Below are 56819 nucleotides of genomic sequence, written 5' to 3' on the forward strand. Positions count from 1 at the left end.
ACCTCAGAAGCCGAACGGCAGGCCGCGTTTCCCGACTGGCTGGACTGGTACAACTACCACCGACCCCACACCGGAATCAGCGGCCAAACCCCAGCCAGCCGCGTCACCAACCTCTCCGGTCAGCACACCCCTAGGGTCTGCACCGCCGCGATGGAGGCGGTACCGGTGCCCAGCACGGGGCCGGGACGGCCGTGCGTCCAGAGTGTTTCGCCCCGATATGATGCATTCTGTGATCACGCTCGGACGGCTGCGGGGCCGTCGTCCTCCTTACCGCGGCCGGTGGGAAACTGCCCTGCTGGCACCGGTGGTCCTAACCATCGTCATCGCCGGCCTGGCGTTCTCCACACCGAGGGAGATCGCCTTCAGCCGCCTCCTGCCCGCCGCACCCGCCCTCGCCGCCGCGATGTGGCCCGTGCTCCCCACGATCCTGCTGGGGGCGTTTTGCCTGCTGGTCATGATCGGCCTCAGCTTCGTCTACACCGACCTGGGGACGCCGTACACGGCGGCTGCGATCGTCGCGGTCACCTTGGCGGCCGCATATGCGAGCCATATCCGACTCCAGCGGGAGGAAATGCTCTTCCACATCCGGCTCGTCGCCGACGCAGCCCAGAAGGTGCTGCTGCGCCCTCTGCCGCCCCGCATCGAGGACGTCGAGATCGAGTCGCTGTATCTGGCGGCCCAAGAGCAGGCCCGGATCGGCGGCGATTTCTACGAGGCGGCCGACACACCGTACGGGGTCCGGCTGCTGATCGGCGACGTACGCGGCAAGGGCCTGTCCGCGGTGGGGGCGGCCTCGGCGGTGATCAGCTGCTTCAGGGAGGCCGCGTACGACGAGCCCGACCTGAGGGGCATCATCCATCGTCTGGAGACCAGCATCACCCGCTACAGCGCTGCGTTCCCCGCCCAGGACTTGCCGGAGCGCTTTGCCACCGCTCTTATCGCCGAGATCCCACACGGCCGCGGCCACGTCAGACTTCTCAACTGCGGGCACCCCCCGCCGATGCTCGTGCACCGCGGGGAGATCCGCGCCCTGGAGCCCACCACCCCTTCGCCTCCCCTCAACCTTGCGATGCTCATCGGCGACCAGTACTGCGTCGACACCGTCGCGTTCGCCCCGGGCGACCAGCTGCTGCTCTACACCGACGGGGTAACGGAGACCCGGGACCGCACGGGCGAGTTCTTCCCGCTGCCCGACTGGATGCGGCGGCAAGGCCCGGCGCCGCCCGGCGAGCTGCTCGCCCGGCTTCACCGGGACCTGCTCCACTACAGCGGCGGAAGGCTCAACGACGACATCGCGGCCCTCGCGGTGCGGTGCCCGAACACCCGCACCCAGGAGCATCCCGCGTACGGCAACTCCTAGGACGGGCCCCTTCCGCGGCCCAACGGCCGGGGCCGGGACGCCGGGCTGGAACGCCGGGGCTGGAACGCCGGGCTCCACCGGGGCACCGCCATGCGGCTCCAGCGCCGGGGCGCCGCAGCCGAGTCGCGGTGCTCTCGGGGGATGGGTGGCGGAGACACCGAACGAGCCGCCGCGTCCGACACGTAGGCTGTGCCCGGGAATTGGCGACAGCCGAAGGACAGGTCGAGGGACGGGGCAGCGGTGTCGACGGGGGAGCACGGACAGGACGGGGCGGGGCGGCTGCTCGCGGGGCGCTACCGCGTGATGCGGCAGCTCGGCCGCGGCGGCATGGGCGTGGTCTGCCAGGCCGTCGACGAGGTGCTCGGCCGCGAGGTCGCGATCAAGGAGCTGCGCACCTACAACGACGCAGGGGGCCGCGAACTCACCGATCTGCGGCTGCGGATGCAGCGCGAGGCCCGCGCGGCGGCCCGTATCAAGCACCCCGGCGTCGTCGCGGTCCACGACATCGCGGAGGACGAGGGGCGTCCGCTCATCGTCATGGAGCTCGTCGACGGCCCCTCGCTCGACGACGTCCTCCGGGAGCGCGGCGTGCTCGACCCCCTCGAGGCCGCCGCGATCGCCGCCAAGGTCATGGACGCACTCGACGCCGCCCACCGCGCGGGCGTCCTGCACCGCGACGTCAAGCCGGGCAATGTGCTGCTGGATCGCAGCGGCAGGGTCGTGCTCACCGACTTCGGCATCGCCACCATGGAGGACCCCGGCGACGGCGCCACGACGCGGCTCACGCAGAGCGGCGACATCGTCGGCTCGCTGGACTACCTGGCCCCGGAGCGTGCGCAGGGGCAGCTCCCCGGGCCCGCGTCCGACGTGTGGTCGCTCGGCGCGACGCTGTACGCGGCCGTGGAGGGCTCGTCGCCGTTCCGCCGTACGTCCACCTGGTCCACGCTCACCGCGATCGTCGTCGAGCCGCTGCCGGAACCGCAGCGCGCCGGGCCCCTTGCGCCGGTCCTGCGCGAGCTCCTGCACAAGGACCCTCAGGCGCGGCCGGACGCGCAGCGCGCCCGGGAACTGCTGGAGGCGGTCGCGGCGGGGAGGCCGTACGACGGTGGCGCCGGGCGTGATGCGGATACGACCGACCTCGGCGGCCCTGTGGCTCCGCGACCGGGGGCGGGCGGGGCCGCGGTGCCCCACGGCCCCGGCTTCGGCCCGGCACCCGACTTCCCTGCGGAGCCCGGGGCCCCGCAGGGCGGGGCTGCGCAGGGCGGACGCGGGCCGGGCGGGGCTGTGCCGTCGGCGCAGGCGATGCCGCCACCCGACGGTGGACCGTTGGTGACCGGCGGTTCGTCGGGGCGCGGCGGGGGCCGGCGCCGTGGCCGTACCGCCGTGGCCGCCGCGGTGGCGGCAGTCGTGCTGGCCGGCGCCGGGGTGGCCGCCGCCGTTGTGCTGAACGGCTCGGGGGACTCCGACAAGGTGGCCTCCGGCAGCAGTTCACCCGCCGCCGGGGCCTCGGAGAAGGAGCAGGACGGCGAGGGCAAGTCCGCGGGCGAGAAGGCCGAGGGTGCGAAGTCCTCGGAGAAGCCGTCGAAGTCGCCGCCCGGTAGCGCGCCCGCGGGCGGCGTGGATGACGGGAAGGGCACCGGGGGCGGCACGAGCGGCGGGGGCGACAGCGGTGGCTCCACGTCGACGAGCGGCGGCGGTTCCACCGGCGGCACCAGCACCGGCGGGAACACCGGCGGAGGCGGCGAGGACCCGGCTCCGGCGCCGGTGTGCCACGGCATCGGCGCGGGCAAGTACAACTGCGAGGTCTGGCGTACCGCCAAGTCCTACGACGAAGCGGGCAACGAGGTCGGTCTGCTCAACGCGGGCACCAACTACTTCTACTGCCAGACGCAGGGGCGCAGGGAGACGTACGGCCAGTGGACCAACATCTGGTGGGCGAAGACCGACGACGACAGCGGCAACGCGGGCGTCTTCATCAGCGATGTCTATATCAAGGGCGGGGACAACGACCAGCCCGTCCCCGGCCTGCCGATCTGCTGAGCCGCGCATGTCCTGCATGAGCCGCATGTCCCGCACGAGCCCTGTGATCCATGTGATCCGTGTGATCCGTATGAGACGCAAACGCGCGGGACATTGGGCGGATGACGGCGCGTCAGACCGCGTCCGCGGGCGGTGGCAGTTCACCGGAGCCACGGGGGATCAGCCGGGTCGGCAGCAGGAACCTCGCCGGTTCGTCGGCCCCGCCTTCGAGCCGCCGGAAGAGCTGTTCGGCCGCCATACGCCCCAACTGGGCGGAATCCTGGGCGATGACGGTGACGGCGGGGGAGAGCAGATCGGCCAGCTCGAAGTCGTCGAAGCCGACCAGGGCGACCTGCCGCGGCCACCCGTTGAGCACGCGCACGGCGGTGACCGTCACGCGGTTGTTCCCGCAGAAGAGCGCGGTGACCGGCGCCGGCCCGTCGAGCATCGCCAGGGCCGCGGACCGCACCCGCTGCGGCTCCGTCGAGCCGAGCGCCACCCAGGACTCGTCGACCGGCAGCCCGGCCGCGTCCATGGCCGCGCGGTAGCCGCGCAGCCGCTCGGACGCCGTGTGGATGCGCGGCTGGTCGCCGATGAAGCCGATCCTGCGGTGGCCGTGGGCTATGAGGTGCGCGACGCCGTCGCGGGCGCCGGTGAAGCTGTCGGTCAGCACCGCGTCGGCGTCGATCCGGCCTGCCGGGCGGTCCACGAAGACCGTGGCCACGCCCGCCGCGATCTCCGGCTCCAGGTAGCGGTGGTCGTCGCTGGCGGGCACGATCACCAGGCCGTCCACCCGGCGGGCGCACAGGGCCAGCACCAGCTCCTGTTCGCGCCCCGCGTCCTCCGCGCTGGAGCCGTGGATCAGCAGGGCGCCGTGCGCCCGCGCGGTTTCCTCCACGGCGCGGCTCATTGGCCCGTAGAACGGGTCGGCGAGGTCCTCGAGGACCAGTCCGATGCTGGCCGTACGGCCCTTGCGCAGCACGCGGGCGCTGTCGTTGCGCCGGAAACCGAGGGCTTCGATCGACTCCTGCACGCGGCGTACGGTGTCGGGCGTCACGCCTGGCTCGCCGTTCACCACCCGCGACACCGTCTTCAGGCCTACGCCCGCGCGAGCGGCGACGTCCTTCATGGTCGGCCTGGTGCCGTATCGGCGCTTGGTGCGTGGGGCGGTATCGGCCACGGTGGCGGGGTCCTGTTCGTCCATGGGCGGGTGCGCTACGAGCATAGAGCCTGGACAACGTTGTCAAAACCGGTGAGACTGAACCGCTGGAACCGCCGCCCACCAGGAGATACAACGCCGATGCAGAACGACCTCGTCGCCGCCCTCGACATCGGTGGTACCAAGATCGCTGGGGCGCTGGTCGACGGCGAGGGCCGTCTTCTCGTACGGGCCCAGCGGCCCACCCCCGCGCGTGAGGACGGCGAGACCGTCATGGCAGCCGTGGCGGCGGTGCTCGGGGAACTGACGACGGACGCGCGGTGGGCGGCGGCGACCGCCGTCGGCATCGGCAGCGCCGGGCCCGTCGACGCCTCCGCCGGGACCGTCAGTCCGGTCAACGTGCCGGGGTGGCGGGACTACCCGCTGGTGGAGCGCGTACGGGAGGCGGCCGGGGAGTTGCCCGTCACCCTTGTGGGGGATGGGGTTGCGATGACCGCCGCCGAGCACTGGCAGGGTGCGGCGCGCGGCCGCGACAACGCGCTCTGCATGGTCGTGTCGACGGGTGTCGGGGGCGGGCTCGTACTGGGCGGGCGGCTGCACCCGGGGCCCACGGGGAACGCCGGGCACATCGGGCACATCAGCGTGGACCTGGACGGGGATCTGTGCCCGTGCGGGGCGCGGGGGTGCGTCGAGCGCATAGCGAGTGGGCCGAACATCGCGCGGCGGGCGCTGGAGAGTGGGTGGCTGCCCGGGGCCGACGGTGACGCCACGGCGGCGGCGGTGGCGCGGGCGGCGCGGGCGGGTGACGTGGTGGCCCGGGCCTCCTTCGAGCGGGCGGCGCAGGCGCTGGCCGCGGGGATCGCGGCGACGGCGACGCTTGTCGAGATCGAGGTGGCGGTGGTCGGTGGGGGAGTGGCGGCGGCGGGGGACGTGCTGTTCGCGCCGCTGCGGCGGGCGCTGCGGGATTACGCGACGCTGTCGTTTGTGCGGGAGTTGAAGGTTGTGCCGGCTGAGACGGGGACGGATGCGGGGCTGATCGGGGCGGCGGCTGCGGCGAGAACGCCGTCCGGCGCGGGGCGGTCTGCGGTTGTGGTTTCGCCTGCGGGGTCGTAGTGCGGGTTGTGCGCCTCGTTGTCTGCGGGGGCGGGGCCGGGGCGGGATAGTCCCTCTGGGGCTGCATGATTTACGGGCCGGCCTGGTAGTCGGTCATCTGCGGGCCGGCCGCAAGCCGGCCCACAAATCACGCTTTACGCCCCTGCCGGGACCACCCCGCCCCGGCCCCTCCGTCTCGCGGCCGCGGGCTCCATGCCCGAAGGGCCCTATCGGCAGGTGAGTTTGGCGTCCGCCCAGTCCGCGTGGTCCGAGTCGATGCCGTCGCCGGCGACGAGGCGTACGACGCTTGCGTCTGTCACGTCGGCCGAGAGTGCTTGCGCGGGCCGTCGCCTGCCCTGCTCTCGCCGACGCTGGTGTCCTTCTCGACCGGGCCCCAGCCTTTGGTCGCGCTCAGCCAGGGCAGGTTACTGACGTGCGAGGTGCCGGAGGGTGGGGGGACCGCGACGTGGACGATGGTGGGCAGTTGCCCCCGGGCGCGGGCGCCCCGGGGGACTCGTATGTCGCCGTGAGCGTCAGGTCGTGGTCAGTTTCTTGTGGGTCGGGAGCCCGAGGGGGCCATGTGGTCGTGAGCTTCGTCGTCCGGCCTGCCTCGGTGACGGGGGTTCCTTCGAGGCCGAGTTCGGCGGCAGGCGGGTACGCCGCCCACTCGCTGTCGGTCGAGACGCGGACCAGGACCGTGCCGTGTGCGGGGACGGTCGCCGCGATCGTGCCGGCGGTGTTGTAGTCCTTGTGCTGCCACAGGTCGCGGACCTTGTACGCGTCGGCGGTGGGAAGGCCTGCTTCCTGGGCGGTGGTGGCGATGCGCTGGGCGCTGTCGGACTCGTTGAACAGCGCGATGGCGCGGCTGCCGTCCGCCATCTCCTTGACGACGACCCACCGTCCGTTCGAGGAGGAGAGGACCGTGCCTTGTCTGCCCAGGGGGTCCTGGTCGACGGCGATGACCTCGCGGTTGCCCAGGATGTCGAAAGTGGCGGTGTTGGCCTTGCGCAGGTCTGAGCCGATCAGGAGGGGGGCCGCCATGATCGACCACATCGAGAAGTGAGTGCGGTACTCGGTGTCGGTCATGCCGCCGTTGCCGACCTCGAGCATGTCCGGGTCGTTCCAGTTGCCCGGCTTGGCGTACGGAGCCAGCGGCAGGTTCTTCTTCATGATCGAAACCATGCTGGACCAGCTGTCGCTGATGTCGCCCGTGGTGCGCCAGAGGTGGCCGACGTCCTGGGCCCACTCCCACGGCTTGTTCTCGCCCCACTCGCAGATGCTGTAGACGATGGGCCTGCCGGTGGCCTCGAGGGCGTCGCGCATGGTCGTATAGCGCTTCTTCGCGTCCACGCCCTGGTTGTTGCAGTTGTCGTACTTGAGGTAGTCGACGCCCCAGTCGGCGAACTGCTGGGCGTCGCTGTATTCGTGTCCGAGGCCGCCGGGGAAGCCCGCGGTGTTGCAGGTCTTGGTGCCCGCGCTGGTGTAGATGCCGAACTTCAGGCCCCTGGAGTGGACGTAGTCGGCCACGGCCTTGATGCCGTTGGGGAAGCGGACCGGGTCGGGGACGAGCTTGCCGTTGGCGTTGCGCTGGGGGAGGGCCCAGCAGTCGTCGAGGTTGACGTACTGGTACCCGGCGTCCTTGAGGCCCTTTTCGACGAAGATGTCCGCGATGGCCTTGACCATCGCCTCGTTGAACTCGGCCCGGCAGTGGGTGGAGTTCCAGTTGTTGAACCCCATGGGCGGAGTCAGGGCGAGCCCGTCGCCGGGGGCTGCCGGCAGGGCTGCGGCGGGAGCGGCGAGGCCTGCCGCGCAGAGAAGCGCGGTGGTCAGGGCTCCGATCACTCTCCGGCTGGTTGTTCGGGCAGCTGAATGGCGCATCGTTCCGGTCCTCCGTCTTCCGCTCTATGTCATGTACTCGACACTCGAGCGGTTACGGTAGGCCGTGTTGAACTATGTTGGAAGAGATGCGGTAACGATTGGCGAATGACGTGCCAAACCCCTTGACGGCCTGAACCCACCGGGGTGAGATCCGAGCACTCGCGTTCGGTTGTGTTGAGTTGCACCTCGAAGGAGAGGGACATGGCGCAGTCATCGTTCAGCGGTCCTGCCGTGGCAGGAGGTCGGATGTCCCGTCGGACCCTTTTGCGGGGTGCGGCCATCGGCACGGGAGCCGTCGCGCTTCCCTCGGTGCTCGCGGCCTGCGGCAGCGGTCCGGGCGACGCCGGTACGATCAAGATGGGCTCCAACGCCTCGGACGCCGTGCCGAAGAAGGCCTTCGCGCAGGCCTTCGACGCGTACGAGAAGAAGTCGAAGAAGACGGTGAAGGTCAACACCGTTAATCACGAGGCGTTCCAGGAGAACATCAACCGGTATCTGCAGGGCACGCCGGACGACGTGTTCATGTGGTTCGCGGGCTACCGGATGCAGTTCTTCGCGAAGAAGGGGCTGCTGACCGAGATCAGTGATCTGTGGCAGGGGTTCGACGGGTTTTCCGATGCGCTGAAGAAGCAGTCCACCGGGGAGGACGGCAAACAGTACTTCGTGCCGTACTACTACTATCCGTGGGCCGTCTTCCACCGGAAGAGAGTCTTCGAGGAGCGCGGCTACGAGGTGCCGAAGACCTTCGACGAATACCGTGCCCTGGCGCAGCGGATGGAGAAGGACGGGCTGGTTCCGTTCGCGTTCGGGGACAAGGACGGGTGGCCCGCCATGGGCACCTTCGACTATCTCAACATGCGGGCCAACGGCTATGACTTCCACATATCGCTGATGAGCGGCGAGGAGTCGTGGACCGACCCCAAGGTGAAGAACGTCTTCGACCTGTGGCGCGGCCTCATGCCGTACCACCAGAAGGGCGCCAACGGCAGGACCTGGCAGGAGGCCGCCCAGACGCTGCAGCAGAAGAAGGCGGGCATGACCGTCCTCGGACTGCCGCACCCGGGCCAGCAGTTCAGTGCCGCCGACCGCGAGGACCTCGACTTCTTCCCCTTCCCGGAAATCGACTCCGCGCACGGCCAGGACGCGGTCGAGGCGCCGATCGACGGGTTCCTGATGGCGAAGAAGGCCAGGAATGTCGAGGGGGGCAAGGATCTGCTGAAGTATCTGGCCTCGCCGGAGGCCGAGCTGATCTACCTCAAGAGTGACCCGAACAACGTCGCGGTCAACGAGAGCGCGGACACCTCCTCGTACAACGCCCTGCAGAAGAAGGCCGCCGAGCTGGTCGCAGGGGCGAAGCAGATATCCCAGTTCATGGACCGCGACACACGGCCCGACTTCGCGTCGACCGTGATGATCCGGGCGATCCAGGAGTTCATCAACAACCCGAACGATATCGACGGCCTGGTGAAGGACATCGAGCGGCAGAAGAAGGACATCTTCGCCGCCGAATAGCCGATCAGCCCGACCGATCGACGAGGAGTCACCTTCCGTGCCGCTTTCGACCACGCGGCCCGCAGCACGCGCAGGACGGCGGGGCCCGCGCCGTTTCACCCGCCGCGACCTCATCGTCCTCGGCGTGCTGCTGGGCATACCCGTCCTGCTCGACATCGCCCTGATCTGGGGCCCGACCTTCGCCTCCATCGGGCTGTCCTTCACCAGCTGGGACGGGCTCGGGGACATCGAATGGGTCGGGGGCAAGAACTACGAGACGCTCTTCACCGACTATCCGCAGTTCTGGCCCGCGGTCCGCAACAACCTGCTGTGGCTGGGCTTCCTGGGCCTCGCCGCCACGCCGCTCGGGCTGCTGCTCGCCGTTCTGATCGACAAGGGCGTCCGCTTCAGCCGCTTCTACCAGTCGACCCTCTATATGCCGGTGGTGCTGTCGCTCGCCATCGTCGGCTTCATCGCCCAGCTGGTCTTCTCCCGCGACCAGGGGGCACTCAACGCGCTGATGGGCAACCAGGACAGCCCGGTGGACTGGCTCGGGGACCCCGACCTCAACATCTGGATGGTCCTGCTGGCTGCGGGCTGGCGGCACACGGGCTACGTGATGATCCTGTATCTCGCCGGGCTCAAGTCGGTCGACGCGTCGCTCAAGGAGGCCGCGGCCATCGACGGCGCGAGCGAGACCCAGGCGTTCTTCCGGGTCGTGCTCCCCACCCTCCGGCCGGTGAACATCGTCGTCGGCGTCATCACCGTCATCGAGGCGCTGCGCGCCTTCGACATCGTCTACGCCATCAACCACGGCAGGAACGGCCTCGAGCTGCTCTCCGTCCTGGTCACCGACAACATCATCGGGGAGGCCAGCCGGATCGGGTTCGGCTCGGCCATCGCGGTCGTCCTGCTCACCGTCTCCCTGGGGTTCATCATCACGTACCTGGTCCAGGAGCTCCGAGGGGAGAAGAAGGGATGACCGTGGACACCGCACCCGCGCCCGCCGCCTCCTCCTCCGCACCGGCGGCTTCGCAACATCCCCGCGGCCGGCGGCGTATCCGACCGGGGCGGCTCGGTCTGCACGCCTTCCTCATGGCCGTCTCGCTGGGCTTTCTCGCGCCGCTGCTGCTGGCCGTGTACGCGTCCCTGCGGCCGTACCAGGAGACCGCGGAGCACGGCTACTTCTCGCTGCCCCGGAGCCTGTCCTTCGACTACTACCGGCAGGCGTTCAGCGACTCCGGGATGAGCACGTACTTCGTCAACTCGCTCATCATCGCGGTCCCCGGCGTGCTGTTCGCGCTCTTCCTGGCCTCCTTCGTGGCCTTCGCGGTGGCGCGGCTGCGGATGCGCGGCGACATCGTGCTGCTGATGCTCTTCACCGCGGGCAACCTGCTGCCCCAGCAGGTCGTCGTCACGCCGCTGTACGTCCTCTTCAACCGCGTCCCGCTGCCCTACTGGATGTCCGAGTCGATGACGATGTACGACTCGTACTGGGCCGTGATCGCCGTCCAGGTCGGCTTCCAGCTGGGCTTCTGCGTCTTCGTCCTCGCCAACTTCATGCGCACGCTGCCGCAGGAGATCCTGGAGGCGGCGCGGGTCGACGGCGCCGGCGTGTGGACGCAGTACTGGCGCATCACCCTGCCGCTGTGCCGCCCGGCCCTGGCGGCCCTCGGGACACTCCAGTTCACCTGGATGTACAACGACTTCCTGTGGGCGCTGGTCTTCATCTCCGACGGAGAGAAGCTGCCGATCACCTCGGCGCTCAACAACCTCCGCGGCCAGTTCTTCACCGACTACAACCTGCTGGCCGCGGGCTCGGTGATCGTCGCGCTGCCCACGATCCTCGTCTTCCTCATCCTCCAGCGGCACTTCATCGCGGGTCTGACGCTCGGTTCCAGCAAGGGCTGACGACCGGCCGGGCTGGCCATTCGCCGACCTTGCCACGGCCGGTTTCCGTGGCAAGGTGTAGCGGGCAGTCCACTGGGGGCTACCGAAGAGGGGGAACCGTGATCGTCTGGCTGAACGGTGCGTTCAGCGCGGGGAAGACCAGCGCGGCTCGTGAACTGACCGGTCTGATACCGGACAGCACCCTGTACGAACCGGAAGTGACCGGCGGAAGTCTGCGGTATCTGCTCCCGCGGAAGCGGCTGGGCGACGTCGGCGACTTCCAGGACCTGACCATCTGGAGACGGCTGGTGGTGGACACCGCGGCGGCGCTGCTGGCCGAGCTCGGGGGCACGCTCGTCGTCCCCATGACCCTGCTGCGGCAGGACTACCGCGACGAGATCTTCGGGCGCCTGGCCGCCCGCCGGATTCCCGTACGGCATGTGCTGTTGTCACCTGACGAAACGATCCTGCGCCAACGGATCGCGGCGCGCGAGGAGTTCGAGAGCGGCCGGGAGCGGAGCGCGAGCGTCCGGCGGTGGGCGCTGGACCACATCGCCCCGTACCATGCGGCACTCTCCTGGCTCGCCGCCGACGCCCACGTCATCGACACCAGCCGGCTCACGCCGCGGCAGACAGCCGAGCAGATCGCCGAGGCCGTACGGAGCGGCGCCGCCGCGGCCTGCGAGATCGTGCAGACCCCGGAACCCACGGGCGAGACCCTGGCCGCAGGGGTGCTCCTCTTCGACGAGCAGGACCGGGTGCTGCTGGTCGATCCCACCTACAAGCCGGGCTGGGAGTTTCCCGGAGGCGTCGTCGAACCCGGCGAGTCGCCCGCCAGGGCCGGGATGCGGGAGGTCGCCGAAGAGCTCGGCATCGAACTCGAGCGCGTGCCAGGCCTGCTCGTCGTCGACTGGGAGCCGCCCATACCCCCCGCCTTCGGCGGCCTGCGCCTCCTCTTCGACGGCGGGCGGCTCGGCGGCGGTCGCGCGGACCGGCTGCTGCTGCCGGGTTCGGAGCTGCGGGACTGCCGCTTCGTCAGCGAGGGCGAGGCGGCGGAACTGCTCCCCGCCGTCCGCTTCAAGCGCCTCCGCTGGGCGCTCCGCGCCCGCGAGCGCTCTACGGTCCTCAACCTGGAGGAGGGGGTTCCGGTGGGCTGACTCCTATGCGGGCCCCGGCGCTTGGGAGTAGTGCTGGGGGAGGGTACGGGCGAAGGCTGCGGCCTCTCGCTCGGCCGATGCGCAAGGCGCGCGCGGCACCGCCGGTCAGCGGGTCGCCGTGCCCGAAGCATGCCGTGTCGGCGCCGAGCGCGGCGAGCCGGGCGTACGAGTCGAGCGCCTGTTTCCGGTCGACGTTGAACACGCCGAGCATCAGCTGCTCCACATGGGCCACGGTGTCGCCGGTGAACAGCACGCCGTGCTCCGGCAGGTGGAGCGCGATGCTGCCGTCCGTATGGCCGGGCGCGCCCACCACGCGGGCGCCGCCGCCGAATCCGAGCACGTCGCCGTCCTCCAGCTCGCGGTCCACCCGCGTGGGCGGCGCAAGCGGCACGGTGAGCGCGTGCTCGTACAGCGGCCGCTCCCAGTCGAGCAGCACCGGCGGCGGCCCCGGCACCTCGCCGCGTACGACGGGAGCGTCCGCCCGGTGCGCGAGCACTTCCGCTCCGCTCAGGGCGGCCACCTCCCCGGCAGCGCCCGCGTGGTCGGGGTGCCAGTGCGTGAGGACGATCCGGCGGATGTCCTCGGGGCGATGCCCGAGATCGCGGATGGCTTCCGCGACGGCCGCGCCCTCGCCCGCGCTCCCGGCGTCGACGAGCGTCAACTCCCCGCCGTCCCGCCATAGATACGCCTGGCCGATGCGGAAACGGAACATGTGCAGCCGCGGGAGCACCTCGATGACATCCATGCCTCCGGACCGTAGGCGGCCCGGAGGCATGTCGGGCGGATCTTCGCCGTGGGCGTAGCCCGGTGGCTGCTCAGCCAGCCCTGGATGCCGCGTAATTCCGCAGGAACAGGGCCTCCGTGAGCGAGAGCCGCTCCAGCTCCTCCGGGGAAACGCTCTCGTTGACCGCGTGAATCTGCGCCTCCGGCTCGCTCAGGCCGATCAGCAGGATCTCGGCCTCCGGGTAGAGCGTGGCCAGCGTGCTGCACAGCGGGATGGAGCCGCCCTGTCCCGCCGTCTGCATCTCCTCGCCCGGGTAGGCCGCCCGCATCGCCGCCGCCATCGCCGTGTACGCCGGGCTGGTGGTGTCGGCGCGGAACGGCTGGCCCTGGCCGACCTGTTCGACCGAGACCCGGGCGCCCCACGGCGCCTTAGCCTCCAGGTGGGCGGCGAGCAGCTTGGTGGCGGCGGCCGCATCGATGCCCGGCGGCACGCGCAGGCTGACCGATGCGCGCGCGGAGGCCTGGACGGATGGCGTGGCGCCGACGACCGGCGGGCAGTCGATGCCGAGGACCGTGACGGCCGGACGTGCCCAGACGCGGTCGGCGACCGTCCCCGAGCCGATCAGACCGACGCCGTCGAGAACTTTGGCGTCCTTGCGGAAGTCCTCCTCGGGGTACTGCAGGCCGTCCCAGTTCGCATCGGAGGCGAGCCCCTCGACCGTCGTCGAGCCGTCCTCGGCCCGGAGCGAGTCGAGGATGCGGATCAGCGCGGCGAGCGCATCGGGGGCGGCGCCGCCGAACTGGCCCGAGTGGAGGTTGCCTTCGAGCGTGTCCACCTGGAGTCGGACGTGCGTCATGCCGCGCAGCATGGCGGTGACCGTGGGCAGCCCGACCCGGAAGTTGCCCGTGTCGCCGATGACGATCGTGTCGGCGGCCAACAGCGCGGGGTGCGCCTCCGCGTACCGCTCGAGTCCGCCGGTGCCCTGCTCCTCGGAGCCCTCGGCGATGATCTTGACGCCCACCGGTATGCCGCCGTTCGCCCTGAGCGCGCGCAGCGCGGTGAGGTGCATGATCAGGCCGCCCTTGCAGTCGGCGGTGCCGCGCCCGTACCAGCGTCCGTCGCGCTCGGTCAGCGTGAACGGCGGGGAGAGCCAGGCGGACTCGTCGAGCGGCGGCTGCACGTCGTAGTGCGCATAGAGGAGGACGGTCGGCGCGCCCTCGGGGCCGGGCAGGTAGCCGTAGACGGACTGGGTGCCGTCCGGGGTGTCGAGCAGCGCGACGTCCTGGAAGCCTTCGGCGCGCAGCGCTGCCGCGACCCAGCTCGCCGCCGCCTCGCACTCGCTTCTGGGGAACTGCGCCGGGTCGGCGACCGACCGGAACGCGACCAGCTCGGTGAGCTCGGTCCTGGCGCGCGGCATCAGCGAGGCGACGGTTTCGGCGAGCGGGGCGAGCGCGGTCGGCTCCATGGGCACGCTCCTCGTGGGTGCGGTGTCGGGGTACGCGGTCTGCGTACTTCAGGTGTCCGTACACGGTGTCTGTGCGCGGCGTCCGTACGCGGTGTCCGCACACGGCGTCCGTACGTGGCCGCCGGGCGGGTAACGTACGGCGGTTGTGCTGCCGATCATCCCACAGCGGGCCGTGGTGACCATGAGCCGTAGGATGCCAGGCGACAGCCGGGCGCTTGCGACCCCGGCATGCGGACGCCAGGGCGAGCGGGAGCGGAAGCACAGGTGAGCAGCGAGAACGCAGGGCAGGACAGCGAGCCGGTCTGGGACGTGGTGGTGGTCGGGGCCGGTCCCGCGGGCGCCTCGGCGGCGTATGCCGCGGCCGTCGCCGGGCGCCGGGTTCTGCTGCTGGAGAAGGCGGAGCTGCCCCGGTACAAAACCTGCGGCGGCGGCATCATCGGTCCTTCGCGCGACGCGCTGCCGCCCGGCTTCGAACTCCCGCTGCGCGACCGGGTGCACGCTGTGACCTTCTCGCTGGACGGCCGGCTCGCCCGTACCCGGCGCTCCAAGTACATGCTCTTCGGGCTGATCAACCGGCCCGAGTTCGACCAGCGCCTGGTGACGGCGGCGGAGGACGCCGGGGCGCGGGTGCGCACGGGCGTGACCGTCTCCAGGGTCGAGCAGCACGGGCCCTCGGTGCCTGACCGGCGTACCGTCGCCGTGGTGCTGAGCGACGGCGAGATCGTGCTGGGGCGCGCGGTGGTCGGCGCCGACGGAAGCGCCAGCCGCATAGGTGCACACGTCGGGGTGAAGCTCGACCAGGTGGACCTCGGGCTGGAGGTGGAGATCCCGGTTCCGGCGACGGTCGCGGAGGACTGGGCGGGCCGGGCGCTCATCGACTGGGGGCCGATGCCGGGCAGTTACGGCTGGGTGTTCCCCAAGGGAGACACGCTGACGGTCGGGGTGATCTCGGCGCGCGGCAACGGCGGCAGGACCAAGCGCTACCTGGACGATTTCATCGCGCGGCTCGGTCTCGCCGGGTTCGAACCGAGCATCTCCTCCGGGCATCTGACGCGCTGCCGGGCCGCCGACTCGCCGCTGTCGCGCGGCCGGGTGCTGGTCTGCGGGGACGCGGCCGGACTGCTGGAGCCGTGGACCCGCGAGGGCATCTCGTTCGCGCTGCGCTCGGGGCGGCTCGCGGGGGAGTGGGCGGTACGGATCGCCGAGGCGCACGACGCGGTGGACGCCCGCCGCCAGGCGCTCAACTACGCCTTCGCGATCAAGGCGGGGCTGGGCGTGGAGATGGCGGTCGGGCGGCGCATGCTGCAGGTCTTCGAGCGCCGCCCCGGGCTGATGCACGCGGCGGTCACAAGCCTCAGGCCGGCGTGGCACCTGTTCGCGGAGATCACCCGTGGTCAGACCACGCTGGCCGAGATCGTACGGACGAGCAGGCTGGCCCGGCGGGCGCTGACCGTACTGGACCGCTCCTGAGCCGTTCTGGCCGCTCCCCGATCGAGGTCATCCTCGACGCCCACGCAGCCGGCGTCTTCCCCGTGCCCGATCTGCCCCCGCCCCCGAAGCGGTGCTGCGGGACGCCGAGCGCCTCCGTAAACAGCTGGACACCCGGCTGCCTGTCCCCGTCCTCGCCGAGGTCGTGGCCGCCTGGGCCGAACTCTTCGGCGTGATCAGCTTCGAGCTCTTCGGCCAGTTCAACCGCATGATCGACGCCCGCGACGCGTTCTTCGACCGAGCAGTCGCCCGGCTCGCCCGCGCCGTCGGGCTCACCGACGGCGAGGCCGGCCGGTAGGCCGACGCGGCGCCCGTCGGCCCGGCGAGCTACTCCGCGGGGAGTACGTGTGATCGCCACGCCCGGCTGACGCCGTACAAGGACGGCCCGGTCTAGCGTTGCCGGTATGACCGAGGCGAGGGACGAGACGCGGGGCGTGCGGGCGTGGCACTGGTGGCGGTCCCAGCCCGCGTCCCGCCGCCTGCCCTGGGTGTCCTCCCTCGCCGTGGCCGTCATCCAGATGGGCGGGACGAACTTCGCCGCGGAGAACCAGCCCGGCCGGGCGTCGCTGGACGTACTCGCCCGCCTGCTGCTGCTCGTCGGGCCGGTGCTGCTGCTCGTACGCCACCGGTACCCGCGGGTCGTGGTCTTCGGTGCCGCCGGCGCGGCGATGCTCTACCTCGGCGCCGGCTACCCGTACGGCCCGATCTTCCTCAGCGTGGCCATCGCCTGCTTCGCCGCCATCGTCGCGGGACACCGCTGGGCCGCCTGGTCGGCCGTGGGCATGCTCTGGGCCGGCCATGTGGTCATCGCCCACTGGCTCTACCGCTGGCTGCCCCCCGGCGACGACGGCCCCATGCCTTGGGAGCAGGAACTCGGCGGCGCCGCCTGGGTGGTGGCCGTCATCGCCGCCTCCGAGCTGGGACGGGTGCGCCGCGAGCAGATGCTGCGCGAGCGCGCGGAGCGCGAGGCGGCGGAGCGGCGGCGCCGCGACGAGGAGCGGCTGCGGATCGCCCGCGAGCTGCACGACGTCCTCGCGCACAGCATCTCCGTGATCAACGTCCAGGCGGGCGTCGGACTGGCCCTGATCGACCAGGACCCCGAGCAGGCCCGGACCGCGCTGACGACCATCAAGGCGGCCAGCAAGGAGGCGCTCGGCGAGGTCAGGCAGGTCCTCGACACCCTCCGCGCGCCCGGCGACGCACCGCGGTCGCCCGCGCCCGGCCTCGCCCGGCTGCCCGAGCTGACGGAGCAGGCGTCGGCCGCCGGCCTGGACGTGGAGGTAGCCGTCGAGGGCGTACCGACCGGCCTGCCGGCCGGTGCCGACCTCGCAGCCTTCCGCATCGTCCAGGAAGCCCTCACCAACGTCGTACGGCACTCGGCCGCCCGCACCGCGCGCGTGCTCCTGCGCTACGAGCCGCGGCAGTTGGAGATCCGGGTCGACGACGAAGGGCCCGCGGCCGAGCGCGGGGCCGAGGGCGGCGACGTGATCAGCGGTGGAGGCAGGGGCCTGGTCGGCATGCGGGAGCGGGCGGCCGCGCTGGGCGGCACGGTCGAGGCGGGGCCGCGCCCCGGCGGCGGTTTCCGGGTCCTGGCCCGGATCCCGCTCGGACCCCCGGGTACGGTGTCCGAGGCCCCCGGCGGGGCCCCGGAGAAGGAGGCGCCGTGATCCGCGTACTGCTCGCCGACGACCAGCTGCTGGTCCGCGCCGGGTTCCGCGCACTGCTCGACGCGCAGCCCGACGTCGAGGTCACCGGGGAGGCCGCGGACGGCGGACAGGCCCTCGACCTCGTCCGCGAACTGCGCCCTGACGTCGTGCTGATGGACATCCGGATGCCCCAGCTGGACGGCCTGGCGGCCACCCGCAGGATCACCGCGGACCCGGACCTGAAGAAGGTCAAGGTGGTCATGCTCACCACCTTCGAGCTGGACGAGTACGTCTTCGAGGCCATCCGCTCGGGTGCCTCCGGCTTCCTGGTCAAGGACACGGAACCGGACGAACTGCTGCGCGCCGTACGGGCCGTGGTCGGGGGCGACGCGCTGCTGTCGCCCGGGGTGACGCGCCGTCTGATCGCGGAGTTCGCGGCCCGCTCGAAGGAGCCGGCGGCCGCCGAGAGCCTCAGCGAGCTGACCGAGCGGGAGCGGGAGGTCATGGCCCTGGTCGGGATCGGCCTGTCCAACGAGGAGATCGCCCGCCGGCTGGTGCTCAGCCCGCTGACCGCCAAGACGCACGTCAGTCGGGCCATGGTCAAACTGGGCGCCCGCGACCGGGCCCAACTGGTCGTCCTGGCCTACGAGTCGGGGCTCGTCCGCCCCGGCTGGCTCGGCTGAGCACAGCGCGCGGCCCGGGGGCGCGGCCGCGAGCGCGGCCCGGACCGTGGGACGGAGCGCGGCACGTATCGGCGCGGGGGCCGCAGTCCACCACCCCTGTCGGCGGACTGCGGGCCCGGCCCGGACCTTCGCGCGGACCTCTGAGAGGCCCCGCTCCCGGCTCAGTCGTGGATCCTGACCCGCTCGGCGTCGGCCTTCTCCTGGACGGACTTCGCCACCACGATGGTGTGCTGCCGGGGGCGCCGCGTCCGCAGCCCGCTGAGCGTGATCAGCAGCCCCGCGAGGGCTGTCGCCGTGACCACGGCCAAGCCGGGCCGGAAGCTGTCGAGCACCTCCTGCGGGGATCCGCTCTCCGCGCCGGCCGCCGTGACCACCGCGGTGACGATGGCCAGGAATATCGCGCCGCCGACCTGGAACGAGGTGTTCAGCAGGCCGGAGACCATACCCTGCTCATGGTCCTCAACTCCGTTCGTCGCCTGGATGTTGAGCGAGGGGAAGGTCAGTGCGCACGCCGCGCCGAGGAGCAGCATCGACGGCAGGATCACCGCCGCGTACTGCGCGGTCAGGCTCACCCGGAGGAAGAGCGCGTAGCCGACGACGAGCAGGGCGAACCCGACGGCGATGACCCGCGGGGTGCCGAACCGGTCGACGATCCCGCCGATCTTGGTGGAGGACAGGGCGACCAGCACACCGGCGGGCAGGAACGCGAGCGCGGTCTGCAGTGCCGACCAGCCCAGCAGCGACTGCATGTACTGAGTCACCAGGAACTGGAAGCCGATATAGGAGCCGAAGAAGGTGGCTATGCCGAGGTTGGCCCGGATCTGGTTCCCGGAGCGCAGCACCCCGAGCCGTATCAGCGGGTGCGCCGTGCGCTGCTCGATGCGGACGAAGACGGCGAGCAGTGCGGCGACGGCGAGGAAGGACAGCAGCGTACGGGGTGCGACCCAGCCGGTCTCGGGTGCCTGGACGACGGTGAAGACGAGCAGCAGCATCGCCGCCGTGCCGGTGAGGGCGCCGGGAACGTCGTAACTGCGGCCGTCGGACTCCCGGGCGCTGCGCGGGAGCAGCCGGAGGCCCGCCAGCAGCGCGAGCAGCGCGATCGGTGCGGGCAGCAGCATCGTCCAGCGCCAGCTCAGTTCGGTGAGCAGCCCGGAGAGCACCAGGCCCATGGAGAAGCCGGTGGCGGCGCAGGTGGTGTAGATGCTCAGGGCGCGGTTGCGCACCGGTCCCTCGGCGAAGGTCGTGGTGATGATCGAGAGGCCGGCAGGCGCGGTGAAGGCGGCGCTGAGGCCCTTGATGAAACGGCTGGCGATCAGCAGCGGGCCGGAGTCGACGAGGCCGCCGAGCAGGGACGCGGCCGCGAAGACGCCGAGGGCCACGAGGAAGACGCGGCGGCGGCCCAGCAGGTCGGCCGCCCGGCCGCCGAGCAGCAGCAGTCCGCCGTAACCGAGGATGTAGCCGCTGACGACCCACTGGAGGGCTGCGGTGGACAGGTCGAGGTCGTCGGCGATGGACGGCAGGGCGACGCCCACCATCGAGACGTCGAGGGCGTCGAGGAACATCGCCGCGCAGAGCACGAGCAGAGTGCCCCACAGGCGCGGGCTCCAGTGCGTCTGCGAGGAGGGGACGTCGGTCGGAGTGGTCATGCGCAGCAGACTACATGCACACGCATTGAGTGCAAGCGCATTTAATTCCGATGCAACAAAGCCGGATTTTCTGGTACCGTACGCCCATGGCTGCCAAGAAGGCCGAGCGCGTGATCGTGGAGGAGTGGCGGGACATCCTCGCCACCCATGCCCGTATCGTCTGTGCACTCGACCGCGAGCTGCACGAACACGGCATCGGCGCCAGTGACTTCGAGGTTCTCGACATCCTCGCCGAGGGCTGCCCGGCGGACGGCGGGCCCGCCTACCGGGTCCAGGAGCTTGCCGACCGCGTCCACCTCAGCCAGAGCGCGCTCTCCCGCCTCATCGGCCGGCTCGAGAAGGACGGCCTCGTCGAGCGCGTGATGTGCAGCGAGGACCGCCGGGGCGTAAAGGTCCTTCTCACGGACGCCGGCCGCGCGCGCCACGCCGAGGTGCTGCCGCTGCAGCGCGCCGTGCTGGCCAGGGCGCTCGCCGGACGGGCCGGTGCGGCGGCGACGGAGGCCTAGCCCAGGCCTGGCCCAGGCCCAGCCCCAGGCCTAACCCTCTGTGGAATCGGGCACCTTGGGCTGTTTGCGGCGTACGTAGAGCTGCTTGCGCACGCGCGCCACGACCGCGCCGTCCTCGCCCACGATCTCGCATCCGAACCACGGCAGCGCCCTGCCGCCGTCGGCCGTCTCCCGGCGGATCTCCTCCAGCTGGTCCTCGGACAGCTTGAACTCGGCGAACACGTCACCGCGCCCCGGCGCCACGAACTCGATCTCCCCGGCCTTGTCCCAGACCACGTAGTCCCGGCCGAGGCTGTTCATGGTGAGCAGCATCCAGAACGGGTCGCTCATCGCGAACAGCGAGCCGCCGAAGTGCGTGCCGACGTAGTTGCGGTTGAAGGGGCCGAGCCGCAGCCGGACCCGCGCGCTGCTCCAGTCGTCCGCGATCTCCAGCACCCGCACCCCGGAGAAGAGGTAGGGCGGCCACCAGTTCATGGCGCGGCGCAGCCGCGCGGGGGTGAACGACCGGCGACGGGACATGCGGCCAAGCTAACACGGTGCGTTACCTGCCAGTAATGCCAGCCTGATGCCAGCTTCAGCTGAAGACGACCGCCGACGTGTCCCGCCACAGCCGCGCCGGCCCGGCGTCGCCGTTGACGTCCAGGTCCTCGTACGGCAGCCGGTTCCACAGGGCGAGGTAGACGTCGGCGGCCGGCCCGGAGATCTCGCAGTCCGCGGGCCCCGCGTCCGTCCGCTCCGTACGGGGCGGGCCGTCCGACAGCCGTACGGTCCACACGCCCGCCGCGTCCGCCCGGTCGGTCGTCCGTACACGAAGCGTGCACGGCGTGGCGCTGCGCACCCGGCTGCGCTCGCGCGCGTGGAAGCCCGAGAGCAGCTCGTCGATCCCGTCGAGCGCGAAGCCGGTGGCGATGTCCGTCGCCATGCCCCCGGCCTTGCCCCCGAGCGCGGCCTCGGCGTCCACCCGGTGCACGGTGGTCTCGTGAGCCTGCCGCCTCGCCCAGAAGGCGAGCGGTGACGGCGCGGGCAGGAAGGCCCAGCACTCCAGGTCGTCGGGCGCGGTCAGCAGGGTGTCCACCAGGGTCCGGTGGCCGTCGCGGAACCACTCCAGCAGCGCGGCGCCGTCCAGTTCGGGTTCGGGGTCGGGCCGCCGCGGCCGGGTCAGGCCCTGGGCGACGAGGACCGTCCCCCACCGGTGCACCGTCCCCGTGTGCCGGAGGAGGTCCCGTACCCGCCAGCCCGGGCAGGTGGGCACCTCCGCGTCCGTACCGGCCCGTTCTGCCGCGTCCGCCAGCAACGAACCCTCCGCGCGCAGGACTTCGATGAGCTTCGCCGTCTCCATACGGCGGATGCTATCCGCGAGCCCCCGCGGTGCGCGCGCCGTACGCGACCAGTGCCGCCACGCCCGCGAGCACAGCGACCGTAGTGAGGGCGGTGGGCAGCGAGAACCAGTCGGCGAGGAAGCCGATGGCGGGCGGGCCGAGCAGCATGCCGCCGTAGCCGAGCGTGGAGGCGGCGGCCACCCCTTGGGGTCCGGCCAGGGCACCCGCCCGGCCGATGGCCACGGGGAAGATGTTGGCGAGGCCGAGGCCGGTGACGGCGAATCCCGCGAGCGCGAGCCAGACCGTCGGGGCGAGCGCGCCGAGCAGCATGCCCGCCGCGGCTGTCGCGCCGCCCGCGACCAGCGCCCGCGTCTGGCCGAGGCGTTCGAGAAGCGCTGTCCCGGTCAGCCGGCCGACGGTCATCATGAGGGCGAAGACGGAGTAGCCCGCGGCGGCGACGCCCGGGTGCGCGCCGAGGTCCTGCTGGAGGTGCAGCGCGCCCCAGTCGGCGAGCGCCCCCTCCCCGTACGCCGTGCACAGGGCGATCACACCGAAGACGGCGACCAGTCGGCGGGTACGACCCGCCAGGCGGACCCCGGGGGCCGGGGTCTGCCCCTGCGGTTCCGCCCGTGCGGGAACGGGACCCTGCGGTTCCGCCCGCGCGGGAACGGGCCCCTGCGGTTCCGCCCGCGCGGGAACGGGTCCCGGCGCCGGGTGGGCGAGCAGCGCACGACCCGCTGCTCCGGCGACGAGCAGCCCCGCGGCGGTGAGCAGCAGCAGGTGGCGGGCCGGGGAGAGGGAGCCCGCCAGCAGTCCGCCGAGCCCCGCGCCGAGCATGCCGCCAAGGCTGAACGCCGCGTGGAAGCCGGGCATGACAGGTCGCCGCAGAGCGGCGACGAGGTCGACGGCCGCGCTGTTCATCGCCACGTTGAGGGCGCCGTACGCCGCGCCGAACACCAGCAGCACGAGGCCGAGCGCGAGCGCCGAGGAGGTGAGCGGGGGCAGCGCGATGCTCAGCGAGAGCAGCACGCCGGTGGCGACGGTGACGGGGTGGCTGCCGAGGCGGCCGCACAGCCGTCCGGTGACCATCATGGTCGCCACCGCGCCCGCCGACACGCCCAGCAGGGCGAGTCCGAGATCGCCCGCGGAGGCGCCGGTCTGCTCCTTGATCGCAGGGATGCGCACCACCCAGCCGGCGAAGAGAAAGCCGTCGAGGGCGAAGAACGCGGTCAGGGCGGTACGGAGGCGGATCAGGGCGGGGTCCGCGACCGTGTCGCGCCGTCCCCCCGGAAAGGCCGTCCGTGTTTTGTTTAGGCTCGGCACAAAGTCAGAATAGGGGTGTGACCCAGACTCGGACAACACGGCTGGAGAGAGGCCGCAGCGCCCTCGGCCCTGCCCTGGAGCTCGTACACACCGGCCGGGCGCCGACGCGCGCCGTGCTGACGGCGGAGCTGGGCGTGACCCGCGCCACCGCGGGCGCCGTCGCCGCCGAACTCGAGCAGCTCGGGCTGATCGAGGTCGACTCGCGGCCGGGGGCCGCCGCCGGATCACAGGGCCGGCCCTCCCACCGGCTGGCCATCGACCCCGCGGGGCCCGTCGTGCTCGCCGCGCAGGTGCACGCCGACGGCTTCCGCGCCGCGCTCGTCGGCCTCGGCGGCCGGATCGTCGCCACGGCGCCCGGCTGCATGACCGTGCCTGCCGACCCCGTGCACGTCCTGGCCGCGGTCGTGGACGCCGGGGCGGAATTGCTGCGCGACAGCGGTCGGCGCTGCCTCGGCGCCGGTCTCGCCGTCCCCTCGGCGGTCGCCGAGCCCGATGGCACCGCGCTCAACCCGCTGCACCTGGCCTGGCCCGCGGGCGCTCCGGTCCGCGAGATCTTCGGCGAACGCGTAGGGGAGGCGGGCGTGTTCGGGCCGTCCGGCGCCGTGCGTACCGCCTTCACCGGCAACGACGTCAACCTCGCCGCTCTCGCCGAGCACCGGCACGGCGCAGGACGCGGCGCGCGCGACCTGCTGTGCGTGGCGACCGGGCACCGCGGCGTCGGCGGCGCGCTCGTCCTCGACGGGCGGCTGCACACCGGCAGTTCCGGCCTTGCCCTCGAAGTCGGCCATCTCACGGTCAACCCGGAGGGCCGGCCCTGCCACTGCGGCAGCCGCGGCTGCCTCGACGTCGAGGCGGACCCGCTCGCCTTCCTCACGGCGGCGGGGCGCGAGCCGGGCCCGGAGGTGTCGCTGCTCCAGCAGGCCAGGGACCTGCTCCGCACGGAGTACGACGACGCCGGCGTACGGGGCGCGACCGAGACGCTGATCGACCGGCTCGGCCTCGGCCTGGCCGGGCTCGTGAACATTCTCAACCCGGACCGGATCATCCTCGGCGGGCTCCACCGCGAGCTCCTCGAGGCCCATCCGGAGCGGCTGCGCGCGGTCGTCGCCGACCGCAGCCTGTGGGGGAGGAGCGGCGGCGTGCCGATCCTGCCGTGCACGCTCGACCACAACAGCCTGGTCGGCGCGGCGGAACTGGCCTGGCAGCCGGTGCTCGACGATCCGCTGGCGGCGCTGGCGAACTAGCGGACTGGCGCTGTGCGCGGGGGCGGTTCGTGGGTCGGGGCCGGGGTGGTTCAGCGCCGCTCGTACTCCCGCGGGAGCAGTTCATGTGACGACCCGTGTACGACGACGCACTCCTCGCCCCGAACGACTCTCGGTAGCAGACGCATTGCTACCGAGGAGCTGAGATGAACACCCTGGCATACGGCGGGCCCGGCCCGTGGATTCTGTTCTTCCCGCTGTTCTGGGCGGCCGCCGTGGCAGGCGCCGTCATCGTGCTGCGCCGCACCGTCTGGCGCGGCCGCGGGCGCGGCCCGTGGCAGAACCGGCCCGTCCGGGACGACAACTCGCCCCTGGCCGTGCTGGGCCGCCGCTTCGCGTCCGGCGAGATCGACGAGGACGAGTACTGGCGCCGGCTCTCCGTCCTGGACGAGGAGTTCGGCCGCGGCAAGGGCGGTGCGGCATGACCGCCCCCGCTGCCCGCGTCGTGGACGCCGTGAAGATCTACGGCGCGGGGGACACGCAGGTACGGGCTCTGGACGGGGTGACCGTCGACTTCCCCGTCGGCCGGTTCACCGCGATCATGGGCCCGTCCGGTTCCGGCAAATCCACGCTCATGCACTGCGCGGCCGGGCTCGACACCCTCACCTCCGGTGCCGCCTTCATCGGCGGCACCGCCCTGAGCGAACTCGACGACCGCGAGCTCACCTTGCTCCGCCGCGACCGCATCGGCTTCGTCTTCCAGGCCTACAACCTCGTACCGACGCTGACCGTCGCCGAGAACATCACCCTCCCGCAGGACCTCGCCGGGCGGCGCGGCGAGACCGAGTGGACCGACGCCCTCATCGATGTCGTCGGGCTGCGGAAGCGACTGCACCACCGGCCCAGCGAGCTGTCCGGCGGCCAGCAGCAGCGCGTCGCTGTCGCCCGCGCCTTCGCGGGGCGGCCCGAGGTCGTCTTCGCCGACGAGCCGACCGGCAACCTCGACTCGCGATCGGGCGAGGAGGTGCTGCGGCTCCTCGGCCGGACCGTACGGGAGATGGACCGCACGGTCGTCATGGTGACCCACGACCCCGTGGCCGCGGCCCACGCCGACGAGGTCCTCTTCCTCGCCGACGGCCGGCTCGTCGACCGGATGGCCACGCCCACGGCGGAGCGCGTGCTGGACCGGCTCAAGGCGTTCGACCAGCACTCCGGACAGGTGAAGGAGCCCGTGACATGAGTGCCGCCCGCGCCTCACTGCGCATCAGCCTGGCCTCGCTGCGCGCCCACAAGCGCCGCTTCGCCGGCACGTTCCTCGCCGTCCTGCTCGGCGTCGCCTTCCTCGGCGGCACCCTGGTCATGGGCGACACGCTCCGCGCCAGCTTCGACACCATGTTCGGCAACGCCGCGCGCGGCACGGACGCGGTCGTGCGCAGCGCGGACGTCATCACCGTCCCCGGCGAGGGCCAGGGCACCCGGCAGCCCGTCGCGGCCTCTCTCGCCGAGGACATCGCGAAGGTGCCCGGCGTCGCTGCTGCGGTGCCGGGCGTGCAGGGCGCGGGCCAGCTCGTGGGCAGCGACGGCGAGCCGGTCGGCGGCCAGGGACCGCCCACCTTCGCGGGCAACTGGATCGACGACCGGCAGCTCAACCCGTACCGGCTGGCCGAGGGCCGGGCGCCGGATGCGCCCGGTGAGGTCGTGATCAACCGGGGCGCCGCGAAGGCGGGCGGCCTGGAGATCGGCGACCGGACCGTGCTGCGCACCCCGGACCCGGTGCGGGTGACCATCGTCGGTCTCGCGACCTTCGGCGGAGGGGACGGCATGGGCCAGGTGACCTTCACCGGGATGACCATGGCCGACGCCGAGAAGTACCTCGTCCCGAAGCCCGGCGAGGCGGCGAGCATCCTGGTGCGCGCCGGTCCCGGCACCGGCCAGGAGGAGGTCGTCGACGCGATCGGGACCGTGCTGCCCAGGGACGTTGAGGCCATCACGGGCCAGGAGTCGACCGAGGAGAACCTCGACCTGGTGACCGGCCAGTTCCTGACCCTCTTCACCACTCTGCTGCTGGTCTTCGCCGGAATCGCGCTCCTGGTCGCGACCTTCAGCATCCACAACACCTTCGCGATCGTCGTAGCCCAGCGCACCCGCGAGAACGCCCTGCTGCGGGCGCTCGGTGCCTCGCGCCGCCAGGTCGTCGGCTCGACCCTGACCGAGGCCGCGGCCGTCGCGGTCGCCGCCTCCCTGGCCGGGCTGCTCGGGGGCATTGGCATCGCGGCGGGGCTGCAGGCGCTCTTCCCCGCGGTCGGATTCCCCTTCCCCGAAGGCGACCTGGTGATCAGCGGGCTCTCGCTCCTGCTGCCGCTCGTGGTGGGTGTCGTGGTCTGCATCGGCTCCGCGCTGCTGCCCGCCGTCCGGGCGGGCCGGTCGGCTCCGCTGGCGGCCCTGCGCGAGACGGCCGTCGACCTCCCCCGGCTAACGCTGGGTGGGGGTACCCCCAGCGGTAGCTGGGGGAGTGCCCCCACCGGCGCCTCACGGACCCGGGCGGTTGCGGGCGCGGCGGCCCTCGTCCTGGGCATCGCCGTGACCGTGTTCGCGGTGGCCTCGGGCCCGTCGGTCCTGGGGACCGCGGCCGGAGGGGTGCTCACCCTCGGCGCGTTCGTCGTCCTCGGCCCGGTCACGTCCTCGTACGCCGTACGGGTTCTGGGCGCGCCGCTCGCCCGGCTGCGCGGCGTCAACGGGGCCCTGGCCGTGCGCAACGCCCTGCGCAGCCCGAAGCGTACGGCGGCCACCGCCACCGCCCTGATGATCGGGGTCGCCGTGGTGTCCCTGTTCACCGTCTTCGGCGCCTCGCTGAAGGCGACGATGGACCAGACCGTCAACCGGGCCTTCGCGGGCGATGTCGCCGTGAGCGCCCCGGCGTTCGGGGCCGGGGGCAGCGGGCTCAGCGCGAAGCTCGCCCCCGCCCTGGCGGAACTCCCCGAGGTGGACACGGCGGTCGGTCTGGGCCGCGGCGTGGCCGAGGTCGACGGCGGCGGGCGGCAGTTGACGGTCACCGACCCGGCAGCCCTCGCGCGCGTGCTCGACCTCGGCTCGGTTGACGGCTCACTGAACGGCCTCGGCCGCACCGGTCTCGCCGTCTCCGAGGACGAGGCGGACAAGCGCGGCTGGAAGCCCGGCAGCACCGCACAGCTGTCCTTCAGCGACGGCGCACGGCAGACGTTCACCGTGCGGGCCGTCTACGGGCAGGCCGACCTGGCGGGCGACTACCTCGTCACCCGCGAGGCCTGGGCCCCGCACCGGGTGCAGGACTCCGACACACTCGTCGCCGTCGGCTTCAAGGACGGCGTGCTCGCGGCCGACGGGAAGGCGGCCGTCGAGAAGACCGCCGGCGCGTACGGCAACCCGGAGGTGCAGACCCGCGGCGAGTACGCCGAATCCTCGGCGGGCGGCGTCGACATGATGCTCACGCTCGTCTACGCCCTGCTCGCGCTGGCCGTCGTCATCGCCCTGCTCGGCATCGCCAACACTCTCACCCTCGCCGTCCACGAGCGGACCCGCGAACTGGGCCTGCTGCGCGCCGTCGGACAGACCCGCGCACAGCTGCGCGCCATGGTGCGCTGGGAGTCGGTGCTGGTGGCGGCGTTCGGCACGGTGGGCGGTCTCGCGCTGGGCGGCTTCCTCGGCTGGGCACTGGTACGGGCCTCCGACAGCGCGGGGACCAGCGCCTTCGCGGTGCCGCCGGTGCAGCTCGCCGTAGTGGCCCTGGTGGGTCTCGCGGCCGGTGCGGTCGCGGGCTGGCGCCCGGCGCGCAGGGCGGCGCGGCTCGACGTGCTGCAGGCCGTCGCCACCGAATGACAGGCCCGGCGCGTGGCACCGAAGGGCCCGGTCACCCCACGACGGTCGGCCGGGCCCTTGCCGTGGCGGGTTCCCGCTCCCGGGGCTGCTCGCGACGTACGGGCGCGGCGGGAACGGGATCGACGGCAACGGGATCGACGGCAACGGCGTCGACCGGGCCGCGGGCCGCGGCGGGCGCGGGTGTGCGCACCGGGTGCGGCGAGCGGGAGGGCACCGGTGTGGGGAGGGCGACGGACGTCTGTGCGACGGCAGGGGTGGACGTCTGCGCGACGGCAGGCGCGGACGTCTGCGCGACAGGGGCGGACGCCTGCAGCGTGAACCAGACGACCTTTCCGCCCTCGTCGTGCGGCCGTACGCCCCAGCTCTCGCTCACCGACGCGACCAGGGTCAGGCCCCTGCCGCCGACGTCGGCCGACTCGGCGCGGCGCAGGCTCGGCACCCGGGGATCGCTGTCGCGCACGGAGACGGTCAACCGGTCCAGAAAGAGATCGATCTCGACGCGGCACTGCTTGTCCGGCTCGGCGTGCCGGTGGACGTTGGTGAGAAGCTCGGTGACCCCCAGCGCCGCCGAATCGATCAAGGGATCGAGATGCCAGTAGCGCAGCTGCGCCGAGACGATCCTGCGGACCTGGCCGATCCGCGACGGCAGGGCCTGGAGCTCCACCGTGCAGTGCCTGCTTGGCTTGCTGATCACGGCCGACTCCCTGATGAGGCTCGGAAGACAGAACGCACCCAACAGTGCTGACCGCAGTGCCGGCTGCTGTGTCCGGCGGCCGGTTCGAAGCGTAACCGCCGGTGAACCCTCAGTTACGTCACTCCAGAGTGAACCCGGCTGGGCGCATGCGCAACTCGTGCAACCACAGAAACTTCAGAAACCGTGGTAACTGCGGCAACCGGCCTGGCGGTTCGGGACAGCGGCACCGGCGTCAGGTGCGTGCCGCGCGCCCGCCGGCCGTCCGGACCGCATCGAGGAACTTCCGGACCCAGGGCCGGCCGGACGCGCCGGGGGAGGGGGCGCTCGCGGGGTCGCTCTCGCCCGGCGTGAGGAGATAGCGGGTGCCGTTGACGGTGGCCAGCGCCCCGTCGCGGCCCGCGAACCAGGGCTTGCCCGCCCGCACCAGATGGACCGGCGCGCTGTCGATCTCGCTGCCGTAGCTGGTCAGCAGCGTCAGCCTGCCGTCCCGGATCTGCACCTGGCCGGCGCGGGTGAGCGAGCGCAGCCCGTGCTCGATCCGCACCCCGGTCGCCGTGAACTCCGGCTCTGCCATGCTGCACCGCCCCCTCGACGGGAATCCCACCGGCTGACTGCTGCGGCCACGCCGCCATTGTCCTCCTGCTGCGCAGTGTGCCCGTGGTCGGTCCCGGGCACCAGTGCGCCCTTATGATCGAAATGACCGGGCAGCACCGTCCGGGCGCAGGTCAAGAGCGGATCAAGACGTGTGCAGGACCAGATGCAGGACCGGACCCAGGTCCGTATCAGGACACCTAAGGAGCGGCGCCGGTGAGCACCATCGAGCGGCAGCAGGCCGGCGGCGCGGCCGCGACCATCGACGTGGACCGCACCGATCCCGAGTACCGGGCGTGGCTGAAGGAAGCCGTCCGCAAGGTCCAGGCCGACGCCAACCGCTCCGCCGACACCCACCTGCTGCTCTTCCCGCTGCCCGAGGAGTGGGGCATCGACCTGTACCTCAAGGACGAGTCCACCCACCCGACCGGCAGCCTCAAGCACCGGCTGGCCCGCTCGCTCTTCCTCTACGGGCTGTGCAACGGCTGGATCCGGCCCGGCAGGCCGGTCATCGAAGCCTCCAGTGGCTCGACCGCCGTCTCCGAGGCGTACTTCGCGAAGCTCATCGGGGTGCCCTTCATCGCGGTGATGCCGCGCACGACCAGCCGCGAGAAGACCCGCCTGATCGAGTTCCACGGTGGCCGGTGTCATCTGGTGGACGACCCGCGGACGGTGTACGAGGTCTCGGCTCAGCTGGCCGCCGACACCGGGGGCCACTACATGGACCAGTTCACGTACGCCGAGCGGGCAACGGACTGGCGCGGCAACAACAACATCGCCGAGTCGATCTACCAGCAGCTGCGCTTGGAGCGCTATCCGGAGCCCGCGTGGATCGTCGCCACGGCGGGCACCGGCGGCACCTCCGCGACCATCGCGCGCTATGTGCACTACACGCAGTACGACACCCTCGTCTGCGTGCCGGACCCGGAGAACTCCTGTTTCTTCGAGGGCTGGACGACCGGGAACCCGGACGTCTCCAGCGACTGCGGATCGCGCATAGAGGGCATCGGGCGCCCGCGCATGGAGCCGAGCTTCGTGCCCGGTGCGATCGACCGGATGATGAAGGTTCCGGACGCGGCCAGCGTCGCCGCCGTACGGGCCCTGGAGCGGGCCATCGGCCGCAAGGCGGGCGGCTCCACCGGTACCGGGCTGTGGAGCGCGCTCAAGATCGTCGCGGAGATGGTGGCCGCGGGGCGCACGGGCAGCGTCGTGACCCTGATCTGCGACCCCGGCGACCGCTACCTCGACAAGTACTACTCCGACGCCTGGCTCGAAGAGCAGGGCCTGGACATCACGCCGTACGCCGCGGCGATCGATGCCTTCCTGACGACCGGCACGTGGCCGGATTGAGCCCCATGACCAGGCCGGACTACCGGGCCGGGCCGGGGCCGGGCGGGGCCGCGGCGAGTCGTCGGTCCAGGGAGCGGACCGCGCCGCGGAAGGCGTGTCCGATGCCGGGACGGGCGAGCCGGACCGCGGCGCGCAGCAGGGCCGTCCCGTCCACGGCGAAGGTGTACTGCACCCGGGTGCCGGTGCGGGAGGGCGTCAGCCGCCACTCCTCCAACAGGGCCCGCAGACCAGGGGCGTTGGTCCGGTCGATCCGGTAGGCATAGCGCTCCGCCGGGTCGGCCGCCACGATCGTCTCGAGGAAACGGGTACCGCCCCTGAGGCGGATCTCGCGGCCCCTGCCGTCCTCGGTCGGCCGGGCGTAGGTCACCGCGCCGTACCACTCGGGCCAGCCCGAAACGTCGGACAGCTCCCGGAAGACGGCCTCCGGCGGGGCGGCCGCATCCGTGGTGAACACCAGCCGCAGCGGGGCGGACGCGACGAAGTCGAGCGTGACGGGGCGAAGCGGGTGCGCCACAGGCTCACACCTCCGGGGGGAGTCGGCCGGCGTCGAAAACACCCTAGCTAACGCACCGTCAGATGTCTGCGGCCGCTTCGACTTCCGCCTCCCCCGCGACCACCAGCTGCGCGAGATGCTCCTTGATCTCCTCCCGGGCCTCGCTCGGCAGCCCGCCGTCGGTCACCAGCGCGTCCACCTGGTCCAGCGAGGCGAACGAACTGAGCCCCACCGTCCCCCACTTGGTGTGGTCGGCGACCACCACGACCCGCCGCGCCGACCGCACGAACTGCCGGTTCGTCTCCGCCTCGGCCAGATTCGGTGTCGAGAGCCCGGCCTCCACCGATATGCCGTGCACGCCCAGGAACAGCACGTCGAAGTGGAGCGAGCGGATCGCCTGGTCCGCGACCGGTCCGACCAGCGAGTCCGACGGCGTACGCACCCCGCCCGTCAGCACCACCGTGGCCGACCCGGGCCCGTGCACCTTGCCGCCGCGCGCGGCCGCCCGCTGCGCCGTGTGAAAGACATCCGCCACCCGCACCGAGTTCGTCACCACCGTCAGATCCGGCACATCGATCAGATGGTGCGCCAGTGCGAACGTCGTCGTGCCGCCCGACAGCGCGATCGCGCTGCCCGGCGCCACCATCGGCGCCGCGGCCCGCGCGATGTCCTCCTTCGCCGTCAGCTCCAGGCTGGACTTCACCTCGAAACCCGGCTCGTGGGTGCTCGCCTCGGCGACCGGCACCGCCCCGCCGTGCACCTTCTCGATCAGGCCCTGCCGTGCCAGCGCGTCCAGATCCCGACGAACCGTCATGTCCGACACCCTGAGCTTGCGGGTCAGCTCGTTGACCCGCACCCCGCCCCGGCGCCTGACCTCGTCGAGGATCAGGGCCCGCCGCTGCTCCGCGAGGAGATTCTGGTTGTCGTTCACCCCGGCCCGTCCCTTCCGCCGACTGATCACCCCGGCCGTCCGCGTTCATCCTCCCACGCACGGGTGACAACCGGCCTGGCGCGCATCCGGCTGCGCTGGCAGGATCCTTGGGCGGGACATGTACGGATCGGGGGATCGGGGGATGCGATGGCGTCGGCCATGCAGCCGGGCACGGATGCGACGACGGGGGAGGCCACGGCACCCCGGGACGACGGGCCGCCACTGGCCCTCGAACTCCTGGTGCACGGGGTCGGCGGCACCACGCCGCAGGAGATGCTCGACGACCCCGGCACCGTCCGCGTCGGCGGGGACGAGACGGCGGGCATCCACCGGCGCCGCGAGGACGCCGACGCCGAATCCCGGCCCGCGGACTACCTCGACCGGCCCGTCCCCGAGGCGTACTCCTGGTGCAACCTGACCTCGGGCAACGGCGCCCGTGCCCTGTGGCTGGTCCTGCTGCCCTTCATGGTCGCCAACCTCGCCCACTGGATGCGGCCCGCCGCATCCGGCCGCGGCACCGCCGTACGGACGTACGGCGTGCTGGTGCGGCTGGTCTCCCTCAGCCTCACCGTGCTGCTGGTCGCCGCCGCCTGCGAGGTCGCGCTCGACCTGATCGCCTGGCAGTGCGCCGGCTCTGCGCCCTGCGCCCGCGGCAGGTCCTGGCTCGGGTTCCTCTCCCCGGAGCCGGGATCCCCCATGGCGGAGGCCAGGGGAGGCTGGTGGAGCGAGCCCGGCCGCAGGCTGGCCCTCGCCGCGGTCGTGCCCGCCGCCCTCAACGGCCTGTTGTGGTGGCTCTCGCACCGCACCTGGAGCGCGTACGAGTCGCAGCCGCCGCTGCGCCGCCCGGTCGGCGAGGAGGACCCCGAGGCCGGGGCCCGCCCCGCCCTGTGCCTGCCCGGCTTCTGGTACGGCCGCAGGTTCGTGGCCCGGCTGCGCGCCGCCCACACCGCGGCGGGATTCCTGACCGTCGCCGCCGCTCTCGCCGCTGCCGCCACCCGCTTCGACCGCAAGCCCGGCGGCAGCGCCTGGCTGGACGCGGTCGGCTGGGGGCTCGAGGTCACGCTGGTGGCCTCCGGGGCCTTCGTGGTGTGGGTGGTGTGCAGCAGGGGCCGCAGCGAGACCGAGCCGGACGACCGGATCGACCGGGCCGTCGTACGCGCCCTGCCCGGTACGGCCCTCGCCGTGCTCGGTGTCGCCGTGCTGCACGCCGCCTGGTCGCGCCCCGGCTGGGCCTCGAACGGGGTGCTGCCGGGCGACGAGACCTTCCGTGTGATCGCCCTCGTCCAGGGCACCCTGGTCGTCGCGATCGCCGCCACCGCCTGGTGGCTGCGGCGCTCCGCAGCGGACGACCGCGCCGCGCTGCACGGCCTCGGCGGAGCCGCGGTCGCGATGCTCGCCTGCGCGCTCGGCGGTCTGATGTCCGGCGGAGTGGCCCAGCGGGTCGCGGACTGGCTGGACGGCCCCGGCACGCCCGGCATGGGCGACGGGCCGATCGTCGGCCCGCCGGTCGTGCTCTCCTGGCAGGCCGCCGTCATTCCGGTGCCGCTGCTCGTCCTCGCCGCCCTGGCGGGCTACTTCGCGGGGAAGACCTGGCGGGTCTCACGCCGGATGGCCGTCGAGGTACGGGCGAGCCACCCGGGCGAGCCGGAGGACACCTCGCGCACCCGCGCCATCGCCCGCACCCTCGCCGCGGCCGAACTCACCGACCGCGCCCCCTGGTTCGTCGGCACCACCGCCGCCGTCACGCTCCTGCTCGGCGGCGGGGCGGTCCTCGGATCCTGGGCCACGGGGGAGGTGCCGGGAGAGGCGGCGGAGGGCACCACGGGCCTGGTCGCCGCGAGCGCACAGACCGCCCAGGCGCTCGGATCCTGGCTGGTCGGCGTGGGGTTCATACTGCTCATCACCATGGGAAGGCGCGCCTACCGCGACCCCGCCGCCCGCCGCACCATCGGCATCCTGTGGGACGTCGGCACCTTCTGGCCGCGCGCGGCGCACCCCTTCGCGCCCCCCTGTTACGCCGAGCGCGCCGTCCCCGACCTGACCTGGCGGATGGCCACCTGGACGGAGAACACAGGCGGCCGGCTGGTGATCTCCGGCCACTCCCAGGGCAGCGTCCTCGCGGCCGCCGCGGTCTGGCAGCTCGACTGGCGCACCCGGCGCAGGGTGGCCCTGCTGACGTACGGCTCACCCCTGGAGCGGCTCTACGGGCGCTGGTTCCCCGCCTACTTCGGTCCGCGGCCGATGCGCGCCCTCCACCGCGAGCTGCACTGCTGGCGCAACCTGTGGCGCGGTACGGACCCGATCGGCGGCCCCGTGCTGCCGCTCGACGGCACGGACCGGGAGGTGGACCGCGGGCCGCTGCGCGACCCCCTGGCGTACGGCCGCACGGCCGAACACCCGCTCCCCGCACCGATCCTGGGCCACGGTGACTACCCGGCGGACCCGGCCTTCGCCGAGGAGCGCGCAGGGCTCCTCGCCCGGCTCCCGGACGTGCCGCACCAGCGCGCCGCCGCAACCGCCGCGGCGCCCCGTCCTGAGGCCCCGGAAGCGGGTCAGGACAGCTCGGGGAGGTCCTCCGGGTAGAGGAGGGTCAGGTCGTCCGTGCTCGGGTCCGCGACCTGGGCGACCCGGCCCGCGTGCCGTTCCACCATCGCCTCGAAGGTCTGGCGGGCGGTTCTGCCGTTGCCGAACGCCGGGCCCTTCGGGATCACCGTGAAGTACTTGAGCAGCGCTTCCGCCGCGCCTTCCCCGATCCGGTACTCGTGCTCCTCGGCCTGCTGCTCCACGATGCGCAGCAGCTCCTCGGGTGCGTAGTCGCCGAACCTGATCGTGCGCGAGAAGCGTGAGGCCACACCGGGGTTGACGGACAGGAAGCGCTCCATCTCCGCGGTGTAGCCCGCGACGATCACCACGACCGCGTCGCGGTGGTCCTCCATCAGCTTCACCAGGGTGTCGATCGCCTCGCGGCCGAAGTCCCGCCCGGAGTCCTCGGGGGAGAGGGCGTATGCCTCGTCGATGAACAGCACGCCGCCGCGCGCCCGGTCGAACGCCTCCTGCGTGCGGATCGCCGTGGACCCGATGTGCTCGCCGACCAGGTCGACCCGGGAGACCTCGACGAGATGGCCGCGTTCCAGGACGCCGAGCGAGGCGAGGATCTCGCCGTAGAGCCGCGCGACCGTGGTCTTGCCGGTGCCGGGGGAGCCGGTGAAGACCAGGTGGCGCTTGACGGACGCCGCCTTGAGGCCCGCCTTCTGCCGCCGCCGGCCGACCTCGATCATGTCGGTGAGCGCGCGGACCTCCCGCTTGACGCTCTCCAGGCCGACCAGCCCGTCGAGTTCGCCCAGGACCTCGCCGGAGGGGCGGACCGGGGCGGCGCCCGCCGTTCCCGCCGGTGCGGCGGGCTCCGCGGGGGCCGTTGCCTGCTGGGGCACTGTGGAGAGCAGTCCGGCCGTACGGGCCTCGGTCTGCAGCGCGGGCGCCGTGGCGGGCGCCGAAGGGGACCTGCGGTGCTCGGCGCTCTCGTCGCTGGTGCAGTCCTCGCAGACCGGCCCTCCCCCATAGCCTTCGGCATGGGTGGGAGTACCCCCATCGGCGAACTCGTAGCCGCCGCGCGCGCACCGCTCGGTACGGCAGCGGGTCAGGGTCGTACGGCAGCCGTCGATGATGTGGAAGCCGTATCCGCCGCTGCCCGTCACCCGGCAGCTGTTGAAGGTCCCCCGGCCCTCCGCCGACACGTAGAAGCCCGCCTCCGAAGGGGAGGTGACCGTGCACCGCTCCACCGTCGGGTCGGCGCCCTTGGTGACGATGACGCCCGTCGCCGCCCCGTCGATGGTGCAGCCCGCGAGGGTGCCGCCGCTGCCGTGGTCGCGGAACCACGCCCCGGTCGTGGCTTCCCGGATCCGGCAGTCGTCCAGCTGCGCGCTCGCCCCGTCGCTCACCGACACCGCGGTGTTGCGGACCCCCGAGATGTCGCTGTCGACGACATCGGCGCGGGAGCCCCGATCGAGGACGAACAGCGCGTCGGGCACGTCGTGCACCCGGCACGATTCGAGGACCGCGACCGCACCGTCGCTCACCCACACCGCCGGGTAGTCGCCCGTACTGTCATGTATCTCGCACTGGTTGGCGTCCACGCGGGTGCCCGGGTCCCAGACGGAAAGGCCGTTGCGCCCGAAGCGGCGCACCGTGCTGCGGGTGAGGGCGAGCACCGAGCGGGAGCGCAGGTCGACCGCGTTCTCCGGAATGTCGTGGAGCCGGCAGTCGGCGAGCGTGAGAACGGCGTCGGTGTCGAGGGTGACGCCGTCCGCCGACGTCCGGTGCACGGTGCAGTCGGTGAGGTGGCCTGCGGCCCGCGAGGCGATCTGCACGCCCGCGCCCTTGATCTCGTACACCTCGCAGCCGACCGCCTCCACTGAGGTGCCCTCGCCCGTCAGCGAGAGGCCGGCACCGGAGGCGTGGTGGATCCGGCAGCGCTCCAGGCGCGGGTGCGCGCCGCCGCGCACGGCCACGCCGGACTGGCCCGCGCTGACCACCTCGCACTCCTCGAAGAGCCCGCCGGAGCCGTCGAGGGCGGCGATGCCGACCCCGGCCGGGTTGTCCACGGTGCAGCGCCGGACGACGGGGCGGGCGCCACCGCGCACCTCGATGCCCGTGGCCGAGCGGGTGGCCACCCGCAGATCCGTCAACTCCGGCGTCCCGTCCTCGACGAGCAGCGCAGGGGCGGCGGAGTCCTGGCCCTCGATGTGCAGCTGCTGGACGGTGGCCGAGGCACGCACCGTCAGGGCCACGCCGTCGGAGGGGGCGATGCGCACCGAGCCGCGGGAGCCGTCCGTACCGCGCAGGGTCACGGCCCGCTGGATCACCAGGTTCTCGCGGTACGTGCCGGGGGCGATGGAGAGCACATCACCGTCTCCCGCGGCCTCCAGGGCCGCGGCGAGGGAGGCGTACTCGCCTGTGCGGCGCCGCCACCGCGACGTGCCGGTGTGCGTCACCTGGACCGTGCCCTGTGGTGCCATGCTGCTGCTGTGCCCCCACCTCGTGCGTGCCTTCGCCGCGTACGGCTCGTACCGGTTGTGCTGGCGCACCACCGTAGCGCGCGCGGAGGAGGCGAGTTGACAGCTCAGCTGCCTGCGCCCGTCCTGCCCCAGTCCTGACCGGCTCGTTCCCAGGCCCGGTCCCAGTCCTCGTAACGCCGGCGCAACATGCGCCATACGGCCAGCCGCCGCGCGGCCTCCACGAGACCTGCCGCCACGGCGCCGGCACCGGCGCCCGCGAGCATGGCGTGCGAGGTCGCCGTGGTGCCGTCCATGGGGCGGGGTACGAGCCGTCCGTGGTCGTCGGTCCAGACGCGGAAGCGGTCGCCGGGGGCAGCTGTACGCGGGGCGTCGGCAGGGCCGGTGTTCACGGTGCCGTCGGGGGCCGTCCAGTTGGCGACGACGCGCCGGCCGGAGTCACGGGCGGAGGAGGTCTCAGGGTCGGGGTCGACGTGCGGCTGCTGCATCAGCCGGACGACCGTTGCCGGGACGGGATGCCGCTGCTCATGCTGCTTGCGCACGGACTGCGCCAGCGCGTCCTGGGCCAGGGAGCCCACCGTGACCCCGGCGGCCGGGGCTCCAGCGGCGATGAACAGGGCGGCGAGCAGCGCCACCCAGGACTCGACGAGATCGGTCCGGCGGCGCAGCGGATTGCGCCGCCACCGCCAGAGCCCGGTCATCGCTCGCATGGCCAAGCACCCCCTTCCGACTCCGTAAGTACCTTCATGGAGCGCGGTACATGCCCGAAACGCGCGAAGAGAGAGCAACGTCACCACCCATGAGTGATGCTCCACTTCAGGCGAACACCGGCTGCTTCTCGATCTCCACGGGATCGCCGGTGCGGATCGTCCCGGTCCCCTCCGGGATCAGATTCTGGCCGAAGACGAGCCGGTCGCCAAAGCGCCGGTGGCGGGCCAGCGTGCGCAGGGGCTCCTTGCCGCGTTCGGCGGTCCGCTGGTCGGTCGTGGTGATCACGCAGCGGCTGCACGGCTTGACGACGCGGAAGGAGACCTCGCCGATCCGGATCCGGGACCAGTCGTCCTCGGCCCACGGAGCCGTGCCGTCCACGACGACGTTCGGCCGGAACCGGTGCATCGGGAGCGGGCCCTCGTCCGCATGGTCGCCCTGCGCTATCAGGGAGTTGAGGGCGTCGAGAGAGGCCGTGGTGGTGACCATGAGGGGAAAGCCGTCGGCGAACGTCACGGTCTCGCCGGGGCGGGCGTACGCCGGGTGAACCGGCCGCCTGCGCGCGGGCTCGTCGAGATGCACCAGCCGCACCTCGGTGCCGAGCCAGCCGCTGAACCACTCGGCCGCCGGCGCCCCCGCCGACACCGCATCGACCTTGTCCCGCCAGACCTCCACGGCGGTCGTGCCGATGCGCTCGGGAACCTCGACGGTGAGCTGCCCACCTCCCGGTGCGGTGACTCGGACGCCGCCGTCGGGCAGCGGCCGGGCGGCCGCCAACGCCAGCCGCGGATGCTCCCGTTGGGTCAGAAACCGGCCGTCCGGTCCGACCAACATCCACCTGCGGTCCCCGGCGAGCCCCCACGGCTCCACTGCCGCCTCGCTCGGGGCGCACCCCGCCACCGACTTGACCGGATAGACATGGACCGCACTGAGCACAGGATTCCGCATGTGGTCAGTCTGCCAGCCGGGTCGGACACCCGCCCCGGCGGACGGCCCCCGGGACAGCCCGGCGGCCGCGACGACCGGACCGCGGCGGCCGTGGGCGCGGTTCGCGGCCCGGCTGCGCCCCGTCAGTGGGCCGGTCAGCGGCCGGTGTCAGTAACCCCGGGCCTGGTACGGGCGCCCGTACGGATCCTCGTACGGAGACGGTGCGGGCCGCGGGGCCTGGGCCGGACGCGGAGTCTGTGCCGGACGCGGGGCCGCCGGCCGGGGCGCGGCGGGGCGCATCTGGTCGTAGCCGGTGCCGCCGGGCGGCGTCGGGTGCTGCTGCGGCCCCGGGTACCCGCGCGGGCCGGTGGCCTGCTGCGGGATGTACGGCGCAGGGGCGTGCTGCAGCGGTGCGGGCTGCGGATAGCCGTACGAGGGCGTGTGCTGGGGGTGCTGGGACGGGCCGCCCGAGGGGAGCGCGGGCAGCGCCGGGGGGAGTGCCGGCAGGTAGCTGCCGGACTCGTACGCAGAGGGAACCCGGATGGGCGCGATCTGCGGCGTGCCGCGCTCTGCGACGAGGCTGTCGTAGATCGGCGTGTCCGGGAAGGAAGGCGCTGAGTAGTAGCCGCCGCCATAGGTGGAGCGGGGGGAGGTCATGCCTCATAAGTTAAGCCCACGATGTGCTGGTTGGGGAGACCGATAAGAGGGTTGTTTCTCGTGTTCGGAGTGACTCTGGGCCCCCAATGTGAGCGAACCTGTGGAAAGGGGACTTCTTGCCGAGTTGAAACCATGTAAAGGCCGAGTTCCCGGCGGGTTACCCGAGGTTGGCGGGCAGGGGCGCTCCGCGGGCTGTCCTCGGCACTTCCGGTACCGCACTCGGCGTGGCGGGCCTTAGGTTTGTCCCGGGACATCACAGGACCGGGTTCCGGCGGACCAGGAGCCGTAATTCCGGCGGATTCAAGAGGGGGAGAGCATGGCGATGCGCAAGGGCACGAACGTTCCGATTCCGGCGCCCGCGGTACGGGTCGAGCTGGGCTGGCGCAGCGGCGCCGGCGTGCCGGACGCCGACGCCTCGGCGCTGCTCCTCCAGGGATCCGGGAAGGTCCGTTCCGACGCGGACTTCGTCTTCTACAACCAGCCCGCGCACTCCTCGGGAGCCGTACGGCACGAGGGCAAGAGCACGGCAGGCGGCGCCGTGACGGACACCCTGTCCGTGGACCTCGCCAAGGTCGAGCCCGCCATCGAGACCGTCGTCCTGGCCGCGTCCGCGGACGGCGGCAGCTTCGGGCAGGTGCCGGGTCTGTACGTCCGGGTGCTGGACGCGGCGGGCGGTGCGGAGCTCGCCCGCTTCGACAGCGACGACGCGACGGTCGAGACGGCCTTCGTGCTCGGCGAGCTCTACCGCAGGCAGGGGGCGTGGAAGTTCCGGGCCGTCGGGCAGGGCTATGGCACCGGACTCGCCGGGCTGGCCACGGACTTCGGGATCACGGTCGACGAGCCGCAGACCGCCGCTCCGGCGCCTCCGCCCGCTCCGGCTGCCCCGCCCGCTCCGGTCCAGGCTCCGGTTCCCGCCCCTGCGCCCCCTGCACCCGCCCCTGCGCCGAATCCCGTCACCGCCCCGCCCCCGGCGCCCGTACAGCCGCCCGCGCCCCCCGCCGCTCCCATGCCCCCCGCCGCCGCTCCCGCGCCCCCCGGAGCGGGCCCGGCGCCGGTGCGCCTCACGAAGGTCACGCTCACCAAGCAGGCCCCGTCCGTCTCGCTGACCAAGCAGGGCGGTACGTCCGGGGCGATGCGGGTCAACCTCAACTGGCAGGTGCACAAGCAGTTCAAAGGCTGGGGGAGCAAACTCGGCCGGGCCATGGCCATGCACTCCGACCTCGACCTCGACCTGTGCGCGCTGTACGAGCTCAGCGACGGCAGCAAGGGCGTCGTCCAGGCCCTCGGCAACGCCTACGGCTCCCTCCACCAGCCGCCGTTCATCCACCTCGACGGCGACGACAGGACCGGAGCGGTGTCGTCCGGCGAGAACCTCACGGTCAACCTCGACTACAAGCAGTACTTCCGGCGGATCCTGATCTTCGTCACGATCTACGAGGGCGCGCGCAGCTTCGCCGACCTGCACGCCACCGTCACCTTGCACCCGCAGCACGGTGCGCCGGTCGACTTCTCGCTCGACGAGTGCACCGTCCCGTCCACGGTCTGCGCGCTCGCGCTCATCACCAACACGGGGGGCGGCGAACTCGTCGTCCAGCGCGAGGCCCGCTACCTGATCCCCGAGCGCGGAGTCAGCCCGCAGCGCACGGTCGACTACGCCTATGGCTGGGGGATGAACTGGACGCCGGGCCGGAAGTGACCGGGCGGCCGGGGGCGATCCGGAGTGAGCCTTACGGCCCGGCGCTCTCCTCGGCGGCGCCGGCCCGGCCGGAGCGTGCCGTACGTGCCCGCTCCGGCCGCGGATACGTCCGCCCCTTCCAGGCGGCGCCCCGGCCCCGGCAGTGCTGCACGGCCGAGTCGACGGTCATCAGGAGGTAGAGGGCGGCCGTGAACGGCAGCAGCGGGGCGAGCCACAGCGGCTGGGCGTAGTAGCGCAGCATCGGCACGTAGGTCCCGGTCATCAGTGCCCACGCCGCGGCGCCCGGCAGCGCCGCGCCGGGGCTCCCGTACAGTGCACCGCCCAACAGCGCCACCGGGGGCGCGAGATAGACCACCGCGAGCCCCGCGACGGTCGCCACCAGCAGCAGGGGGTTGTGCCGCAGCTGCGCGTACGCGCTGCGGGACACCATCCGCCACAGCTCGCCCAGGCGCGGATACGGGCGCACGCTGTCCACCCGGTCCGCGAGCCCCAGCCAGATCCGGCCGCCGCTGCGCTTCACCGCGCGCGCGAGCGCCACGTCGTCGATCACGGCGTGCCGGATGATCTCGGGGACGCCCGCCCGCACGGCGGCGGAGTCGCGCAGCAGCACGCAGCCGCCTGCCGCGGCCGCCGTCCGCGCATCCGCTCGGTTCACCCACCGGAACGGATACAGCTGCGCGAAGAAGTACACGAACGCGGGGACGATCAGCCGCTCCCAGGCCGTCGCCACGCGCAGCCGCGCCATCTGCGACACGAGGTCGAGCCCTGCCGTGCGGGCCGCGCCCACCAACTCCCGCAGGCTGTCGGGGGTGTGGGCGATGTCGGCGTCGGTGAGGAGCAGATACTCGGGGGCGGGCGTAGGACGGGAGCGGGCGAGCGCGATGCCGTGCCGCACCGCCCACAGCTTGCCGGTCCAGCCGGGCTCCGGCTCGCCGGGGGAGGAGACGGTCAGTGGCAGGCCGTGGGTCCGGGCGGCGAGTTCGCGCGCGATGCGGCCGGTGCCGTCGGTACTGCCGTCGTCGACGAGGAAGATCTCGGCGTGGCCCGGATAGTCCTGCGCGAGCAGGGACCCGAGGCTCACGGGCAGCACCTCGGCCTCGTCCCGCGCGGGCACGACAACGGCCACGGCGGGCCAGTCACCGTCCTCTCCGCCGGCCGGAGCCCGCTCCGGCAGCCGCACCCCGGTCCGCCAGAACCCCCCTTGGCCGAGCAGCAACCACACCCACGCGGCGAACGATCCGGCAGCGATCCACGTCAGCACGCTCACCCACGGCAGTCTGCCGGACGGTGCCTTCGGGAACGGCGAGGCGCGTACGTTTCCGCCCGGCTGCCGACTGCCTGACCGGCTGCCTGGCCGGCCGGGTTGGCGGGGTTGGCCGGGTTGGCGGGGTTGGCCGGACGCACCGCTCCCGGGCGGTGGCGGGGGCGGGGCGCGGGCGCCGGGCCGGGCGATGCCGGGGAGTCCGGTCAGGCCGGATGCGCGCAGTCAGCCGGCCGCTGCCGCGGCCGGAGGCGATGGCGCCCGTACCTGCGCGCAGGGCCTGTGCTCGCCGGAGGGCGCTGCCGGGCATGTGGCTGGCCCGCGCTGCCGCGGCCCGCACCGCTGTTCCGGCGCGCGACCGGCGGCTGCCTGGCCGCAGGGCAGGCGTTCTGTGGACCCCGGCCGGAAGGGCTCAGGGGCCCTATCGCATAAGGTTTGGCGGGTGAAGATCGCGCTCATGGACTCCGGTATCGGGCTTCTTGCGGCCGCGGCCGCGGTCCGTCGGCTGCGGCCGGATGCCGCTCTCGTGCTCAGCTCGGACCCCGACAGCATGCCGTGGGGTCCGCGGACCCCGGACGACGTCACCGCGCACGCGCTCGCCTGCGCCAAGGCGGCCGCGGCGCACCGGCCCGACGCGCTGATCGTCGCGTGCAACACCGCATCCGTGCACGCCCTCCCCGCGCTCCGCGCCGAGCTGGAGCCGGCGCTGCCCGTGATCGGAACCGTTCCGGCGATCAAGCCCGCCGCCGCGACGGGTGGTCCTGTGGCCATCTGGGCGACTCCCGCCACCACCGGCAGCCCGTACCAGCGAGGTCTGATCAAGGACTTCGCCGACGAGGTCGTGACCACGGAGGTGCCGTGCCCCGGGCTCGCCGACGCCGTGCAGCGCGCCGACGAGCAGGCGATCGACGACGCGATCGCCGCCGCGGCCGCCCTCACGCCCCGTGACGTAAGGGCCCTCGTCCTGGGCTGCACCCACTATGAACTCGTCGCCGAGCGGATCCGGGCCGCCGTACAGCCGCCGCAGCTGCCGCCGATCGCGCTGCACGGTTCCGCCGGGGCCGTCGCGGCCCAGGCGCTGCGCCGGATCGGCGCGCAGCCTGCGCCCGCGGCCGATCCGGCCGACCGGCTGACCGTGATCCTGGGCGGCCAGGAGGCCGCCCTCCCTGCCGCCGCCCTGGCATACGCCGAGGGGCGCGCGCTGACGGCCGGAAGCCCCGCGAACAGGTAAATCAGGCGCCCAGCGGGATAGCGGGCGGCTGCGCCCACGTGCTTCCCCCCATGGTGCGATGCACATACAGTCGCCGCCCGCAACCCCCTGCTCCGGCTGCCGATCACGGGTACGCTCACTCCCATGAGGGACGACCCCCAGGACGACTCGGGAGCGGCGGAACGCGTCCCCGAGGTCTGGACCGGGCGCGCTGTCAACCGCGCGCAGTGGCCGCTCGCCGCACTCGGCGCGGCCTGCATGGCCCTCGGCATCGAGCTCGCCGTGGACTCTCCGTGGACCTCCGGCATCGCCCCGCTCCTCATGTCCGTGATCGGCTGCGTCGCCGCCGGGCTGCTGATCCTTTTCGGCACGCTCGCCTTCGTCCACGTCCACGTACGGGTCGACAAGGAGGCCGTCGAGGTGCGCTGCGGCCACGTCGGCCTGCCGCGCCGCCGTATCCCGCTGGAGAACGTCGTCGGCGCCTACTTCGCGCCCCGCGTCACCCCTCACGAATGGGGCGGCTGGGGTTACCGCTGGCGCCCGGAGAAGGGCACGGCCGTCGTCGTACGCCGCGGCGAGGGTCTTGTCGTACGGCTCGGGGACGGCCGCGTCTTTACGGTGACCGTGGACGACGCCGAGGTCGCGGTGCGCGTCATTCGGGACCGGCTGCGCCGGATGGCTGCGGCCCGCCGCGCAGCCCAGGCCTGACCCCTGCCCTGCCGCGCATGGCCCCCAGGCCGCGAGCTGCCCTCGCCGCGGCGGCGAACTGCGCGGCGCTCGCGCCCGTATGGCCCGGGACGGGGTCCGCGGCCGCGCCCAGCGGGCCGTACGGCGCGGTGACCGCGAGTGCCACCCCGGCGAGGGCGGCGAGAGCGGGCGCGGCCACCGGCAGCACCGCTCCGCCGATCCGTCCGCAGGCGTATCCCGTCGCAGCGACCGCGAGCAGCGCGAGGAGCATCCCTTCGGGGCGCGACTCGCGCCCCGCGGCGGTGGTGAGCGCCCAGCCGGCGCAACAGCCGATGACGACGACGCCGGGCACGTCTGCGGCGCCGCCGCGTTCCCGTACCGCGGGTCCTGCGGCAGACGGCGCCATCCCGTCGAACCCCAGCTCGGACGGGCTCCGCTCGCGACAGTGGGGATGCCGCCAGTGGGCACATGGCTCGCCACACCGTAACGGCTGAGGCCGCAGCGTGTGGAGCCGTTGTGCGGAAACGATGCGGCGCAGGGGCCCGGCGGGACGTCAGGGGTGGGATTCGCCTTGCGGATACGCTCGATGCATGGCGACCCCCGACTTCATCCGCGAGCTGCGCGCGAGCGCCGGGCACCAGCTCCTCTGGCTCCCCGGCGTCAGCGCCATCGTCTTCGACGACGACGGCCGGGTGCTGCTCGGGCGGCGGACCGACACCGGCAGGTGGTCGATCATCGGAGGCATCTGCGACCCCGGCGAGCAGCCCGCCCAGACGGCCGTGCGCGAGGTGTACGAGGAGACGGCGGTGCGCTGCGTGCCGGAGCGGGTCGTCCTCGTCCAGGCGCTCGACCCCATCGAGTACCCCAACGGCGACCTGTGCCAGTTCATGGACATCACGCTGCGCTGCCGGGCGGTCGGCGGCGAGGCGCGGGTGAACGACGAGGAGTCCCTGGACGTGGCGTGGTTCCCGCTGGACAGGCTGCCCGACCTGGAGGACTTCGTCCTCATGCGGATCAAGCAGGCGCTGGGCGAGGGCCCGGCGTGGTTCGAGCCCATCGTCACTCTCTGAACTGTGTAGCGCTGCCACATCGGTCGCGCGGCACCCCCTCCTTAGTGTGCCGGTCATGACCGTCCCCTCCCCATCAGGTCCCGCCCCCGCCGCCGGTCCTGCCCCCCACACCGTCGCCCTCGACCTCGGCGGCCGCACCGCGCTCGTCACCGGTGCCGCCAGCGGCATCGGCAGCGCCTGCGCGCTCCGGCTCGCCGCAGCGGGAGCCAAGGTGCGGGCCGTGGACCGGGACGCCGCAGGGCTCGACGCCCTCGCCGAACGCGCCGCCGGGCTGGCCGGTGCCCTCGAGCCGCACACCCTGGACCTCACCGACCTCGACGCCGCGGAACAGGCCGCCGCGGGCTCCGACGTCCTGGTCAACAACGCCGGTCTGCAACTCGTCCGCCCCATCGAGGAGTTCCCGCCCGAGGTGTTCTCGACGGTCCTCACGGTGATGCTGGAGGCGCCGTTCCGGCTCGTACGCGGTGCCCTTCCGCACATGTACGGCCAGGGGTGGGGCAGGATCGTCAACATCTCGTCCGTGCACGGCCTGCGCGCATCCGCGTACAAGTCCGCGTACGTCGCCGCCAAGCACGGTCTCGAGGGGCTCTCCAAGGTCGCGGCGCTCGAGGGCGCCCCGCACGGCGTCACCTCCAACTGCGTCAGCCCCGGCTACGTCCGCACCCCGCTGGTCGAGCGGCAGATCGCCGACCAGGCCGCCGCCCACGGCATCTCCGCCGAACGCGTCGTCTCCGAGGTGCTGCTGGCGGGGTCGGCGCTGAAGCGGCTCGTGGAGCCCGAGGAGGTCGCCGAGGCCGTGGCCTACCTGTGCTCTCCGCAGGCCTCGTTCATCACCGGAGCCTCGCTCCCGCTCGACGGCGGATGGACCGCGCACTGAACGCCTCCGGCGCGGAGGACGGGAGGACCGGCCCGCCCGGCCCCTCGGCCCGCCCCGCCGCCGAAGGCCCTCCGGGCCCCGGCAGCCGGGTCGGGCCGCCCCAGCCGTCCGGCGGGCGGCCCGACGCTCGTGCGGCGGCCGACGGCGAGGACGGCGGCGCGGGCCCCGGCGCACGCGTACTCCCCAGCGCCCGTGCGGGCCCCGGCGGGCCCCTTCAGGCACGGGCACCGCGGCCCGAGGCTGGCGCAGGCGCCGGTCGGGCAGGTATCCCTGTGACCATGTCCCGAGCACGACCGCGGCCCGCCGCATCCACCGCCGAAGCCCCCTACCTGGAGCTTCTCTCCCGCGGCGCGCCGGCGGAGGAGTACGAGCGGCCCGTCCTGCGCGCCCGCGCCGAAGGCGCCTCCGCGGAGGAGCTCGCGAGCCTGGAGCGCGGCAAGCTCCTCGCCCTGCGGGTGCGCACCGAGCTGGAGGGGCGGCGGCGCCGCGAGGCGGAGCTGTCCGCCCTCTTCGAGACCGCCCACGACCTGGCCGGGCTGCGCGACCTCGACGCCGTGCTGCACGCCATCGTGCAGCGGGCCCGCTCGCTGCTGGGCACCGAGGTCGCGTATCTGACCCTCAACGACCCCAAGGCCGGTGACACGTACATGCGCGTCACGGACGGGTCGGTCTCGGCACGGTTCCAGCAGCTGCGGCTCGGGATGGGGGAGGGGCTCGGCGGGCTCGTCGCCCAGACCGCCCGCCCGTACGTCACCGACAGCTACTTCGACGACGCGCGGTTCCAGCACACCCGTACCATCGACGCGGGCGTCCAGGACGAGGGCCTCGTCGCGATCCTCGGCGTACCGCTGGTGCTCGGCAGCGGCGTCATCGGCGTGCTCTTCGCCGCCGACCGCCGCGCCCGCGTCTTCGAGCGCGAGCAGATCGCCCTGCTCGCCTCCTTCGCCGCGCACGCCGCCGTCGCGATCGACACCGCCAACCTCCTCGCCGAGACCCGGTCAGCCCTCGCCGAGCTGGAGGCCGCCAACGAGATCATCCGGGACCGCAGCGGTGTCATCGAGCGCGCCTCCGAGGTGCACGACCGGCTCACCGAACTGGTGCTGCGCGGCGGGGGAGTGCACGACGTCGCCGACGCGGTGGCCGAAGTGCTGTGCGGCGCGGTCGAGTTCGCCGAGGCCGGAGCCGCGCCCGCTCCGGCCGTCGACCGGTCGCGCGCCGACGGCCACGCCGTACGGCACGGGGACGACTGGGTGGCCGCCGTCTCCGCGGGCGGCGAACTCCTCGGCGCCCTCGTCCTGCACGGCCACCCCGGCCTCGACCCGGTCGACCAGCGCACCTTCGAGCGGGCCGCCATGGTCACCTCCCTCCTGCTGCTGGCCCGGCGCTCCGCCGGCGAGGCCGAGCAGCGGGTGCGCGGGGAGCTCCTCGACGACCTCCTCGACGCGCCGGACCGCGACCCGGGGCTGCTCCGCGAGCGCGCGGCCCGGCTGCAGGCCGACCTCGACGCGCCGCACGTCGTGCTCTCCGCGCGCGTGGAGGTGTCGCCCGCGGCGGGCGCCCGGCCGGGGGTACGTCCCCTGGCTGCACCGGGGGTGCCCTCACCGCCGAGGGCGGGGGGCGAGACCGCAGAGCAGGAGACCGCCGACCGCCAGCGGCTGTGGTCCGCCGCCTCCCACCTGGCCGCCACCCGGCACGGCCTGGCCTCGGCGCGCGACGGCGGCACCGTGCTCCTGCTGCCGCTCGGCTCAGGCGACACCGCGGCCGCGACCGCGCGGCACGCCGCCCGGCAGCTGGGCACCGCCGTGCACCACCCCGTCACGGTGGGCGCCTCCGCGCCCGTGCCCGAGCCCGTGGCGCGCCCTGGGTCCGTGGCCGCCGGGTACGCGGAGTCCCGGCGCTGTCTCGAGGCGCTGCGGCTGCTGGGCCGGGCGGGAGAGGGCGCCGCCGCCGAGGACTTCGGCTTCCTCGGGCTGCTGCTGGCCGACAGCCGGGACGTCGGTGCCTTCGTGCACCGCACCATCGGCGCCGTCACCGACTACGACGAGCGCCGGGGAACCGACCTGGTCCGCACCCTCGAGGCGTACTTCGCCTGCGGGATGAGCCCGGCCCGTACGAAGGACGAGCTGCACGTGCACGTCAACACGGTCGCCCAGCGTCTGGAGCGCATCGGCCGGCTCCTGGGCTGCGACTGGCAGTCGCCCTCCCGGGCCCTGGAGGTCCAGCTGGCGCTGCGGCTGCACCGGCTGGGCGGCGCCGTCGACCGCTGACGGCTCCGCCCGGCGTGCGTGCTCGCACCCCCTGCGGCAGCGTGGACGGCGGACGAATTCCGTCCACATCCGACAGGACAGGAAAGGCAGTTCCATGAGCTCCATGGGAGAGCAGAGCGGCGGCCGTCGCGGCAGCGCCGACAAGATGAGCGGTGCGGCTGACTCGATGAAGGGCCGGGCCAAGGAGATGGCAGGCGAGGTCTCCGGGGACGAACAGATGCGTGTCAAGGGCATGGCCGAGCAGGCCAAGGGCAAGGCCAAGCAGGCGGCGGGCCGGGCGAAGGAGAACATCGCCGGAGCCCGGAGCTCCATGAAGGGCAAGAGCAAGAGCAAGAGTCAGGGAGAGGGGCAGGGCCGGCGCAAGCGCTGAGCCGGCGGCCGCGGGCGGACCCCACAACCACCCCCCTCCCCCCCCCCCCCCCCCCCCCCCCCCCCCCCCCCCCCCCCCCCCCCCCCCCCCCCCCCCCCCCCCCCCCCCCCCCCCCCCGCCCCGCTCAGGGCTCAGACCGTACGGGCCGGGGGCGCAGTGGCCGGGGCGTCCGCGGCGGTCGGCTCCGGCTCGATCGCGGCCAGGTCGCGGTCCCGGGTCTCCCGGGCGACTCCCACCGCGACCAGGGTGAGCAGCGCGGCGGCGATCACGTAGAGGGCGATCGGGGTCGCGCTGCCGTAGTCGGCGAGCAGCGCGGTGGCGATCAGCGGGGCCGGGGCGCCGGCCGCCACCGAGGAGAACTGGGCGCCGATGGAGGCCCCCGAGTACCGCATCCGGGTCGCGAACATCTCCGAGAAGAAGGCCGCCTGCGGCGCGTACATCGCACCGTGGAAGACCAGGCCGACCGTGACCGCGAGCAGCAGGTTCCCGAAGGTCTCCGTGTCGATCAGCGCGAAGAAGGGGAAGGCCCAGAGGCCGACGCCCGCCGCGCCCAGCAGGTAGACGGGCCGCCGCCCGACCCGGTCGGAGAGCGCGCCCCAGGCCGGGATCACCGCGAAGTGCACGGCGGACGCGATCAGTACGGCGCCCAGCGCGGTCTGCTTGTCCAGGCCCGCCTGGCTGGTGGCGTAGACGAGGACGAACGCGGTGATCACGTAGTAGCTGATGTTCTCCGCCATCCGCGCGCCCATGGCCACCAGCACGTCGCGCCAGTGGTGCTGCAGTACGGCGACCAGCGGCGCCTTCTCCACCAGGTCCTTCTCCGCGGCCTTGCGGGCCTCGGCGCGGGCGAGGGCCTCCTTGAAGACGGGCGACTCATCGACAGAGAGCCGGATCCACAGGCCGACCATCACCAGGACGCCGGACAGCAGGAACGGCACGCGCCAGCCCCAGGACGTGAACGCGCTGTCGGACAGGAGAGCGGTGAGCGCTGACAGCACGCCCGTGGCGAGCAGCTGTCCGGCCGGGGCACCCGTCTGCGGCCACGAGGCCCAGAATCCGCGCCGCTTCGCGTCCCCGTGCTCCGAGACGAGCAGCACCGCGCCGCCCCACTCACCGCCGAGCGCGAAGCCCTGGACCAGGCGCAGGAGCGTGAGCAGCAGCGGTGCGGCGGAGCCGATGGTGGCGTGGGTGGGCAGCAAACCGATGGCGAACGTGGCGCCGCCCATCAGCAGCAGGCTCAGCACGAGCAGCTTCTTGCGGCCGAGCCGGTCGCCGTAGTGGCCGAAGACCAGCGCGCCGATCGGCCGGGCGGCGAATCCCACGGCGTACGTGAGGAAGGACAGCAGCGTGCCGACGAGCGGGTCGGAGCCGGGGAAGAAGAGCTTGTTGAAGACGAGCGCGGCGGCCGAGCCGTAGAGGAAGAAGTCGTACCACTCGATGGTGGTGCCGATGAGGCTCGCGGCGACGATGCGGCGGAGTGAGCCGGGGGGCGTGGGCGCTGGGGCCGGGACTGCCATGGTCACCACTTCCGGGCGGGGACAGGGGCGTTTACGGTTCGCCACACCGTAGAAACGCGCAGGTCAGTGGCACATGTGGTGGGACACCACACTTCGGCCGCCCCGTGTGCGCCCCCAACCCATGAAGGATCAGAGGCGCGGTGTGAGCGGCTTGCCCGACTGCCGCCCGAGCACCCCTGGCAGACCTGCGGGGTCGGAGCCGACCTTGCGGTAGACACCCGACAGCAACTGGGCCACTGCCCTTTCGTGCGTGCCCAGCGCCTCGGCGATGCGCGTGTTCGACCAGCCGCGGGTCGCCCACTCGGCCACCGTCCGCTCCTGGGCGGTGAGTGACTCCGTATCGCCGGTGCGCAGCTGGAGCAGCGGCAGACCGGCGACGTCCAGCTCGTCGCGGGCTCGCGCCGCAAGGGCGTCGGCCCCGCAGTGCACGGCGCCTTCCAGACCGCGGTGGAGCTGTTCGGCCGCGTCCTGGGGCAGCCCGGCGCGGCGCAGGGCAGCGCCGTGGTCGACCAGGGCACAGGCCAGGTCGTACCCGGACGGGGAGCGTTCCAGGTGCTCAACGGCCTCCGCCAGCAGACTGATCCGGTCCTCGCCACGAGTCACCGCCGCCACCGCGCGCAAGGACTGCCCGATCGCGGACTGGGTACCGAAGCGGCGGGCCCTCCGGACGCTTTCTGAGGCGAACTCGACGGCCCGTCCCGGGTCGGACAGTTCCAGGGCACGGGCGAGATGAAGCTGCCAGGGGCACCACGCCGGGTTGCGCATTCCCCGCGGTTCCAGCCGCCTGCCGACCTGCTCGAGCTGCTGCTCGGCCTCCCGCCGCATGCCGAGGGCCAGCAGCAACTCGCTGTACACGGTCTGGGAGTCGGGGTAGACGACCGCATTGGGCACCACGTCGCCGTAGTTGTACGTGGCGGCGAGCTCCTGGGCCTCCCCGGTCCGGCCGCGGGCGAGGAGGATCTCGATCAGGATGCCGATGGCGAACCACTGCGCGGGTACGCGGTGCCCCACCCGGTCGGCGATCCGCAGTCCACCGCGTACCAGCATCTCGGCCTCGTCAAGGCGTCCGCGGCGATAGCGGATATAGCCCAGAAGAGTGAATCCGAACGACAGATGGGCGCCGCGCCAGCCCTTGTTCTCGCACTCGGCGATGCCCTTGTTGAACAGCTCCTCCGCTCGTCCCGGCTGGTCGCAGTACATGAAGGTGAGCGCGACCAGGACCGGGACCTCGAAGCCCCACTCGTCGTTGGTCCAGCTCAGGCCCTCGCCGAGAGCTTCCTCCGCGTAGTGCAGGGCCGTGCTCGCGGGCTCGCCGCGCACCATCGCGTCCCAGGCCCGCAGACCCAGGATGTACCGCTCGGCGATGCCACGGCCGGTGAGGTGCTCGGCGAGCCTGGCCAGCTTGCGAGAGCGCGCGGGCGAGTTCTGCTCGTCGGCCCGGAAGGCGTTCCACATGAACTGCTCCGCCTGCATGCGCAGCCGGGTGCGGGCGTTCGTCGCCTGCCGGGCGGCTTCGGTCACCGTCTCGGCGGCTTCCGCCATCCGGTCCGAGTGGCCGAGGGCCTGGGCGAGCCGGTAGGTGATCGCTTCGCGCAGAGCCGGGTCGAGCACGGGCTCGTCCAGCGCCGCCCTCAGGTGGTTGACGGTGGTCGCGGGTTCGGTGAGCAGGGCGGAACATCCGAGCTCGAAGAGAACCCCGGCCCGGTCTTCCGGAGCGGGTGGCTCCCGCAGCGCGCGGGCGAGGCAGCGCCGGGCGGCCTCGGGAGCGCCGGCCCGGAGGTATTCACGGGCTGCCTCCCGCAGCTGCTGTACGGCCCAGGGGTCGCTCTCGGGGTGCATCTCCAGCAGGTGCCGGGCGACCCTGGTGGTGCCGAGGCCCGCGCTCGAGACGGTCACGGCGGCCTGGCCGTGCATGGCGACCCGGAACGCCGGGGGGATCGCCCGGTAGACGGCGGTGGCGACCAGCGGGTGGAAGAATTCCAGGCGATCGTCGTCGGCGAGATCGGCGGGGTCGGCGAGAATGCGGGCCTCGCGCAGCCGGGCGACGGCATCGGCGGACTCGGCGTCGCCCAGTCCGCCGACGTTCGCGGCCAGGGTCCGGGACGCCTCGGCGCCCAGCACGGCGGCGCTCCAGGCGAATCGGACCGCGGAGGTGCCGAGCCGCTCCAGCCGCTCGACGACATCGCTGCCCTTCACCGCCGAGGCCAGCTCGCGCAGTTCGGGAATGTGCACATCCTGCGGCTTCAGTCCGCGCTCGGCGACCTTGGCGGTGAGTTCGACGGTCTCGAAGGGGTTGCCGCCGGTGACCGCCCAGGTCTCGCGGCAGAACGCCTCGTCGGCTTCCTCGCCCAGGGCCTCCCGGACGATCCGGCTGACCGCGTTCGGCGTCAGCGTCGCCAGATCGAAAGGCCGCGATCCCTGCCGGTCGGCGAGCTTCCCGAACCCTGCGGCGGAGGCGGGGAGTTCATCGGGACGGTAGGCCACGACGAGCAGCATCGGGAGCTCGGTGGCCCGTGGCGCGAAGCCGGTGAGCCAGGCCAGCGACTCCGCGTCGGCCCAGTGGGCATCGTCAAGGAGCACGACCAGGGGCGCGTGCTGCACGGCGAAGCGGGTGGCGATCCAGTCCAGGCCGTCGCGCACACCCTGCGGGTCGGGGGAGCCGACGTCCCCGGCCACCAGGCCGACGGCGGGCGCGACGATGTCGTACCAACTGCCCATGATCCGGCGGTGTTCCTGCTCGGTGCCGGAGGCGAGTACGGGCTGGACGAGCTGACGTACGACGTGGAAGGCGACCTCCTGCTCGCGCTCGCCTCCGCGCGCGAAGAGCACGGTGCAGCCGCGGTCGGCGGCCCTTCTGCGTATCTCGGTGAGGAGCGTGGTCTTGCCGAGTCCGGCCGGGCCGGCGAACGCCAGTATGCCGCCGGACCGGGGCGTGCCCGACCCGGTCGGCGGGGCACACAGCTCCGTCAACAAGGCGTCCAGGGCGCCGAGTTCCGGTTCCCGCTCGAGCAGCAGCCGGCGCGGTCGGCGCTGCGGGTCTCCCATGTCCTCCATGTCCGTTCCTTCGACCGTACGACCGTGACTCTTCGGCAAGTACCGCAGAGCGTACGCCCGCAGAGACTCCCCGTAATCCCTGCGGACGTTTTCCGCGGGGAGACCAACGGAATCTGGTAGTGACGGCAGCCGAATTGGCGGATTCCCTCCGTCCGGTTAGGGGCGCATGTGTGGTCGCGTGCGCCGGTATCACGCCACCGCGCACCCGTAGGCAGGGGCCATAGGCGTAACGGAACGTTTAGCCTCTCAGGCATCGAGAACGCCTCGGAGCTGCGAATCCCGCGACCCGCGGGACGCTGCGACACCAGGGGGGCTCAATGACGCATGCGATGGATTTCGGCCAGCAGCGGACGCCCCCGGACCCCACCCGGCGCGCTGCCGCCATCAGGATTCCGTTCCCCGCCCGCCTCAGTCCGCACGCCGAGCGCGCACGGCGGCACACGCTCCAGTGGTTACAGGAGATGGGCATGCTGACCGGGGCAGCCGCGGCCGCGGAGTACGACACGCTGCGGCTCGAGCGGCTGATGGCGTACTTCTATCCGGACGCCACGGGCACCGACCTCGAGCTCGCGGCCGATTTCAATGCCTGGTTCTTCATCTTCGACGACCAGTTCGACGGCTGTCTCGGGCTGCAGCCGGAGGCCATCGAACAGGTGGTGGCTTCCATCGGCCGCACCATGGCGGCGGATGACACGACCCTCCCGGCACCCGGCAATCCGGCCCCTCCTCTCGTCCGGGGTTTCCGCAACATCTGGCACCGCGCCACGGCCGGCAGGCCGGCTGCCTGGCAACGCCGCTTCCGTGCGCACTGGCAGACCTACCTGGCCGCCCACCAGGGGGAGGCACACCACAGGACCGCCGACCGCCTTCCCTCTCTGCAGGAGTTTCTGCGCGTCAGACGAGAGTCGATAGGAGTCCAGCCGTGCCTCGACTTCACCGAGCGGTGCGGTGGTTACACCTTGCCGGACGAGCTGCACGAGGCCTCCCCGCTGGCCAAGATGCGGGAGATCACCGCCGATGTGGTGATCTTCGTCAACGACATCGTCTCGCTCGTCAAAGAGCTGGCCGCGGGGGAGGTGAACAACAGCGTCATCATTCTCCGGGAGCAGACGGGGCGCACCCTGGAGCAGTCCGTCGAGCGCATCGCCGCCCTCGCCAACACGCGGGCCGCCCGCTTCGTGCGGCTCTCCTCGGCCCTCCCCAAGATCCTGAGCGCATCGGGCGTTCTCCCCGAGGTCCGCGGACACGTCGACCACTACGTGTCAGGCATGGGAAATCTGATGGCGGGGAATCTGGCCTGGTCCCTTGCAACCGCCCGCTATGACGAGACAGGTGTCGCCGCCGTGAGCCGCGGACGGCAGCGCCCGTGGGCGCATCTCACCGAAACGACGTCCGGGAACGTGTCGCGTTGACTGCCGGTCCCTGTGCGCAACCGGCAGCGGCCCGGGCGGACTCAGCAGATGCGGGGCAGTTGTTCGCCGAGCGGCAAGTCCACCACGCGGGTGCCACCGAGGCCCGTGCGAGCCACGACCATCCCCGGGTGCTCGGCCACACATTCGCCGATGACGGCTGCCTGTGCGCCCTGCGGGTGGGCGTGCATCGCGGCGAGTACGGGGTCCGCGTGTTCGCGCGGTACGAAGGCCACCAGGCGGCCTTCGTTGGCCACGTACAGCGGGTCGAGGCCGAGGAACCCGCATGCGTTCGCCACCGCTTCCGGGACGGGCAGGCCGCGTTCGGTGAGGGCCACGCCGGTCCCCGAGGCGATGGCGATCTCGTTGAGCGCGGCGGCGAGACCCCCGCGCGTGGGGTCGCGCAGCACGTGCAGGTCCCGCGTGACGTCGAGCATGGCCTCGACGAGGCCGGCCAGCGGCGCGGTGTCGCTGGTCACCTCCACCCCGAATTCCAGTCCCTCGCGGACGCTCATGATGGCGATGCCGTGCATGCCGATCGGTCCACTGACGATCACCACATCGCCGGGAACGGCCCGCTGCGGGCGGATGTCCACGCCTTCCGGGATCAGTCCGATCCCGGAGGTGTTGACGTAGACGCCGTCGCCGTGTCCGGCGTCGACCACCTTGGTGTCGCCCGTGGCGACGGCGACGCGCGCGGCCGTGGCGGCGGTCCCGATCGCCTGTGCCACCTTCCCGACCACGGACAGCTCGGTCCCCTCTTCGAGGATGAACGCGCACGACAGGTAGGCCGGTCTGGCGCCGCTCATGGCCAGGTCGTTGACCGTGCCGTTGACCGCCAGGTCGCCGATGCTGCCGCCGGGGAAGAACAGCGGCCGCACCACGTAGGAGTCGGTCGAGAAGGCCAGCCGGGCGCCGCCCAGCGTCACCGCCGCCGAATCGCCGAGTCCGGCCAGCGTCTTGCTGCCGTACGCGGGGGTGAAGAGGTGTTCCACGAGCTCGGCGGACAGGGCTCCGCCGCCGCCGTGCCCCATGACCACCACCGGGTGGTCGCGCAGCGGTGCCGGGCAGGACCAGGCGGCCGGGTCCACCGGCGCGGTCTCCTCCGTGGCCACGGCCGCCCGCAGCTCTGTCGTGTCAGCCAAGGGGAGCCGCCTCCTTCGACGGTGCGGACGGCATGGGCGCCGCGGGCGCGTCCAGGCGCCTGTACAGGTAGTAGGCGGCACAGGCCCCTTCGCTGGAGACCATCGTGGCGCCCAGGGGCGTGCGCGGTGTGCAGGTCGTGCCGAAGGCTGCGCACTCGTTCGGCTTGATCAGGCCCTGGAGCACCTCGCCGCTGCGGCAGGCCGCGGACTCGCAGGTCCGCAAGGCGGCGACCTCGAAGCGGCGCTCGGCGTCGTACTCCCGGAAGGCGTCGGTGAGCCGCCAGCCGCTGCCGGGGATCGTGCCGATGCCGCGCCACGCCCGGTCGGTGACCTCGAAGACCTCCTCGATCATGCGCATGGCCGCCGGGTTGCCGCCCGGCTGCACCGCGCGTGGATACGCGTTGTCGACCCGGTGTTCGCCACGTTCCAGCTGCCGGACGGTACGGCGGATGCCCTCCAGGATGTCCAGGGGTTCGAAACCGGTCACCACGATGGGGACCTTGTACCTCTCGGCCAGCTCCGGATACTCCGCGGTCCCCATCACGCTGCACACGTGACCCGCTGCAAGGAAGGCCTGGACGCGGCAGTGCGGGGCTCGCATGATCGCCTCGATGGCGGGCGGGACGCGGACGTGGGAGACCAGCAGGCTGAAGTTGCGGATGCCCAGGCGTCTGGCTTCGTGGACGGTCATCGCGTTGGCCGGGGCGGTGGTCTCGAAGCCGATCCCGAAGAACACGACCTGCCGGTCGGGATGTTTCCTTGCGATGCCGAGGGCGTCCAGCGGCGAGTACACGACCCGCACGTCGCCGCCCCGGCTCTTGACCCGGAAGAGGTCCTGGCTGCTTCCGGGCACCCGCAGCATGTCGCCGAAGGAGCAGAAGATGACGTCGGGGCGGGAGGCGATCTCGAGCGCCTTGTCGATCATCTCGAGCGGTGTGACGCACACCGGGCAGCCGGGCCCGTGAATCAACTCGACGGTATCGGGCAGGA

At 72.7% G+C, this 56819-nt stretch carries 47 protein-coding genes and 2 pseudogenes (1 of these 49 running past the window's edge); 27 read left to right on the forward strand and 22 right to left on the reverse strand.

Features of this window, described 5'->3' with window-relative positions; all coding sequences use genetic code 11:
• From ACTWP8_RS32380 to ACTWP8_RS32390, 3 genes and pseudogenes are all read left to right on the forward strand, one after another.
• A pseudogene (locus ACTWP8_RS32380) lies at positions 1-126 on the forward strand (integrase core domain-containing protein); the annotation flags it as partial.
• Between the two features lie 103 nt (positions 127-229).
• Positions 230-1360: a PP2C family protein-serine/threonine phosphatase gene (locus ACTWP8_RS32385; protein WP_443325648.1), complete on the forward strand. Its 1131-nt coding sequence runs from the start codon at positions 230-232 to the stop codon at positions 1358-1360.
• A gap of 240 nt (positions 1361-1600) precedes the next feature.
• Positions 1601-3400, forward strand: a complete 1800-nt coding sequence (locus ACTWP8_RS32390) for a serine/threonine-protein kinase (RefSeq protein ID WP_443325649.1) — start codon at positions 1601-1603, stop codon at positions 3398-3400.
• Positions 3401-3512: 112 nt separating this feature from the next.
• On the opposite strand, the gene ACTWP8_RS32395 is transcribed toward ACTWP8_RS32390, so the two are convergent.
• Positions 3513-4559, reverse strand: coding sequence for a LacI family DNA-binding transcriptional regulator (locus ACTWP8_RS32395; protein WP_443325707.1), 1047 nt, complete (start codon positions 4557-4559; stop codon positions 3513-3515).
• Positions 4560-4679: 120 nt separating this feature from the next.
• Here ACTWP8_RS32395 and ACTWP8_RS32400 point away from each other — a divergent pair, with 120 nt between their 5' ends.
• The gene (locus ACTWP8_RS32400; protein WP_443325650.1) at positions 4680-5651 is read left to right on the forward strand and encodes an ROK family protein; all 972 of its coding nucleotides are present in this window, start codon (positions 4680-4682) and stop codon (positions 5649-5651) included.
• A 206-nt stretch (positions 5652-5857) separates the two neighbouring features.
• Here the strand turns inward: ACTWP8_RS32400 and ACTWP8_RS32405 are convergent.
• Positions 5858-7508, reverse strand: a pseudogene (locus ACTWP8_RS32405) (NPCBM/NEW2 domain-containing protein).
• A gap of 246 nt (positions 7509-7754) precedes the next feature.
• On the opposite strand from ACTWP8_RS32405, the gene ACTWP8_RS32410 reads away from it, so the two are divergent.
• The 4 genes from ACTWP8_RS32410 (at position 7755) to ACTWP8_RS32425 (ending at position 12046) form a co-directional block, all read left to right on the forward strand.
• Positions 7755-9020 (forward strand): ABC transporter substrate-binding protein, encoded by a 1266-nt coding sequence (locus tag ACTWP8_RS32410; RefSeq protein WP_443325651.1) that lies wholly within the window; start codon positions 7755-7757, stop codon positions 9018-9020.
• 37 nt (positions 9021-9057) lie between these two features.
• Entirely contained in the window at positions 9058-9981 is a 924-nt protein-coding gene (locus ACTWP8_RS32415) for a carbohydrate ABC transporter permease (protein WP_443325652.1), read from the forward strand.
• Entirely contained in the window at positions 9978-10910 is a 933-nt protein-coding gene (locus ACTWP8_RS32420; protein ID WP_443325653.1) for a carbohydrate ABC transporter permease, read from the forward strand. Before ACTWP8_RS32415 ends, ACTWP8_RS32420 begins: the two co-directional genes overlap by 4 nt.
• 98 nt (positions 10911-11008) lie before the next feature.
• On the forward strand, positions 11009-12046 hold the full coding sequence (locus ACTWP8_RS32425; RefSeq protein WP_443325654.1) for an NUDIX hydrolase: 1038 nt from the start codon (positions 11009-11011) through the stop codon (positions 12044-12046).
• On the opposite strand, the gene ACTWP8_RS32430 is transcribed toward ACTWP8_RS32425, so the two are convergent.
• Together ACTWP8_RS32430 and ACTWP8_RS32435 are read right to left on the reverse strand one after the other, a co-directional pair.
• Positions 12015-12791: an MBL fold metallo-hydrolase gene (locus ACTWP8_RS32430; protein WP_443325655.1), complete on the reverse strand. Its 777-nt coding sequence runs from the start codon at positions 12789-12791 to the stop codon at positions 12015-12017. The two genes, ACTWP8_RS32425 and ACTWP8_RS32430, sit on opposite strands and share 32 nt — an antisense overlap.
• Before the next feature lie 70 nt (positions 12792-12861).
• Positions 12862-14235 (reverse strand): dipeptidase, encoded by a 1374-nt coding sequence (locus ACTWP8_RS32435; protein WP_443325656.1) that lies wholly within the window; start codon positions 14233-14235, stop codon positions 12862-12864.
• A gap of 264 nt (positions 14236-14499) precedes the next feature.
• Between ACTWP8_RS32435 and ACTWP8_RS32440 the strand changes: the two genes are divergently transcribed.
• The 4 genes from ACTWP8_RS32440 to ACTWP8_RS32455 all read left to right on the forward strand — a co-directional run bounded on the left by ACTWP8_RS32440 (position 14500) and on the right by ACTWP8_RS32455 (position 18052).
• Entirely contained in the window at positions 14500-15705 is a 1206-nt protein-coding gene (locus ACTWP8_RS32440; protein ID WP_443325657.1) for a geranylgeranyl reductase family protein, read from the forward strand.
• Between the two features lie 91 nt (positions 15706-15796).
• Entirely contained in the window at positions 15797-16021 is a 225-nt protein-coding gene (locus ACTWP8_RS32445; RefSeq protein ID WP_443325658.1) for a TetR-like C-terminal domain-containing protein, read from the forward strand.
• 106 nt (positions 16022-16127) lie between these two features.
• Complete coding sequence (locus tag ACTWP8_RS32450; protein ID WP_443325659.1) at positions 16128-17390, forward strand: sensor histidine kinase; 1263 nt, start codon at positions 16128-16130, stop codon at positions 17388-17390.
• Positions 17387-18052 (forward strand): response regulator, encoded by a 666-nt coding sequence (locus ACTWP8_RS32455; protein WP_443325660.1) that lies wholly within the window; start codon positions 17387-17389, stop codon positions 18050-18052. Before ACTWP8_RS32450 ends, ACTWP8_RS32455 begins: the two co-directional genes overlap by 4 nt.
• Positions 18053-18213: 161 nt before the next feature.
• On the opposite strand, the gene ACTWP8_RS32460 is transcribed toward ACTWP8_RS32455, so the two are convergent.
• On the reverse strand, positions 18214-19698 hold the full coding sequence (locus tag ACTWP8_RS32460) for an MFS transporter (protein WP_443325661.1): 1485 nt from the start codon (positions 19696-19698) through the stop codon (positions 18214-18216).
• An 86-nt stretch (positions 19699-19784) separates the two neighbouring features.
• Here ACTWP8_RS32460 and ACTWP8_RS32465 point away from each other — a divergent pair, with 86 nt between their 5' ends.
• Complete coding sequence (locus tag ACTWP8_RS32465) at positions 19785-20204, forward strand: MarR family winged helix-turn-helix transcriptional regulator (RefSeq protein WP_443319144.1); 420 nt, start codon at positions 19785-19787, stop codon at positions 20202-20204.
• A 30-nt stretch (positions 20205-20234) separates the two neighbouring features.
• On the opposite strand, the gene ACTWP8_RS32470 is transcribed toward ACTWP8_RS32465, so the two are convergent.
• Genes ACTWP8_RS32470 through ACTWP8_RS32480 form a run of 3 tightly spaced genes read right to left on the reverse strand, consistent with a single transcriptional unit; the run spans position 20235 to position 22846 of the window.
• Positions 20235-20723: a DUF4442 domain-containing protein gene (locus tag ACTWP8_RS32470; protein WP_443325662.1), complete on the reverse strand. Its 489-nt coding sequence runs from the start codon at positions 20721-20723 to the stop codon at positions 20235-20237.
• Positions 20724-20778: 55 nt separating this feature from the next.
• Positions 20779-21543 carry a maleylpyruvate isomerase family mycothiol-dependent enzyme gene (locus ACTWP8_RS32475; RefSeq protein WP_443325663.1) on the reverse strand — a complete coding sequence of 255 codons (765 nt, stop codon included), beginning with the start codon at positions 21541-21543 and terminating at the stop codon, positions 20779-20781.
• A 10-nt stretch (positions 21544-21553) separates the two neighbouring features.
• Entirely contained in the window at positions 21554-22846 is a 1293-nt protein-coding gene (locus ACTWP8_RS32480; RefSeq protein WP_443325664.1) for an MFS transporter, read from the reverse strand.
• A gap of 17 nt (positions 22847-22863) precedes the next feature.
• Between ACTWP8_RS32480 and ACTWP8_RS32485 the strand changes: the two genes are divergently transcribed.
• The 4 genes from ACTWP8_RS32485 (at position 22864) to ACTWP8_RS32500 (ending at position 27903) form a co-directional block, all read left to right on the forward strand.
• Positions 22864-24090: an ROK family protein gene (locus ACTWP8_RS32485; RefSeq protein ID WP_443325665.1), complete on the forward strand. Its 1227-nt coding sequence runs from the start codon at positions 22864-22866 to the stop codon at positions 24088-24090.
• 164 nt (positions 24091-24254) lie between these two features.
• The gene (locus ACTWP8_RS32490; RefSeq protein ID WP_443325666.1) at positions 24255-24533 is read left to right on the forward strand and encodes an SHOCT domain-containing protein; all 279 of its coding nucleotides are present in this window, start codon (positions 24255-24257) and stop codon (positions 24531-24533) included.
• Positions 24530-25288, forward strand: coding sequence for an ABC transporter ATP-binding protein (locus tag ACTWP8_RS32495; protein WP_443325667.1), 759 nt, complete (start codon positions 24530-24532; stop codon positions 25286-25288). Before ACTWP8_RS32490 ends, ACTWP8_RS32495 begins: the two co-directional genes overlap by 4 nt.
• Positions 25285-27903, forward strand: a complete 2619-nt coding sequence (locus ACTWP8_RS32500) for an ABC transporter permease (protein ID WP_443325668.1) — start codon at positions 25285-25287, stop codon at positions 27901-27903. The genes ACTWP8_RS32495 and ACTWP8_RS32500 overlap by 4 nt, the downstream gene beginning before the upstream one ends.
• Positions 27904-27934: 31 nt before the next feature.
• Here the strand turns inward: ACTWP8_RS32500 and ACTWP8_RS32505 are convergent, their stop codons facing one another.
• Entirely contained in the window at positions 27935-28597 is a 663-nt protein-coding gene (locus tag ACTWP8_RS32505; RefSeq protein WP_443325669.1) for an ATP-binding protein, read from the reverse strand.
• A 232-nt stretch (positions 28598-28829) separates the two neighbouring features.
• Complete coding sequence (locus tag ACTWP8_RS32510; protein WP_443325670.1) at positions 28830-29171, reverse strand: hypothetical protein; 342 nt, start codon at positions 29169-29171, stop codon at positions 28830-28832.
• A 242-nt stretch (positions 29172-29413) separates the two neighbouring features.
• Here ACTWP8_RS32510 and ACTWP8_RS32515 point away from each other — a divergent pair, with 242 nt between their 5' ends.
• Complete coding sequence (locus ACTWP8_RS32515) at positions 29414-30538, forward strand: PLP-dependent cysteine synthase family protein (RefSeq protein ID WP_443325708.1); 1125 nt, start codon at positions 29414-29416, stop codon at positions 30536-30538.
• Between the two features lie 19 nt (positions 30539-30557).
• On the opposite strand, the gene ACTWP8_RS32520 is transcribed toward ACTWP8_RS32515, so the two are convergent.
• Both ACTWP8_RS32520 and ACTWP8_RS32525 read right to left on the reverse strand, forming a co-directional pair.
• The gene (locus ACTWP8_RS32520) at positions 30558-31052 is read right to left on the reverse strand and encodes an SRPBCC family protein (RefSeq protein WP_443325671.1); all 495 of its coding nucleotides are present in this window, start codon (positions 31050-31052) and stop codon (positions 30558-30560) included.
• A 58-nt stretch (positions 31053-31110) separates the two neighbouring features.
• Positions 31111-31962, reverse strand: a complete 852-nt coding sequence (locus ACTWP8_RS32525) for a DeoR/GlpR family DNA-binding transcription regulator (protein WP_443325672.1) — start codon at positions 31960-31962, stop codon at positions 31111-31113.
• Between the two features lie 147 nt (positions 31963-32109).
• Between ACTWP8_RS32525 and ACTWP8_RS32530 the strand changes: the two genes are divergently transcribed.
• Positions 32110-34545 carry a hypothetical protein gene (locus ACTWP8_RS32530; RefSeq protein WP_443325673.1) on the forward strand — a complete coding sequence of 812 codons (2436 nt, stop codon included), beginning with the start codon at positions 32110-32112 and terminating at the stop codon, positions 34543-34545.
• Here ACTWP8_RS32530 and ACTWP8_RS32535 read toward each other — a convergent pair.
• The 4 genes from ACTWP8_RS32535 to ACTWP8_RS32550 all read right to left on the reverse strand — a co-directional run bounded on the left by ACTWP8_RS32535 (position 34515) and on the right by ACTWP8_RS32550 (position 39266).
• Complete coding sequence (locus ACTWP8_RS32535) at positions 34515-36977, reverse strand: right-handed parallel beta-helix repeat-containing protein (protein ID WP_443325674.1); 2463 nt, start codon at positions 36975-36977, stop codon at positions 34515-34517. The genes ACTWP8_RS32530 and ACTWP8_RS32535 overlap by 31 nt on opposite strands.
• 104 nt (positions 36978-37081) lie before the next feature.
• Positions 37082-37684 carry an Rv1733c family protein gene (locus ACTWP8_RS32540; protein WP_443325675.1) on the reverse strand — a complete coding sequence of 201 codons (603 nt, stop codon included), beginning with the start codon at positions 37682-37684 and terminating at the stop codon, positions 37082-37084.
• A gap of 106 nt (positions 37685-37790) precedes the next feature.
• Positions 37791-38630, reverse strand: coding sequence for an MOSC domain-containing protein (locus tag ACTWP8_RS32545; protein WP_443325676.1), 840 nt, complete (start codon positions 38628-38630; stop codon positions 37791-37793).
• 147 nt (positions 38631-38777) lie between these two features.
• Entirely contained in the window at positions 38778-39266 is a 489-nt protein-coding gene (locus tag ACTWP8_RS32550; protein ID WP_443325677.1) for a DUF6643 family protein, read from the reverse strand.
• A gap of 316 nt (positions 39267-39582) precedes the next feature.
• Here ACTWP8_RS32550 and ACTWP8_RS32555 point away from each other — a divergent pair, with 316 nt between their 5' ends.
• Positions 39583-40962 carry a TerD family protein gene (locus ACTWP8_RS32555; RefSeq protein ID WP_443325678.1) on the forward strand — a complete coding sequence of 460 codons (1380 nt, stop codon included), beginning with the start codon at positions 39583-39585 and terminating at the stop codon, positions 40960-40962.
• A gap of 31 nt (positions 40963-40993) precedes the next feature.
• Here the strand turns inward: ACTWP8_RS32555 and ACTWP8_RS32560 are convergent, their stop codons facing one another.
• Positions 40994-42220, reverse strand: coding sequence for a glycosyltransferase (locus ACTWP8_RS32560; protein ID WP_443325709.1), 1227 nt, complete (start codon positions 42218-42220; stop codon positions 40994-40996).
• A 445-nt stretch (positions 42221-42665) separates the two neighbouring features.
• Here ACTWP8_RS32560 and ACTWP8_RS32565 point away from each other — a divergent pair, with 445 nt between their 5' ends.
• Both ACTWP8_RS32565 and ACTWP8_RS32570 read left to right on the forward strand, forming a co-directional pair.
• Entirely contained in the window at positions 42666-43454 is a 789-nt protein-coding gene (locus ACTWP8_RS32565) for a glutamate racemase (RefSeq protein ID WP_443325679.1), read from the forward strand.
• Positions 43455-43577: 123 nt separating this feature from the next.
• Complete coding sequence (locus ACTWP8_RS32570; protein WP_443325680.1) at positions 43578-44141, forward strand: hypothetical protein; 564 nt, start codon at positions 43578-43580, stop codon at positions 44139-44141.
• Here the strand turns inward: ACTWP8_RS32570 and ACTWP8_RS32575 are convergent.
• On the reverse strand, positions 44086-44526 hold the full coding sequence (locus ACTWP8_RS32575; RefSeq protein ID WP_443325681.1) for a hypothetical protein: 441 nt from the start codon (positions 44524-44526) through the stop codon (positions 44086-44088). The genes ACTWP8_RS32570 and ACTWP8_RS32575 overlap by 56 nt on opposite strands.
• 184 nt (positions 44527-44710) lie before the next feature.
• On the opposite strand from ACTWP8_RS32575, the gene ACTWP8_RS32580 reads away from it, so the two are divergent.
• The 4 genes from ACTWP8_RS32580 (at position 44711) to ACTWP8_RS32595 (ending at position 48704) form a co-directional block, all read left to right on the forward strand.
• Positions 44711-45190, forward strand: coding sequence for an NUDIX hydrolase (locus tag ACTWP8_RS32580; RefSeq protein WP_443325682.1), 480 nt, complete (start codon positions 44711-44713; stop codon positions 45188-45190).
• A gap of 55 nt (positions 45191-45245) precedes the next feature.
• Complete coding sequence (locus ACTWP8_RS32585) at positions 45246-46067, forward strand: 3-hydroxybutyrate dehydrogenase (protein ID WP_443325683.1); 822 nt, start codon at positions 45246-45248, stop codon at positions 46065-46067.
• Between the two features lie 278 nt (positions 46068-46345).
• Positions 46346-48334, forward strand: coding sequence for a helix-turn-helix domain-containing protein (locus ACTWP8_RS32590; RefSeq protein ID WP_443325684.1), 1989 nt, complete (start codon positions 46346-46348; stop codon positions 48332-48334).
• A gap of 94 nt (positions 48335-48428) precedes the next feature.
• Positions 48429-48704: a CsbD family protein gene (locus ACTWP8_RS32595; protein WP_443325685.1), complete on the forward strand. Its 276-nt coding sequence runs from the start codon at positions 48429-48431 to the stop codon at positions 48702-48704.
• Positions 48705-48835: 131 nt separating this feature from the next.
• On the opposite strand, the gene ACTWP8_RS32600 is transcribed toward ACTWP8_RS32595, so the two are convergent.
• Both ACTWP8_RS32600 and ACTWP8_RS32605 read right to left on the reverse strand, forming a co-directional pair.
• Entirely contained in the window at positions 48836-50221 is a 1386-nt protein-coding gene (locus ACTWP8_RS32600) for an MFS transporter (protein ID WP_443325686.1), read from the reverse strand.
• Between the two features lie 129 nt (positions 50222-50350).
• Positions 50351-53275: an ATP-binding protein gene (locus ACTWP8_RS32605; RefSeq protein WP_443325687.1), complete on the reverse strand. Its 2925-nt coding sequence runs from the start codon at positions 53273-53275 to the stop codon at positions 50351-50353.
• Positions 53276-53592: 317 nt separating this feature from the next.
• On the opposite strand from ACTWP8_RS32605, the gene ACTWP8_RS32610 reads away from it, so the two are divergent.
• Positions 53593-54687: an isoafricanol synthase gene (locus ACTWP8_RS32610; RefSeq protein WP_443325688.1), complete on the forward strand. Its 1095-nt coding sequence runs from the start codon at positions 53593-53595 to the stop codon at positions 54685-54687.
• A 41-nt stretch (positions 54688-54728) separates the two neighbouring features.
• Here the strand turns inward: ACTWP8_RS32610 and hypE are convergent, their stop codons facing one another.
• The gene (hypE, locus tag ACTWP8_RS32615; protein WP_443325689.1) at positions 54729-55829 is read right to left on the reverse strand and encodes a hydrogenase expression/formation protein HypE; all 1101 of its coding nucleotides are present in this window, start codon (positions 55827-55829) and stop codon (positions 54729-54731) included.
• Positions 55822-56819: the 3' portion of a hydrogenase formation protein HypD gene (gene hypD, locus ACTWP8_RS32620; protein ID WP_443325690.1), read on the reverse strand. 145 nt of this gene lie beyond the right edge of the window; the window shows 998 of its 1143 coding nt (coding positions 146-1143); its start codon lies beyond the right edge, outside the window — the gene reads right to left on this strand; the stop codon is at positions 55822-55824. Before hypD ends, hypE begins: the two co-directional genes overlap by 8 nt.

It is taken from the genome of Streptomyces sp. 7N604 (assembly GCF_052245475.1).
GTDB lineage: Bacteria > Actinomycetota > Actinomycetes > Streptomycetales > Streptomycetaceae > Streptomyces.

Bases quoted from the DNA above. Each gene is read 5' to 3' on its own strand.
- ACTWP8_RS32400 (WP_443325650.1), top strand. From the start codon at position 4,680: ATGCAGAACGACCTCGTCGCCGCCCTCGACATCGGTGGTACCAAGATC.
- ACTWP8_RS32410 (WP_443325651.1), top strand. From the start codon at position 7,755: ATGTCCCGTCGGACCCTTTTGCGGGGTGCGGCCATCGGCACGGGAGCC.
- ACTWP8_RS32420 (WP_443325653.1), top strand. From the start codon at position 9,978: ATGACCGTGGACACCGCACCCGCGCCCGCCGCCTCCTCCTCCGCACCG.
- ACTWP8_RS32430 (WP_443325655.1), bottom strand. From the start codon at position 12,791: ATGGATGTCATCGAGGTGCTCCCGCGGCTGCACATGTTCCGTTTCCGC.
- ACTWP8_RS32435 (WP_443325656.1), bottom strand. From the start codon at position 14,235: ATGGAGCCGACCGCGCTCGCCCCGCTCGCCGAAACCGTCGCCTCGCTG.
- ACTWP8_RS32450 (WP_443325659.1), top strand. From the start codon at position 16,128: ATGACCGAGGCGAGGGACGAGACGCGGGGCGTGCGGGCGTGGCACTGG.
- ACTWP8_RS32460 (WP_443325661.1), bottom strand. From the start codon at position 19,698: ATGACCACTCCGACCGACGTCCCCTCCTCGCAGACGCACTGGAGCCCG.
- ACTWP8_RS32465 (WP_443319144.1), top strand. From the start codon at position 19,785: ATGGCTGCCAAGAAGGCCGAGCGCGTGATCGTGGAGGAGTGGCGGGAC.
- ACTWP8_RS32470 (WP_443325662.1), bottom strand. From the start codon at position 20,723: ATGTCCCGTCGCCGGTCGTTCACCCCCGCGCGGCTGCGCCGCGCCATG.
- ACTWP8_RS32475 (WP_443325663.1), bottom strand. From the start codon at position 21,543: ATGGAGACGGCGAAGCTCATCGAAGTCCTGCGCGCGGAGGGTTCGTTG.
- ACTWP8_RS32490 (WP_443325666.1), top strand. From the start codon at position 24,255: ATGAACACCCTGGCATACGGCGGGCCCGGCCCGTGGATTCTGTTCTTC.
- ACTWP8_RS32495 (WP_443325667.1), top strand. From the start codon at position 24,530: ATGACCGCCCCCGCTGCCCGCGTCGTGGACGCCGTGAAGATCTACGGC.
- ACTWP8_RS32500 (WP_443325668.1), top strand. From the start codon at position 25,285: ATGAGTGCCGCCCGCGCCTCACTGCGCATCAGCCTGGCCTCGCTGCGC.
- ACTWP8_RS32510 (WP_443325670.1), bottom strand. From the start codon at position 29,171: ATGGCAGAGCCGGAGTTCACGGCGACCGGGGTGCGGATCGAGCACGGG.
- ACTWP8_RS32530 (WP_443325673.1), top strand. From the start codon at position 32,110: ATGGCGTCGGCCATGCAGCCGGGCACGGATGCGACGACGGGGGAGGCC.
- ACTWP8_RS32535 (WP_443325674.1), bottom strand. From the start codon at position 36,977: ATGGCACCACAGGGCACGGTCCAGGTGACGCACACCGGCACGTCGCGG.
- ACTWP8_RS32540 (WP_443325675.1), bottom strand. From the start codon at position 37,684: ATGCGAGCGATGACCGGGCTCTGGCGGTGGCGGCGCAATCCGCTGCGC.
- ACTWP8_RS32545 (WP_443325676.1), bottom strand. From the start codon at position 38,630: ATGCGGAATCCTGTGCTCAGTGCGGTCCATGTCTATCCGGTCAAGTCG.
- ACTWP8_RS32550 (WP_443325677.1), bottom strand. From the start codon at position 39,266: ATGACCTCCCCCCGCTCCACCTATGGCGGCGGCTACTACTCAGCGCCT.
- ACTWP8_RS32555 (WP_443325678.1), top strand. From the start codon at position 39,583: ATGGCGATGCGCAAGGGCACGAACGTTCCGATTCCGGCGCCCGCGGTA.
- ACTWP8_RS32570 (WP_443325680.1), top strand. From the start codon at position 43,578: ATGAGGGACGACCCCCAGGACGACTCGGGAGCGGCGGAACGCGTCCCC.
- ACTWP8_RS32575 (WP_443325681.1), bottom strand. From the start codon at position 44,526: ATGGCGCCGTCTGCCGCAGGACCCGCGGTACGGGAACGCGGCGGCGCC.
- ACTWP8_RS32580 (WP_443325682.1), top strand. From the start codon at position 44,711: ATGGCGACCCCCGACTTCATCCGCGAGCTGCGCGCGAGCGCCGGGCAC.
- ACTWP8_RS32585 (WP_443325683.1), top strand. From the start codon at position 45,246: ATGACCGTCCCCTCCCCATCAGGTCCCGCCCCCGCCGCCGGTCCTGCC.
- ACTWP8_RS32590 (WP_443325684.1), top strand. From the start codon at position 46,346: ATGTCCCGAGCACGACCGCGGCCCGCCGCATCCACCGCCGAAGCCCCC.
- ACTWP8_RS32595 (WP_443325685.1), top strand. From the start codon at position 48,429: ATGAGCTCCATGGGAGAGCAGAGCGGCGGCCGTCGCGGCAGCGCCGAC.
- ACTWP8_RS32600 (WP_443325686.1), bottom strand. From the start codon at position 50,221: ATGGCAGTCCCGGCCCCAGCGCCCACGCCCCCCGGCTCACTCCGCCGC.
- ACTWP8_RS32605 (WP_443325687.1), bottom strand. From the start codon at position 53,275: ATGGAGGACATGGGAGACCCGCAGCGCCGACCGCGCCGGCTGCTGCTC.
- ACTWP8_RS32610 (WP_443325688.1), top strand. From the start codon at position 53,593: ATGACGCATGCGATGGATTTCGGCCAGCAGCGGACGCCCCCGGACCCC.